The sequence below is a fragment of the Sphaerisporangium sp. NPDC005289 genome (assembly GCF_040607455.1).
Lineage (GTDB): Bacteria > Actinomycetota > Actinomycetes > Streptosporangiales > Streptosporangiaceae > Sphaerisporangium > Sphaerisporangium rhizosphaerae.
In genome coordinates this window covers 57,672-114,622 of sequence record NZ_JBEXGS010000023.1, presented here as the reverse complement: position 1 = coordinate 114,622, position 56,951 = coordinate 57,672, and the positions used below count along the sequence as shown (strand labels likewise).

Sequence of the window (56,951 nt, the reverse complement as noted above, 5' to 3'; positions counted from 1 at the left end):
AACACGATCACCATCCCCAACCCGATCGCCAGCCTGCGCGGCCAGCTCACCCAGCCGGCGAACGCCACGGTGCTGACCTACAGCAACAACGACAACGTCCCGCGCTACCTGCGCATGTACGCCCTGGACACCTTCGACGGCGCGCAGTGGACGATGTCGCAGCCCAAGGGGCGGCCCGAGGACCGCGTCTCGGAGGGGCCGATGCCCCCGCCGCCCGGCCTGTCGACGCTGGTCCCGCTCAAGCCGTTCAGCACCCGGATCACCGTCAGCGACGACGTGGAGGGGCTCAGCTTCCTGCCCCTGCCCTACCCGTCCTCCACGGTGCGGGTCGACGGCGACTGGCGCGCCGACCAGAGCAGCCTGATGGTGTTCTCCACGCGCGACACGGCCGGCGGGCAGACCTACAGCGTCACCGGGCAGGAGCCGCAGCCGCCCGCCGAGGAGCTGCGGGCGATGCTCCCCGCCTCCGATCCCGAGATCCTTACGCGCTACCTCGCCCTCCCCCCGGACCTGCCGCGGCAGATCCGGGCGCTGGCCCACGAGCGGGTCTCCGACACCGACACGCCCTACGAGATGGCGGTCAAGCTGCAGTCGTGGTTCACCGGCGGCGACTTCGTCTACAGCCTGGCCACCCAGGGCAACGGCAACGACGCGCTGGCCGACTTCCTGCGCAACCGCGCCGGCTACTGCGAGCAGTTCGCCGCGGCCATGGCGGTGATGGCCCGCGTCCTGGGCATCCCCGCGCGCGTCGGCATCGGCTACACCGGCGGCAGCTTCATCGGCGGGACCTGGCAGGTGCGCACCCACGACCTGCACGCCTGGCCCGAGCTGTACTTCCAGGGGGCCGGCTGGCTGCGGTTCGAGCCCACCCCCGCCGGTGGCCTCGGACAGGCCACCGCCCGCGTCCCCGACTACAGCCGCCCGCCGGTCGACGCCATCGCCCCCGGAGACGTCCCGAGCGCAGGGCCGAGCGACGGGACCGAGACCAGTGACCCGGCCGGCGCGCTCGGGGCCCGCGGGCGCACCCCCCGCGACCCCGACACCGGCCTGCCGGTGGACCCGGTCGCCGTGGACCCCGGCGTGCCCCTGGCCGGCAAGATCGGCATCGGCGCGGGCATCCTGCTGCTCATCGGGCTCATCCCGGCCGCCGCGCGGACGGTGGTGCGCCGCCGGCGCCGGCGCGCCTGGGCGAGGGCCGGCGTCGGCGGGCTCGCCTTGGACGCCACCTCGCCGGAGGTACCGGCGGGCACCGCCGCACCGCCGGAGAGACGGGCGGACATGGCCGGACCGTCGCAGGTGCGGACGCAGGGGCGGGTCCCGGCGCCGGCGGGCCACCTGGGCGAGGCCGTGCACGGGTCCTGGCAGGAGCTGATCGACACGCTGTACGACCTCGGACTGGGCCACGAGGCGAGCGAGAGCCCGCGCGCTCTGGCGCGCAGGGTCGCCGAGCAGTGCGGGCTGGACCAGGACGCCGCCGCCTCGGTCACGGCCATCGCCGCGGCCGAGGAGCGCATGCGGTACGCGCGGACGCCGGGGCCGGTGCGCCCGCTGGACGGCGATCTGCGGCGCGTGCGGGACGCCCTGCGCGCCGGGGTCACGCGCGGGCGGCGGCTGCGGGCCACGCTGCTGCCGCCCTCCACGCTGCGCCGGCTCAGGCACGCCGGGGAGAAGGTGCTCGACGGGTTCGACCGGCTGGAGACGCTGCGCCTGTGGCCGCGACGCCGCGACGCCGCCGAGCCCACCGGCGCCGACCTCGTGGAGGAGCGGGTGCTGACCGGCTCCCGCCGCTGACCCGCCCCCCGTCACCGAAGGCCCGCAGGCGACCTGCGGGCCTTCACGCCGCACCTTCCACGTAGGGGCCTTCGCGGTCGTGCGCGCGCGGAGGCGAGGATTCTCCGAGCGAAGATCCTCACCGGTGATGACACGCGGGTGCGGAGTCGCGGTGGGTGGAGGGGATGGTCACCGTGCGTGCGGAGATTCGGGCGGGTGAGAAGTCGCCGTCGGGTCGCCGGAGTGGGAGGAGCGTGCAGGGCCGCCGGGGGCGGGCCGACGCCGTGGGATCACGGGGGCCCGCCGCGGCGGATCAGCGTTCTTCGCCCCTGCGGCGCCAGCGCTCTTCCATGCGCTCCATGAAACTCGGCTTCGCGCCCCGCCGGCGGTCCGGCTTTCCGGTGGCGCCCGGCCTCGTCTCACCGCCGAACCCGTTCATGCGTTTCCAGCACGACAGGCCCCACATGCATGCGGCGAGCATGACCACAAAGCCGACGACACTGAGCGGGATCAGGTCGGGTGCCACGACGCCGACCATCAACAGGACGACACCAAGGACGAAGCCGATGGCGGCTTTGACCAGGCGGCGCTTGTAGTGGTTGCGCGGATCACTGATCCGAACGGTATTGGCCCACTTCGGGTCCTCGGCATAAAGGGCCTGCTCGATCTGGTCGAGCAAGCGCTGCTCGTGCTCAGAGAGCGGCACGGCGCCTCCCAAGGACGGCCCCTAGTCGGGGAAGACGGCAACGGGCACCACAGGGTGTCCGGACCTCGCGGTCGGTTATCCCCAGAATACGAGGCTGTAGACGTAGGCGAAAGAAAACGTCCAACGTAGACCAAACCGGAGGTGACGTCATAGATCCATTCCATCGAACCGAGGGCGAACGAGCGAAGCCGGGCGGACCGCCTCGGGGCCGAACCTCCGCGTGGCGCGGTCCATCGCCATTTCGGCCTCCCGCCAGCCCGTTTCCCGTTCTCCGAGACCGAGCTGATGCGTCGCGGTGCCCGCGGGACGGAGGTTCTCGACCCGCACGCCGACCAGACGGAGCCGTACGCGCTCCAGACCGGCGGCCCGGTAGAGCGCACAGGCAGTGGCATATATCTCTTTCGCCACATCGGTCGCCTCACGGAGCGTGCGCGAGCGGGTGATCGTCGTGAAGTCGGAGCGGCGGAGCTTGACGCTCACCGTGCGGCCGACGTGGCCGCCCGCGCGCAGCCGGGCGGCGACCCGCTCGGACAACCGCAGCAGCTCGCGCCGGATGGCCTCGGGGTCGTCCACGTCGTGGGAGAAGGTCTCTTCGGCGCCGATGCTCTTGTCGGGGGCGTGCGGGGTGACCCTGCGCTCGTCGCGCCCCCAGGCGAGGGCCGCCAGATGGGTCCCGACGGCCCCGAACTCGCGCTGGAGGGTCGATGCGGGCACGTGGGCCAGATCGCCCACGGTCTTGATGCCGAGGCGCACCAGGGCCTGCTCGGTGCGCTCGCCGACGCCCCACAGGGCGGCGACCGGCAGCGGGTGGAGGAACTCCACGACCCCGTCGGCGGGGATGACCAGCAGGCCATCGGGCTTGCAGTGCCGGGAGGCGAGCTTGGCGACGAATTTGCTGCTCGCGATGCCGACCGAGCAGGTGATGCCGTGACGCTCGGCGACCTGGGCGCGAATGAGCGCGGCGATCTCGGCGGGCGGCCCGAGCCGGCGCACGGCACCGCGCACGTCGAGGAACGCCTCGTCGGAGGCGATCGGCTCGACCTCGGGGGTGATGGTGTGGAAGATCTCCATCACGCCCTTGGAGACCTCGGAGTACTTGCCGTGGCTGGGCGGGATGATCACGGCCTGCGGGCACAGGCGGCGGGCGCGGGTCATCGGCATCGCCGAGTGCACCCCGAACCGCCGCGCCTCGTAGGTGGCGCTGAGCACGACCCCCCGGGCGCCCGCGGCGCCGATGATCACGGGGGTGCCCTTCAGCTCGGGGCGTTCGAGCAGTTCGACGCTGGCGAAGAAGGCGTCCATGTCGACGTGCAGGATCGGGCAGCCGGTGTCGTCGGCCAGCGGGGCCCGGCCCGGGCCCTGGTGGTGCGGCCCCGGCTCGGACCGCAGAACCTGCTTGCGCGACACGAGGTCATCCTATCCGAACGGGCGTTCCATCCGGCGGGCGCGCCGGCAGGAGAGGCCCCTCATCGGTGCCCGAGGAAGTGGAGCTGGGTGGCGATGTCGCGCAGCACCGGGTGGGCGGCGGCGGCCTGTTCGAGCGCGATCAGCGCCCGCGCGGCCCCCGGCTCGCCGTCCAGCAGCCGGCCCGGCACCAGGTCGGCGAAGACGCGCACGCCCCTGGCCTCACCGGGGGTGAACCCGGCCGCCGTCAGCAGGCCGGCGAGCGCCTCGCCGCTGAAACGCCGTGGCGTCGGGTCGTGCTCGCCCCACCGGCCGGCCGGATCGGCCAGAGCCTGGCGGGCCTCGTCGAAATGGCCCGACAGGGAGCGGTGGATCGCCGTGGCGACCGGGTTGGCCGCAAGGACGCTGACCACCCCGCCGGGCCTGAGCACGGCGGCGACGGCCTCCAGGGCGCTCGCGGGGTCCTCGACGTACTCCAGCACGCTGTGGCACAGCACCAGGTCGGCGCAGCCCGGCTCGAGCAGCTCGCGCAGGTCGGAGGCGTCGCCCTGGATGCCCTTGACGCTCACCCCCGCCTCGGCCGCCCGGCGTTCGAGGGCGGCCAGCGAGTCGGGGCTGGGGTCGACCACCGTGACGGCGTGGCCCCGCACGGCGAGCGGCACGGCGAACCCGCCCGTGCCGCCGCCGGCGTCGACGATGTCGAGCCGCTCGCGCCCGGTGGCGCCGACCCGGCCGGCCAGCGCGGCCAGCAGCGCGTCCCACACCACGGCGGTGCGCACCGCCGGAGAGGTGGCCGCCTGGCGTGCGGCGCCTTCGGTGCGCAACTTCGGCTCGCCTCCTAAAAGCATGTCGGTCGGCCCCAGCCTACGCCGTGCGGGCCACGGCCCGGCCTCAGAGGGCGAGAGACGGCTTGAGCTGCTTGAAACGGGCGAGCAGGCCGTTGACGAACTGCGGCGACTCGTCGGTGGACAGCTCGGAGGCCAGGTGCACCCACTCGCTGATGACCACCGCCTCGGGAACGTCGGTGACCCACAGCAGCTCGTAGGTGCCGGCCCGCAGCAGGTTGCGGTCGACGGCGGGCATGCGGTCGAGGGTCCAGCCCTCGGAGTAGGTCGAGATCAGCTCGTCGATGCGCGAGCGGTGGCGGCTCACGCCTTCGACCAGCGTCGCGGTGTACTCGTTGACGGGCGGCTCGGCGCGCTCCACCCGTTCGGCGAGCACGCCGACCGGCGGCTCGTCGCGCAGTTCCGCCTCGAAGAGGATGTCAAGGGCGCGCCTGCGAGCCTTTCCCCGAGCCGACACCTCAGGCCCGGCCGAGGTACTCGCCGGTGCGAGTGTCGACCTTGACCTTCTCACCCGTCGTGATGAACAGCGGCACCTTGATCTCGGCGCCGGTCTCGAGCGTGGCGGGCTTGGTGCCGCCGGTCGAGCGGTCGCCCTGCAGCCCGGGCTCGGTCTGGGCGATGAGCAGCTCGACGGCCGCCGGGAGCTCGACGTACAGGACGTTGCCCTCGTTGACGGCCACCGTCGCCAGGGTGTTCTCCAGCAGGTAGTTGGCCGCGTCACCGACGGTCGCCCGCGACACGTTCAGCATGTCGTAGGTCTCGGTGTCCATGAAGACGAAGTCGTCGCCGTCGAGGTAGGAGAACTGCATCTCGCGCTTGTCGACGTTGGCCACCTCGACCTTCACGCCGGCGTTGAAGGTCTTGTCGACGACCTTGCCGGAGAGCACGTTCTTGAGCTTGGTGCGGACGAAGGCGCCGCCCTTGCCGGGCTTGACGTGCTGGAAATCCACCACGCTCCAGAGGTCGCCGCCTTCGAGCTTGAGCACCAGGCCGGTCTTGAGGTCGTTGGTCGTCGCCACTCGTTACTCTCCTGCGTCGTCATGGTCACACTGAGCGCCGTTCCGCCTCACAGGACCAGCAGCTCCTTGGTGGTGCGGGTGAGGAGCTCCGGGCCGCCGGCGCGCGTCACGAGGGTGTCCTCGATGCGGACGCCGCCCCTGCCTGGCAGGTAGACGCCGGGCTCGACGGTGATCGGAACCCGATCGTCAAGTCTACCGGCACCGGCGGGACGCAGGAACGGGTCCTCGTGGATCTCCAGGCCCACGCCGTGCCCGAGACCGTGGCCGAAGTGCGCGGCGTGCCCGGCGGCGTCGATCACCTCGCGCGCGGCGGCGTCCACCTCGGCCGCGGCCGCTCCCGGCGCGAGCGCGTGCCGCCCGGCGCGTTGCGCCGCCCTGACCAGGTCGTACAGCTCTCGCTGCCACCCGGCCACCGGGCCGACGGCGACGGTCCTGGTCATGTCGGCGTGGTAGCCGCCGTACAGGGCGCCGAAGTCGATGGTGACCAGGTCGCCGCGCTCGATGGGGCGCTCGCCGGGGCTGTGGTGGGGGACGGCGCCGTTCGGCCCGCTCGCCACGATGGTGTCGAAGGCGGGTTTGTCGGCTCCGAGCTCCATCATGCGGGCTTCCAGGGCGCGGGCGACCTGCCGTTCGGTCATGCCGGGGGCGATCGCGGCGACCACGTCGGCGAAGGCGCGGTCGGTCAGCTCGCACGCGGTGCGCAGCGCCTGGATCTCCGGCTCGTCCTTCACGACGCGCACGGCCTCCACCAGGCCCTCGACCGGCGGCAGGTCGCCGCCGAGCCGCCGGTAGCGGGCCACGGACATGTCGTGGGCCTCGATGGCCGGCCGGTCGGCCATCGAGGCCAGGGCGCCGGCCACGTCGCGCTCCTGGACGACCTCGACGCCGGGGCAGTCGCGGCGGGCGGTCTCGATGTAGCGGGAGTCGGTCGCGAGGACCGCGGAGGCGTCCGCGCGCACGAGCACGGCGGCGTTCGAGCTGACCAGGCCGGTGAGGTAGCGGACGTTGACGCCGCGGGTGACCAGCAGGGCGGTGACCCCGCGCTCGGCCAGCAGGGCCGCGACCCTGGCCCTCCGCGATTCGTACATGATGGTCATGTCCCGAACTGTACGGTCAGCCGGCCTTCGCCGGGGCGTTGCGGGAGGAGCGCAGCGGCAGCTCGCGCAGGTAGATCACCGCGACGAAGCCGATGACGGCCGCCGGGACGCACGCAAGGAACACCGACTGCATGGCGGCGGTGAAGGATTCCACGACGATGTGCTGCAGGGCCGGGGACAGCCGTCTGATGGCGTCGGGGGTGCCGAGACCGAGGTCGGCGCCCGCCGGGACCGGGACGCGGCCGGAGGCCACCATGGCCGTGATCTCGTCCCTGACCCGGGTGGTGAGCAGGGCTCCCAGGGCCGCCACGCCCACCGCTCCGCCGAGGTTACGGAAGAAGGAGACGCCGGAGGTGGCCACGGCCATGTCGCGCGCCTGCGCGGAGTTCTGGGCGGCCAGGACGAGCATCTGCATGCTGAAGCCGAACCCGGTGCCGAGCAGGGCGGTGTCCAGGCCGATGCTCCAGCCGCTGGAGTCGGTGCGCAGCAGCGACAGCAGAGCGCTGCCGGCGCAGATCAGCAGCAGGCCCGCCACCGGGAAGATCTTCCACCGGCCCGTGCGGGTGACCACGCGCCCGGAGGCCACGGCCGACACCAGCAGGCTCAGCACCAGTGGCGTGGTCATGATGCCGGACATGGTGGGGCTCATGCCCTTGACGACCTGGAAGTACTGCGGCAGGTAGGTCATCGAGCCGTACAGGGCGAGGCCGACGAGCAGGGAGGCGCCGCCGGCCAGGACGAAGGTGCGGTCGCGGAACAGGCGCGGCGGCAGGATGGGGTCGGCGGCGCGGCGCTCGGCGAGGACCGACAGGGCGACCAGCACCGCCGCGAGGGCGCCCAGGCCGAAGCTCCAGCCGGAGTTCCACGCGAACTCGTCGCCGCCGAACGACAGCAGCAGCATCAGCGCGCTGGCCCCGCCGGTGATGGCGAAGGCGCCCCACCAGTCGACGCGGGCGTCGCGGGGGTCGCGGTCGTGGCGCAGCACCCGCTGGATGACGGCGAAGGCCACCAGGGCGAAGGGGACGCAGATGTAGAAGCACCAGCGCCAGCCGAGCCACGGGGCGTCCACGATGAACCCGCCGAGCAGCGGGCCGCCGACCGTGGAGACGCCGAAGACCGCGCCGATGTAGCCGGAGTAGCGGCCCCGCTCGCGCGGAAGCACCACGTCGCCGAGGATCACCTGGGTCAGCGCCGACAGGCCGCCGGTGCCGATGCCCTGCAGGGCGCGGGCGCTGACGAGCATGCCGACGCTCTGCGACGCGCCCGCCAGCAGGGAGGCGGCGATGAACACCACCAGGGCGAGCTGGAACATGCGCTTGCGCCCGAACAGGTCTGACAGCCTGCCCCACAGCGGCGTGGAGGCGGTCATCGTCAGCAGCGGCGCGCTCGCGACCCAGGCGAGCTCGTCCTGCGCGCGGAACTCGCCCACGATGGTGGGCAGCGCGTTGCCGACCAAAGACGTCGAGATCATCGAGGTCATCAGGGCGATGAGCAGCCCGGACATGACCTTGAGGATCTCGCGATGAGTGTAGGTCCGGCGGCCCCCCGACTCGCCATGCGCGTCCGCCCGGGTGTCCCCCTGCACCACCACTACAGGCCCCCAGTTTTCAGCTTTTACCAACTATTTGTATTAGAGACCTGTTTACCTGTCAAACAGCTACAGAGCGTTATATGCAGCCGTGCGCATGTTGAGGCCCGGAGCGAAGGGGACGGCCGCGCGGGCGCCTCCGGCCTGGGACTGGGACCGGACGACGCCGCCGCGCGACGCGCCGCGAGACAGGTCAGCCCGCCAGCTCCCTGATCTTCTCGATCAGCGCCAGGCGCTCCTTGTGCGACCCCGCGATCGGGTTGACGTTGATGGTGGTGACCCCCGACTCCCGCAGGGCCGCGACGCGGTCGCGGACGAAGCCCTCGGGGCCGACCAGCGACATCTTCTCCAGCAGTTCCATCGGCACCTGGGCCGCGGCCTCGTCCTTCTTGCCTTCGAGGTAGAGGTCCTGGATGCGCTCGGCCTCCCGCTCGTAGCCGTAGCGCCGCGCCAGGTCGTTGTAGAAGTTCTTGCCCTTGGCGCCCATGCCGCCGATGTAGAGCGCCGCCATCGGCCTGCCGAACTCCAGGTAGCCCGAGACGTCGTCGCCGATCGCCAGGGTGGCCTGGGCGATGACGTCCAGCTCCCCCAGTTCGGGGTCGCGTCTGGCCTTGCCCGCCGCCAGGGACGCGCCCCACACGCCGGCGGCCTTCTCGGGGACGTAGAAGATCGGCTCCCAGCCCTCGGCCAGCTCGGCGGTCAGCTCGACGTTCTTCGGGCCGATGGCCGCCACCACGATCGGGATGCGCGGCCGGACCGGGTGGTTGATCAGCTTGAGCGGTTTGCCCAGGCCGGTGCCCTGCCCGGCGGGGAGCGGCAGGGTGTAGTGGCGGCCCTCGTAGGTCAGCCTCTCGCGCCGCCACACCTTGCGGCAGATCTCGATCACCTCGCGCGTGCGGGCCAGCGGCGCGGTGTAGGGCACGCCGTGGAAGCCCTCGATCACCTGCGGGCCCGAGGCGCCGAGGCCGAGCACGAAACGGCCGTCGGAGACGTAGTCCATGCCGGCCGCCGTCATGGCGAGCAGCGTGGGCGTGCGCGAGTAGATGGGCAGGATGCCGGAGGCGATCTGCAGTCGTTCGGTTCTCGCGGCGATGTAGCCCATCTGGCTCACGGCGTCGAAGCTGTAGGCCTCGGCGACGAAGACGATGTCGAGCCCGGCGCTCTCGTAGTCGGCCAGCTCGGCGACGGTCTCCTTGAACCCCCCGGCGTAGTTCAGTGCCATGCCGATGCGCATCCCGGTCCTCCTACTCGTGGGTAACAGAAGGATGTTCCCCTATTTCGACGGCCAAGGCCAACAGCGGCGTGGCCGGAAGCGGCCACGGCACGCCGAGGACCCCAGGGACGTCAGGGCACACCAGAGCGCGAGGGGATGTGACCAACGGACGCCAGGGGACGCCAGGTTGACGCTAGGGGACGCGGCCGACGCCGCCCAGCACCGGCAGGAACCCCCCGCCCAGCGGCAGGGCGTCCGGGGACGGCCGCCACTCGTTGAGCGGGACGACGCCGGGGTCGATGACCTGCAGCCCGTCGAACAGCCGCAGGATGGACGCGCGCGGCCGGGCCTCCAGGATGGCGTTGGCCGCGCCGTAGACCTTGCGACCCTCGGCCATCTCCGAGGGGAACGCGTCGGAGCCGAGATGCGAGATCACGATGTGGCTGCCGCTCGGCAGCGCCCGGGCGTAGGCGGCGACCAGGCCCCAGGGGTCCTCCTGGTCGGGGACGAAGTGCAGGCACGACACCATGAGCACGCCGACCGGGCGGTCGAGGGCGAAGGTGGCGGGCAGCGCCGAGAAGATCTCGTCGGGGCGACGCAGGTCGGCCTCCAGGAAGGACACCCGCGGGTTGGTGGCGAGCAGCGCCCTGCCGTGGGTGGCCACGACGGGGTCGTTGTCGACGTAGACGACCTGGGCGTCCGGAGCGGCGGCCAGCGCCACCTCGTGCACGTTGTTCTGGGTGGGCAGGCCGGCGCCGAGGTCGAGGAAGCCGCGCACCCCGACCTCGCGGGCCAGGAACCTGACGGCCCTGCCGAGGAAGTCGCGGTTCTCGCGCACCGCCTCCCGCACCTTCCCCTGCGAGATCTCGATCACCTTCTCGGCGGCGGCGCGGTCGGCGGGGAAGTGGTTCTTGCCGCCGAGGTAGTAGTCGTACATCCGGGCGACGTTCGGGCGGCCCACGTCCAGCTCTTTGGAAGGACGCTGCTCGTCCACCATCACCCGTCTCCTCTCCGCCGATGGCATGATCGTACTGCCCGCGCCGGTGGCCGGGAAAGGCGCAGGTCGCGCCGGATCAGCCGTCGCGGGCGCCGAGCGCGTCCAGATCGCCCGGGGTGTCGACGTCCGCGGGGTCGCCGGCGTCGTCGCAGGGCACCGGCATCACCAGCTCAGGATGGGCCCGCAGGAACGGCCGGGCGCCGACGTCGCCCTCGGCGAGCGCCCCGACCTCGGCGAAGTGCTCGCGCGCGATCAGCACCGGGTTGCGCGGCGCGCCGCCGTAGGCGGCCACCGCGACCGTCGCGCCGGCCCGGAAGGCGGCGACCAGGCGGCGCACGGCCTCCGGGCGGATCAGCGGCTGGTCGGCCAGGGCCACCACCACCGCCCCGGCCTCGCCGGGCACCGCCGCCAGCCCGGCGCGCAGGGACGATCCCATGCCGGTGGCCCAGTGCGGGTTGTGCACCTCGACCGCGCCGGGGACCCCTGCGGGCGCCGCGCCCAGCACCACCAGCACCGGGTCGCATCCGCCGTCGCGCAGCAGCCGCACGCCGCGGTCGGCGAGCCGCTCCCCCGCGTACTCCACCAGGGCCTTCGGCGCGCCGAAGCGGCTGCCGCCGCCGGCGGCGAGCAGCAGGCCGGCGACCGGGGTCACGGGCGCTCCTCACGGGGGCCGGTGGCGGTCTCCCCCTGGTCGGCGCCGTGGATGCGGCCGCTGGTCTCGGTCAGCGCCCGCCCCGAGCCGCCCCAGCGGAGCTGGATCAGCTCGGCGGCGATGGACACCGCCGTCTCCTCCGGGGTGCGGGCGCCGAGGTCCAGGCCGATTGGCGAGCGCAGCCGCACCAGGTCGGCCTCGGGCACCCCCGACTCGCGCAGCCGTTCCAGGCGGTCCTCGTGGGTGCGGCGCGAGCCCATGGCGCCGACGTAACCGGCGGGGGTGCGCAGCGCGACCTCCAGCAGCGGCACGTCGAACTTGGGGTCGTGGGTGAGCACGCAGATGACGGTGCGCTCGTCGACCTGCGCGGTGGACAGGTAGTCGTGCGGCCACTTCACCACGACCTCGTCGGCCTCGGGGAAGCGCTTGGCGGTGGCGAACACCGGGCGGGCGTCGCAGACCACGACGTGGTAGCCGAGGAACTTGCCGAGGCGCGCGACGGCGGCGGCGAAGTCGATCGCGCCGAAGACCAGCATGCGCGGCGGAGGGGCGAAAGAGTGGACGAACACCGCCAGGTCGTCCAGCCGCCGCTCGCCCTCGGGGCCGTACCTGCGCACGCCGGTGAGGCCCTGGGCGAGCATGCCGCGCGCGTCGTCGTCCACGGCGGCGTCCAGCCGGGCGGCCCCGAGCGACCCCGACGCCCGGCCGTCCCAGGCGACCCTGCGCGCGCCGACCCGCCCGGGCCCGGACATGACGGTGGCGACCGCGACCGGCTCGTGCCGCCGCACCGACGCGGCGATCTCGCCCAGCTCGGGGAAGGTCCGGCGCGACACCGGCTCGACGAGGATGTCGATGATCCCTCCGCAGGTGAGCCCGACGGAGAAGGCGTCGTCGTCGCTGACCCCGTACCGCTGCAGCACCGGGCGGCCGGTGGCGGTCACCTCCTGAGCCAGCTCGTACACCGCGCCCTCCACGCAGCCGCCGGACACGCTGCCGACGGCCTCCTCGCCGAGGACGGCCATGGAGGCGCCGGGCGGCCTCGGGGCGCTGCGGAAGGTGCCGACCACCGTCGCCAGGCCGAAGGTCTCTCCGGCCTCCCACCACCGCACGATCTGCGACAGCACGTCACGCATGCGACAGCCTTTCCGCCAGTTCCTCGAACGCCGCCAGGCTATGCCCCGCGACGAACGCCCCGACGTGCGGCAACGCCGCGCGCATGCCGCCGGTCAGCGGCAGGTAGCCCTCCCGGCCCTTGTGCGGGTTGACCCACACCACCCGGCGGGCGAGCCGCGACAGCCGCGCCATCTGGGCGCCGAGCAGCGAGGGGTCGCCCCGCTCCCAGCCGTCGGAGGCGATGACCACGACCGCGCCCCGGGCGCAGGACCACCGGTCGAGGAACTCCTTGAGCTCCTCGCCGAGGCGCGTGCCGCCGCTCCAGTCGGGGATCGCCTCGGACACGCGCAGCATCGCGGCGCCGGCGTCGCGCCGGCGCAGTTCGCCGGTGACCCGCGTGAGCCGGGTGCCGACGCTGAAGACCTCGGTGGCGCGCGGCTCGCACCGCACCAGCGCGTGGGCGAAGCGCAGCAGCGTGTCGGCGTAGGGGGCCATCGACCCGCTGACGTCGACCAGCAGGACGACGCGCCGGGGAGTCGCGCGCGGCGCGCGGCGGCGCAGGCGGGCGATCTCCCCGCCTCTGCGCAGGGTCTCGCGCATCGTGCGGCGCGGGTCCAGGATGCCGCGGGCGGCCGGGGTGAACCGCCGGGAGCGGCGCTGCTCGCGGCGGGCGCGCAGCAGGGCGAGCAGGCGGTTGATCTCCTCGCGCTCGGCGGCGGTCAGGCGGGCGACGTCGCGGCGTCTGAGGACCTCGGTGGGGCTGGCCGTCGCCGCGAGGGCCTCCTGGTCGCCGGGCTCGCGCGTCCCGGCGCCGTCCGCGGCGGCGACGTGCCGGACGACGGTGACCGCCGGCGGGGCCGCGCGGCCGGCGCGGGCGCGGTCGCCGCCGAAGTAGGCGGCGAAGCACCGGTCGTAGCGGGGCAGGTCGTCGGGGCCGGCGCACAGGGTCAGGCGGCCGGCCCAGTAGACGCTCCCCGAATCTCCGGCGCCGAGATGGCCCGCGGCGCGCAGGAACGCCTGGGTGCGCTCGTGGTCGGCGGGAACGCCGGCCGCCCGCAGCGTGCGGGCGAACCCCGTCATGGTCGCCGTCATGCTCGCGGTCATGGTCGCGGCGACCCCCTCGCCCGGCCGCGCTCCGGCGGCGGTGCGGCGGGGGCCGCCCTCACGCATGGCGCAGCAGGCCGTTCGCCAGGGCGGCCTGCTGGTCCTCGCGGTACTTCAGCACCGCGCCCAGCGTCGCGGCGGCGAGCCCCGGGTCCAGGTCGCGGGCGCCGAGGGTGAGCAGGGCCTGCGTCCAGTCGAGGGTCTCGGCGACGCCCGGCGGCTTGAGCAGGCCGGCGCCGCGCAGCCGGCCCGCCGCGGCGGCCACCTGGCCGGCGAGGGTCTCGGTGCAGTCGGGCAGCCGCCGGAGCAGGATGGCGACCTCCCGGTCGAAGGACGGGTGCTCCAGCCAGTGGTACAGGCACCGGCGCTTGAGCGCGTCGTGCACGTCGCGGGTGCGGTTGGAGGTGACGACCACGACGGGCGGCGTCTCGGCCCTGACCGTGCCCAGCTCGGGGATGGAGATGGTGAAGTCGGACAGCACCTCCAGCAGGAACGCCTCGAACTCGTCGTCGGCCCGGTCGACCTCGTCGACCAGGAGCACGCTGGGCCGGGTCTCCAGCGCCCGCAGCAGCGGGCGGGCGATCAGGAAGCGCCGGTCGTACAGCTCGCCCTCCAGCCGGGCGGCCTCGCCCGCGCCGGTCGCGCCGGTGGCCTCGGCGGCCTTCAGGTGCAGGAGCTGGCGGGCGAAGTCCCAGTCGTAGAGCGCCTGGGCGGCGTCGAGGCCCTCGTAGCACTGCAGGCGGATCAGCGGCGCGCCGAGCACGGCGGCGAGGGTCTTGGCCAGTTCGGTCTTGCCGACGCCGGCCTCCCCTTCCAGGAACAGGGGGCGGCCCATTCTCAGCGCGAGGAAGCACGCGGTCGCGAGCCCCTCGTCGGCGAGGTACGCCCGCTCGCCGAGCAGGCCGGCCAGCACGGCGGGGCTCTCGATCTCGCGGACTCGCGATGTCTCTTGCCGCACCCCCTCAGATTACGCGCCACCCGGGCCCCTCGCCCCTGCCCGGACAGGCCCGTCCGGCGTATTACCTATTGACTTGGTAGGTTTAGGGGGCAACCATGAGGGGACGCCCCCACGCGACGATCCTGCGAGGTCCTCCCATGTCCTCCCCCGCACTGGACGCCCAGACGGTGCGCGGACCGGCCGCCCCCCTGGTGACCACCCACCGGCCGCCCCGTCCCCGCACCGCTCCCGCCCGGTCCATGGCATGGCAACGCGGACGCCGGCCTCGGCTTCATGATCAACGACGCGCGCGAGTTCCTGCGCCCCGACGTCATCGTCGTCGGCTGGAAGATCGGCGGGGTGTTGCCGACAAGAAGGAGAACTGTCCTTCAAGGACATCACGGTGAGCTACCTGCAGCCCGCCGACGCGCTGGCCGCCTTCACCTCCGGGCGCGTCGACGCCTGGGCCATCTGGGACCCCTATACCTCACAGGCGCGCATCGGCAACGCCGCCAAGGTGCTGGTCGACGGCGAGGGCTACGCCTTCCAGGTCGCCGGACGGGCCGCGCTCGCCGACCAGGCCAAGGCCGGGGCGATCCGCGACTACCTCGCCCGGCTGCAACGCGCCAAGATCTGGGCCAACACCCACCAGGCCGAGTGGGCGAAGGTCTGGGCGAAGGAGACGGGCCTGCCGCTCCCGGTCACCACCGCCGCCGCGGGCAACCGCACGACCACCCCGGTGCCCATCGACGACACCGTCATCGCCTCCGAGCAGGAGATGGCCGACGCCTTCACCGCCGAGGGGCTGATCCCGGGCAAGGTCGCCTTCGCCGACCACACCGACCGCCGCTTCAACGACATCGTCACGAAGGACGCCTGAGCCATGACCCTGAAGTTCCACTGGTTCCTGCCCACCTCCGGCGACAGCAGGGCGATCATCGGCGGGGGCCACGGGCTCTCGCGCGGCCACGGCCGCAGCGCCGCGGCCGCCTACCGGCCCCCGTCGGTCGACTACCTCGGGCAGATCGCCCGCTCGGCCGAGCAGCTCGGGTTCGAGGCGGTGCTCACCCCGACCGGCACCTGGTGCGAGGACGCCTGGCTGGTCACCGCGGCGCTCACCCAGCAGACCACGCGGCTGAAGTTCCTGGTCGCCTTCCGTCCCGGCTTCCTGTCGCCCACCCTGGCGGCGCAGATGGCCGCCACCTACCAGCGCATCTCCGGCGGCCGGCTCCTGCTCAACATCGTGACCGGCGGCGAGGGCGCCGAGCAGCGCCGCTTCGGCGACCACCTGTCCAAGGACGAGCGGTACGCGCGCACCGACGAGTTCCTGTCGGTGGTGCGCGGGGCGTGGAGCGGCGTCCCCTACGACTTCTCCGGCGCCTACTACCAGGTGGAGGGCGCCACGGTCGCCGAGGCGCCCGACCCGGTGCCCGAGCTGTACTTCGGCGGATCCTCCCCGGCGGCGGGCGCGGTCGCCGCCCGGCACGTGCAGACCTACCTCACCTGGGGCGAGCCGCCCGCCCAGGTCGCCGAGAAGCTCGCCTGGGTGCGCGGGCTGGCCGCCGAGCAGGGGCGCACGCTGCGGTTCGGCATCCGGCTGCACGTGATCACCCGGGACACCTCTGAGGAGGCGTGGGCCGAGGCCGGCCGTCTGCTGTCGCGCATCGACCCCGCCGACATCGCGGCCGCGCAGCGCACTCTGGCCCGCAGCGAGTCGGTCGGGCAGAAGCGCATGCTGGCGCTGCACGAGGGCTACCGGCGTGACGGCGGCGATCCGCACGAGCTGGAGGTGTACCCGAACCTGTGGGCGGGGGTCGGCCTGGTGCGCGGCGGCGCGGGCACCGCGCTGGTGGGCAGCCACGCCGAGGTGGCCGGTCTCATCGAGGAGTACGCCGCCCTGGGCATCACCGAGTTCGTCCTGTCGGGCTACCCGCACCTGGAGGAGGCCTACTGGTTCGGCGAAGGCGTCCTGCCCGGACTCCACCGCCGCGGCGCCCTCGACCGCGCCCTCACCCCCGTCACCGTCTGACCCGCCCTCCTTCCCTCCCCTGGGGTATCCGTCCGCTTCAGATCTTCAGCGCGTGGCTCTCGTGAATGTGCCCGGCCTGGGCCGCGGCGCCCGGCGAGGACGACGCGGCCGTTCCGCGACGGTCAGCGGACCTTGGCGAAGAACGCGCGGAGGTCGGCGGCGAGGTGGTCCGGCTGGTCCATGGCGATGAAGTGGTGGCCGCCGGGGTTGTCCTGCGGCCAGTGGACGATGGTGTTGTGGCGTTCGGCGAGCCGGCGGATTCCGGGCGGTCCGCTGTAGACGCCGGTCGGTACGGCCATCTGTCCCTCCGGCCAGCCGAAACCGGTGCTGTCGTAGTACGGCCAGGCCGACGTCCCGAACGTCCCGGTGAACCAGTACAGGCTCACGTTGGTGAGGAACAGGTCGCGGTCGATCACCTGCTCGAGCGGCCTGCCGGAGGCGTTGAACTCATGGAACTTCTGCGTCATCCAGGCCAGTGCCGCGATCGGGGAGTCGTGCCATCCGTGGGCGAAGGTCTGCGGCGCCGCGCGCAACAGCGCATGGTGGTCGACTCCGTTCATCCAGTCCTGTCGCTGAAACCACGCGAAGGCCGCCCGCTCCTCCTCGGTCATGTCCGGAAGGTCCTTCTCGGTGGGAAAGCCGAGGCCGCTGACGACGTAGACGCCGGCCACGTGGTCCGGAGCGGCCTTGGCCACCTCCGGCGCGACGTAGGCGCCGAAATCTCCGCCCTGCGCGCCGTACCGCTCGTAACCGAGACGGCGCATCAGCTCCGTCCAGACGCGCGCCACACGCGCCGCGGTCCATCCTGTCCCGCGCGGCGGTGCGGAGAAGCCGAAGCCCGGCAGGGAGGGCACGACGACATGGAACGCTTCGGCGGGATCACCGCCGTGCGCGCGGGGATCGGTGAGCCGGCCGATGAGATGGGCGAACTCCGCGAAGGAGTTCGGCCAGCCGTGCGTGAGGATGAGCGGGAGAGCGTCGGGCTCGGCTGAGCGCACGTGCAGGAAATGGATCTCCTGACCGTCGATCTCGGTCATGAACTGCGCGAACCCGTTCAGTCGCGCCTCGTGCGTGCGCCAGTCGTACTCCTCGCGCCAGTAGCGGGCCAGTTCCCGGAGGTAGGTGACGGGGACGCCGCGAGTCCATCCGCCGCCGGGCAGTTCGCGAGGCCACCGGGTGCGGTCCAGCCGGTGGTGCAGGTCGTCCAGGTCGGCCTGGGCGATGTCGATCTGGAAGGGACGGATGTGGGTGCTCATGCTTCTCTCCCGATGTGCCGCGATGACGGGATCGACGCTAGAGGCCATATAGGCCGGATCCTGACCTACATGGCCGGGCATGCTGGAGGCCATGGGAGACATGCCCGCACGCCTGCTCGATCTGCTGTCATTGCTGCAGAGTCCGCGCGACTGGCCGGGGAGCGAGTTGGCCGGGCGCCTCGGGGTAAGCCGCCGCACCGTCCGCCGCGACATCGACCGCCTGCGCGAGCTGGGATATCCGGTGCGGGCGGCGATGGGCGCGGTGGGCGGCTATCGGCTCGCCGCGGGCACGGCCATGCCGCCGTTGCTGCTGGACGACGAGGAGGCGGTGGCCATCGCCGTGGGCCTGCGCACCGCGGCCTCGCATCCGGTGGCCGGCATCGAGGAGGCGTCGGTACGTGCTCTGGCCAAGCTGGAGCAGGTCCTGCCGTCCCGGCTGCGGCACCGAGCAGGCGTGCTCGCCGCGGCGACCGTGACGATGCCGCCCGGAGGCGAGGCGCCCGTCGACCCGCGGAATCTGGTGGTGCTCGCCGCGGCCGCCACCAACCGTGAACGCCTGCGCTTCGCCTACCGGTCCGGCGACGGCACCGAGACCAGGCGCCTGACCGAGCCGTACCGCCTGGTGGCGGCGGGGCGCCGCTGGTATCTGCTGGCGTACGACAACGACCGCGACGACTGGCGCTTCTTCCGCGTCGACCGCATCGGCGAGCCGCAGGCGACCGGCGTGCGGGTCCCGGCCCGTGTGCCGCCCGAACAGGACGCGGCCGCGTTCGTCACCGGCAAGATGTACTCGCTCGCGCCCACCTACCAGGTGGTGGCGACCTTGCACCTTCCGGCCGGCCAGGTGAGAAGCCGGCTCGGCCCCGCCGCGGGAGAGGTCGAACCGATCGGCGAGCGTAGCTGCCGCCTGCGGGGACCGGCCGACACCCTGGAGTGGACGGCGGCGCGCCTGCTCATGCTGGGCTGCGAGTTCGAGGTGCACGAGCCGCCCGAGCTGTCGGCGTATCTGCGCGAACTGGGCGCCCGCGCCACCCGCGCCGCCCAGCCTCCCGGCGGAGCCGGCGACGCACCGGGCTCCGGCGGCCCGGACGACACGCGCACCCTGTCACCCGGGTCCGAAACCTGACAGGTCCTGCCTGGACTCCACCGCCGAGGCGCCCCGAACCCGCCCCCCGTCCCGGTCACCGGCCTGCGGCATGTCCCCCCTCTTCTTCAGCCGCGGTCGGGGGCTTCGCCGTAGGTGTGGATGAGGGCGCGGAGTTCGGCCACGGCCTTGCGGGAGCGGGCCTTCTCGGCGCCCTGGATGCCCATGGCGCCGACGCTGGACCCGTCGGCCAGGTCGAGCTTGGGCCACGGCTCGCCCTCGGGCATGGTCACGCCCAGCACCTCGGGCCACTCGTACCGGTGGACGCGCACGGCGTTGACGACGGTGATGCCGCGGTCGTCGGCCTCCACCCGCAGCCGGCCGAGCAGGTGGAGGATGAAGCCGACCAGGCACCCGAAGGCCACCAGGCCGATGCGGTCGGGCAGCTTGAACGGCGCCGGGAGCACCAGGGCCAGTACGAGCGACCCCACGACCATCACCGTGGCGAACCCGTAGGCCAGGATCATGGCCCGGCGCGGACGCCAGGTCATCGGCAGGGGCGGCGTCTGCTCCGTGTCAGGCACGGCGGCCCGTCCGGCGGTGGGGGCAGGTCGGCCGGCGGGCCGGTCGGCTGGTTGAACGGCGCGGCAAATCGCTCATCCCTTCAGGTCACGCAGCACCATCGCTGTCTCGAGAGCCGCGACCGTGGCCTCGTACCCCTTGTCCTCATGGCTGCCGGGGAGGCCCGCGCGGTCGACGGCCTGATCAAGGTTGTCACATGTCAGCACCCCGTTGCCCACCGGAGTCGACTCGTCCAGGGACACCCGGGTCAGTCCGGATGTGACCGAGTCGCAGACGTACTGGAAGTGGGCGGTCTCGCCGCGGACGACCACGCCGAGGGCGACGACCGCGTCGCAGCGCCGCGCCAGAGCCTGGGCGACGACCGGGACCTCCAGGGAGCCCGCGACCCGGACGGTGACCCACTCGGCCCCGCACTCCTTGGCCGCCTGCTCCGCGCGGGCCACCAGCTGGTCGGTGATCTCCTGGTGCCAGCGGGCCGCGACGATGCCGACCCGCAGTCCCTCGGCGACGACGGGGGCGGCCTGGGGCCGTCCGGTACCGCTCACCGGTGCTCCTCTCTCGCCGAGGCCGGCGTGGGCCGGCTCATCGGACGCCTTCGATCTGGTGGCCGAGGCGGTCGCGCTTGGCCGTCAGGTACTTGATGTTGTACTGGTTGGCGGCGGCGGGCATGGCCTCGCGGCCGAGCACCTTGATGCCGTAGCCGTCCAGCCCGCGCAGCTTGGCCGGGTTGTTGGTCAGCACGCGCACCGACTTGACCCCGAGGTCGGCCAGCATCTGGCCGGCGTTGGAGAACTCGCGGGCGTCCACCGGCAGGCCGAGCTCCAGGTTGGCGTCCACGGTGTCGCTGCCGTTGTCCTGCAGGCTGTAGGCCCGCAGCTTGGCCAGCAGGCCGATGCCGCGGCCCTCGTGCCCGCGCAGGTAGACGATCACTCCCCTGCCCTCGGCGGCGACGGCGCGCATGGCGTGGTCGAGCTGCACCCCGCAGTCGCAGCGCAGCGAACCCAGGACGTCCCCGGTCAGGCACTCGCTGTGGGCGCGGACCAGGATGTTCTCCCCGTCGCCGAGGTCGCCGTACACCAGGGCGAGGTGCTCGCCGCCGTCGATGCCGCTGGCGAAGCCGTAGGCCCGCCACACGCCGTAGCGGTTGGGGATCTCGGTGACCGCGACCCGCTGGACCACCCGTTCGGTGCGGCGGCGGTACTCGGCGAGCTGCTCGATGGACACCAGCGCCAGGTCGTGCTCGTCGGCGAACACCCGCAGCTCGGGCAGGCGCGCCATCGTCCCGTCGTCGTTGACGATCTCGGCCAGCACGCCTGCGGGGGTGAGCCCGGCCAGCCGGGCGAGGTCGACGGCGGCCTCGGTGTGGCCGCGCCGGGCGAGCACGCCACCCTCGTGGTAGCGCAGCGGGAAGATGTGGCCCGGCCGCGCCAGCTCGAACGGCTCGGTGGCCGAGTCCGCCAGCGTGCGGATGGTCTTGGCGCGGTCGGCGGCCGAGATGCCGGTGCTCACCCCGTCGCGGGCGTCCACGCTGATGGTGTAGGCGGTGCGCAGCCGCTCGCGGTTCTGGTGGACCATGAGCGGCAGGCCGAGGCGGTCCAGGTCCCGCCCGAGCATGGGGACGCAGATCACGCCGCTGGTGTAGCGGATGGTGAAGGCCAGCAGCTCCGGGGTCGCCTTGGAGGCGGCGAAGATGATGTCGCCCTCGTTCTCGCGGTTCTCGTCGTCGACGACGACCACCGGCCTGCCGCGGCCGATGTCGTCGATCGCCCGCTCGATCGGGTCCAGCGTGATGTCGCTCATGCCGTTGCCACCTCCAGTCCGCGGCTGTACTGCCGCCGCCATTCGCGGATCCCGAGCAGGACCATGACGAAGAAGATTCCGTAGACGACGCCGGAGACGACCAGGCCGGAACCGAACGCCAGGGGCACGCCGACGAGGTCGACGGCGATCCAGATCCACCAGAAGTCGATCAGGGCCCTGCCCTGGGCGTAGGTCGCGATGGCGCTGCCGACGAAGATGTAGGCGTCGGGGAGCGGCGCCCACGACCAGCCGGTGACCGAGAAGAACAGGGCGACCAGCGCGGTCGCGGCCACCATGACCGCGACCAGCGTGAGGCGCTCGCGGGTGCGCCCGGGACGCACGGGCAGCGGCTCGCCGTCCCTGGTGCCGCGCATCCAGCGGAACCAGCCGTAGAGGGCCAGCAGGCCGAACATCGCCTGCTTCAGCGCGTTGCCGGTGATGTGGGCCTGGACGGAGGCGACGAACAGCAGCACCGAGCCGACGAGCTGCACCGGCCAGGTCCAGATGGTGCGCTTCATGGCGAGCACGACGGTGGACAGCGCGCAGATGTTGCCGACCAGGTCGGTCCACAGCACGTGCTGGCCGAGCAGGTCGAAGCCGGCCTCGGTCCAGCTCATGACGCCACGCCCTGTCCCCGGGGGGCGAGGAGCTTCTCGACGTACTTGGCGATGACGTCGACCTCGAGGTTGACCGGGTCGCCGGGCTTCTTGGTTCCGAGGGTGGTGAGCCCGAGGGTGGTGGGGATGAGGCTGACGGCGAACGCGCCGGGCTCCACGGCGGCGACGGTGAGGCTGACGCCGTCGACGGCGATCGAGCCCTTCTCGACCACGTACCGGTCGAGCTCGGCGGGCAGGGACACCCGCACGATCTCCCAGTGCTCGGCGGGCTCGCGCGCGAGCACGACGCCGGTGCCGTCCACGTGGCCCTGGACGATGTGACCGCCGAGCCGCTGGTCGGCGCGCACGGCCCGTTCGAGGTTGACCGGGTCGCCGGGGGTGAGCGCGCCGAGCGAGCTGCGGTCGAGGGTCTCCTTCATCACGTCGGCGGTGAAGGTCTCGCCCTCGACGGTGACGACGGTCAGGCAGACCCCGTTGACCGAGATCGACTCTCCGTGGCGGGCCCCGGGGGCGACGGCCGGGCCGCGGACGGAGAAGCGTGCCGCGTCGGGCAGCGCCTCCACCGCGGCGATCTCGCCGAGCTCCTCGACGATTCCTGTGAACATCAGATCTCCTTGTGCGACGCGACCGGCGGCGGGCCGGAGCGCGAGCCGTTCAGTGGCGTGCGTGAGGGACCAACCCACCGGGGCGTCCGCCTCTTCCGCGCCTCGGGCGCGGCACGGGGGACCCGCGTCGGGGTGTGCACGGCAACGGACGGCGCGGCGCGCTCTGCGGCGCGGCACGCGGGATACGATGATCGGCCCACCCGGCCCCTCCTACTCGCCAGTAGCTTTCTTGCCACGGCGGGCCCCGGGGTGATCGGGTGCGGCACGCACCACGAAGGCGCACGGCGACGGATCGCCGGACGCTCGCGCGCTTCCTCCCATCCGGACTTTCACCGTCGGTCCTGGAATTCCACCAGGTCAACCGGCCGATGGACTCGGCCGGGTCGCGGACTGTCACCGCCGGTTCGGAATTTCACCGACCCCGGAGCACGCTGCTCTGCTCTCAGTGTGCCACGCTCGGCAAAGCGGGCGTAACCCGCGAGAACCCCTATGGTCAACAAGCGCTTGGTAGGTGGGGTACCCCCGGGGTCAGGCCGCCGACATCAGCTTCCGGGCGCGCCGGGCGTCCGGGCTGTAGCGCAGCCCCTCGGGGATCACCCGCGTGCCGTGGTACAGCGCCTTGAGCGCCACGCCCGCCCACACGTCCTCCAGCGGGGTCGCCGGCAGCCGGTACAGCCGCCGGGCCCAGCGCGGCAGCGTGGCGAACGCGAGCAGGGTGATGAGCGGGACGGCCGGCTTGAGCGCGGCGAGGCGCGCGGGCACCGGGGCGTTCAGCGACAGCAGCAGCGGATGGGCCGCCTCGGGCACCAGGTACAGGCCCGGGCGCCGGTCCTCGATGTAGGCGCGCATCTCGGCCACCGAGCCGGGCACGTCGTCCTCGGCCAGCCCGACGAGCGCGGCCGAGCGCCGCTGCTCGGCGACGAACCGGTCGGCATCCTCGGCGCTGAGCCGCACGCCCGCGCGGCGGGCCACCGTCAGGTAGGAGTCGACCTCGCCGACGTGGACCCAGCGCAGCGCGTCGGGGTCGTCGAGCCGGAAGTCCTCGCCGGTGTCGGGGTCGTGCGCGGTCAGCCTGGCGTGGATCTTGCGCACCCGGGCGCCCGCCTTGCCGGCCTCGGCCGTGGTGCCGTAGGTGCGGACCCGGACGAACTCGGTGGTGCGCCAGAAACGCGCCCACGCCTCGTCGGGGTCCAGCAGGGCGGAGTTCTGCACCAGGCCGCGCATCGCCCGCGGGTGCAGGCCCTGCATGAGCAGCGCGCGGAAGCCGCCGACGAACTGGACGGGCTCCCCCATCACCCGCCAGGTCACCGACTGCGGACCGAAGAGCCCGTGGTCCATCGCGCACACCTCCGCAGAACCCGTAAGTGACGCGTTACCCCGGATTCCGCCGTCCACACCGGGAACCGCGCAGGAGGCGGCACTTTTACGAGGGACGCCTGTTATGCGGACGGTCACGTCATGGCCAGGTCATGGCTGTGTCACAAAATCGTGACACAGCGCGCGACAGGGGATCCATAGTGTGTCGTACGCCATCACCGCAGGTCAATGGGGTAGCGGACACAACCTGATTGACATTGCACAACGAACGTTAAAAAGAACCTCCGCGGGCGGCCAGGAGATTGACCAACGGCTAATTAATTGCCAAAGTTCCCTCTAGTCACGATTTACTGCGATCAGATCTCTGGGGTGGCACCCGCACAATGGCTCTCCCCTCTCCGGCAAGGACCGAAGGCTCCGACCCCGTGGACGCCGTCCAGGCCGCGACCGCCGGCACCGGCGCGACCACCCTCGTGGGCCGCTCGCCGGCCCAGCTCATGTGGCGGCGCTTCCGCCGCGACAAGACGGGCGTGGTCTCCGCCGTCATCGTCGTGTTCTTCGTCCTGGTCGCGCTCGGCGCGCCGCTGATCTCGGCGGTGTACGGCAAGGACCCCTACACGACCTACGGGCTGGACAACCCCGGGCTGCTCAACGCCTACGGCTTCCCGATCCTGCCGAACGGCGGCATCAGCTCGCAGTTCTGGTTCGGCATCGAACCCGGGCTCGGCCGCGACGTGTTCACGCAACTCGTCTACGGCATCCGCACCTCACTGCTGATCGCCCTGGCCGCCACGATCATCACGACGGTGCTCGGCATCGTGGTGGGCATCGTCGCCGGGTACGCGGGAGGGCGCACCGACTACCTCATCGGCCGCGCCATCGACGTCCTGCTGTCCTTCCCCTCGACGCTGTTCATCATCGCCTTCATGCCCGTGCTGGAGAACCTCCTGGTCAAGCCGGACGAGGAGACCCCGGTGTGGCTGCGCGCCGCCGCGCTGATCATCTTCTTGACCGTGTTCGGCTGGGCCGGGCTGGCGCGCCTGCTGCGCGGCAACGTGCTGTCGCTGCGCGAGCGGGAGTTCGTGGAGGCCGCCCGGGTCACCGGCGCATCTCCGGCCCGGATCATCTTCAAGGAGCTGCTGCCCAACCTGTGGACGCCGATCCTCATCCAGTCGACGCTGCTGCTGCCGGCGCTGGTCACCTCCGAGGCGGCGCTGTCCTTCCTCGGCGTCGGCATGATCGAGCCGGTCCCCGACTGGGGCCGCATGTTCCTGCGCGGCACCGAGGTCTACCAGTCCGACATCACCTACCTGATGTTCCCCGGCATCGCGCTCCTCATCTTCGTCATCGCCTTCAACCTCCTGGGTGACTCTGTCCGGGACGCCTTCGACCCGAGGATCAGACATTGACCCGGCCACGCACCCTGCACATCTCTAAGACCAGGAGTGAAATGTCAGCACGAACGCGGTCCGCTCTGGCCGTCTTCGCCATCGGATCCCTCGCCCTCACCGCGGCGTGCTCGCAGGGCAACGCCGGCGCACCCCCCGCGAGCTCCGGCGCCTCCGCGTCCGCGTCCCCGACCAGCATGACGGACCTGTTCGCGCCGCCGAAGGTCACGGTGGGCACGGCGGACGACTCCAAGGGCCCGTCCATCCCGCCGGAGGGCGTCGTCAAGGGCGGCACGGTCAACATGATCGACCGTGACGACTACCCGCACTTCGACCCGGCCCGGGTCTACGACAACGTGACGGCCAACTTCCACAAGCTCATCACCCGCCAGCTCACCGGCTACAAGCGCGTGGCCAAGGGCGAGTACAAGGTGGTCGGCGACCTCGCCACCGACGCCGGGCAGGTGTCCGACGGCGGCAAGACCTGGAAGTTCACCCTCAAGGACGGGGTGAAGTGGCAGGACGGCAGCGCCATCACCTCCGCCGACGTCAAGTGGACGATGGAGCGGCTGTTCGCCCCGTTCATCACCGAGGGCCCGCCCTACATCCAGCAGTGGCTGACCGCCGAGGACTACAAGAAGGCCTACGGCGGGCCGTACAGCGGCAAGGAGCTCGACACCATCGAGACCCCCGACGACAAGACGGTGGTCTTCCACTTCACCTCGCCGCACGCGGACGCCAACTACGCCCTGGCCATGACCGGCTACGGCATCGTGCCCAAGGCGAAGGACACCAAGGAGAAGTACGACAAGGAGCCCTTCTCCAGCGGCCCGTACATCATCGCCAAGCACACCGTCGACAAGTCGATGGACCTGGAGCGCAACCCCAACTGGGACGCGGCCACCGACCCGATCCGCGGCGCCTACCCCGACAAGTGGCACCTGGAGTTCGGCTTCCAGGCGCTGCAGGTGACCGACCGGTTCGTCGCCGACACCGGCGACGACAAGAAGACCCTCAGCTTCTACAGCCACGTCGCCGCCGAGCGGACCCAGCAGGTCGTCGAGAACGCCGACCTGCAGTCGCGCCTGCTCAAGCAGCCCTCGCCCTACGGTGACTACTACTACTTCAACCTCGACCGGGTGAAGGACATCAAGCTGCGGCAGGCGATCAACTACGCCTGGCCGACCCAGCAGATCATGCAGATCAGCGGCGGCCCCGCCAGCTCGGTGATCAACACCACGATCCTCAACCCGAGCGTGTCGGGCTGGCAGGACTACGACGCCTTCGGCATGAAGCAGCACCCCAACGGCGACCTGGCCAAGGCCAAGGAGCTGATGGCCCAGGCGAGCGACAAGACGCCGACGCTGGTCTACGGCTACAACGACACCCCCACCGAAGAGCGCATCACGGTCGCCATCAAGAACCAGCTCGCCAAGATCGGCGTCAAGATCGTCGCCAAGCCGATGAACACCAAGACCTGGTACGACTCGACCAGCAAGGTGGACAACGGCCTGGACATGTACTGGGGCGGCTGGGGCGCCGACTGGCCGACCGCGGCCACCGTGTTCCCGGTCATCTTCGGCCCGATCCACGACGGCGGCTACAACCAGTCGCACCTCAACGACCCGGCCGTCACCGCCGAGATCAAGCGCATCGAGGGTCTGGCGGACGCCACCGAGGCCAACAAGGCGTGGGGCGACCTGGACAAGAAGATCATGGAGACCGTCACCCCGCTGGTGCCCGCGCTCAACAACGTGGGTCTCCAGCTGCACGGCTCGCTGGTGGGCGGCGCCGAGATCGACCCGATCCAGTGGGTCGTCTCGCCCGACACCATCTTCGTGAAGTCTTCGTGAAGCACTAGCAGTCCCGGCTCCGGGGCGCCGCGCGGCGCCCCGGAGCACCTCCACTGAGATCGACAGGCCATGCTCAGATTCCTGACCCGCCGGACCCTCGGCGCGGCGGTCATCCTCGTGATCATCGCCGCAGTGACGTTCTTCCTGTTCTTCGCCATCCCCGCCGACCCGGCGCGGCTGGCCTGCGGCAAGGTGTGCCCGCCCGAGACGCTCGCGCAGGCGCGGCACAATCTGGGCTTCGACCAGCCGATCTTCGTCCAGTTCGTCAACTGGCTGGTCGGCGTCTTCGTGGGACGCGACTACGAGGGGCTCGGGCACTGCCCCGCGCCGTGCCTCGGCTACTCCTTCGTCAACCACGCCCCGGTCTTCGACACCATCACCGACCGGATGCCGCTCACGATCTCGCTGACGGTGGGCTCCGCCGTCATCTTCCTGCTGTTCGGCGTGGGCACCGGCATCATCGCCGCGCTCAACCAGGGCCGGCCGCTGGACAAGATCGCCAGTGTCTCGTCGCTGATCGGCGCCTCGGTGCAGATCTACTTCGTCGGCACGCTGGCCATGTACTTCCTGGTCTACCAGTGGCACGTCATCGAGCGCCCGCAGTACGTGCCCTTCACCGACAACCCGCTCCAGTGGGCCTACGGGCTGCTGCTGCCGTGGGTGGTGCTCGCGATCATCTTCACCGCGAACTACACCCGCATGGCCCGCTCCACGATGGTCGAGCAACTGTCGGAGGACTACGTCCGCACGGCGCGGGCCAAGGGCATGTCGGGCCGCACGGTGGTCCTGCGCTTCGCGCTCAGGGGCACCCTCACTCCCATCGCCACGATCTTCGGCATCGACATCGGCACGCTCATCGGCGGCGCGATCATCACCGAGAACACCTTCAGCCTCCAGGGCATCGGCCGGCTGTCCATCCAGGCCGTCCTCAACTCCGACCTGCCGATGCTGATGGCGACGGTCCTGCTCGCCGCCACCGCCATCGTCGTCTTCAACGTCGTCGTGGACGCGATGTACGCGGTCATCGACCCGCGCGTCCGTCTCAGCTAGGTGTCACCCGCTCGACCGCTCAGCTAGGAGCAACCGCTTGACCGCCGTCACACTCTCCGACGCAGGCCCCGGACGCCGGGGCGACTCCTTCCTGTCCGTGCAGGACCTGCGCGTCTCCTTCAGCACCGAGGACGGCGTGGTGCGGGCCGTCAACGGGCTGTCCTTCGAGGTGGAGAAGGGCACGACGCTCGGCATCGTGGGCGAGTCCGGCTCGGGCAAGTCGGTGACCAACCTGGCCATCCTCGGACTGCACGACACCGACCGCACCGAGATGCACGGCGAGATCTGGTTCGAGGACCAGGAGCTGATCGGCGCGAGCCGCGCGACCATGGAGCGCCTGCGCGGCAACCGCATCGCCATGATCTTCCAGGACCCGCTGACCTCCCTGTCGCCCTACCACACCGTGGGCCGCCAGATCAGCGAGGTGTACCGCAAGCACAAGGGCGCGAGCAAGAAGGAGTCCCGCGACCGGGCCGTCGAGATGCTCGAACGGGTCGGAATCCCGCACGCCACGACCCGCGTGGACGACTACCCCCACCACTTCTCCGGCGGCATGCGCCAGCGCGTCATGATCGCCATGGCGCTGGTGTGCGACCCCGACCTGCTGATCGCCGACGAGCCGACCACGGCGCTGGACGTGACCGTCCAGGCGCAGGTGCTGGACCTGCTCAAGGACCTGCAGCAGCAGATGGGCACCTCGATCATCCTGATCACCCACGACCTGGGCGTGATCGCCAGGACGGCGCACCAGGTGCTGGTCATGTACGCGGGCCGGGCCGCCGAGCGGGGAACCGTCCGCGAGGTCCTGACCGAGCCGCGCCACCCCTACACCTGGGGCCTGCTGTCGTCGATCCCGCGGCTCGGCGGGTCGGTGGACGTGCCGCTCACGCCGATCAGGGGCACCCCTCCCAGCATGCTCGCCCCGCCGCCCGGCTGCCCGTTCCACCCGCGCTGCGACTACGTCAAGTACGCGGGTCCGGAGGTGTGCACCGGTGAGCGGCCCGACCTGTCGCCCGCCACCGGGCACGGGGACGCGTGCTACCTGACGCTCGCCCAGAAGCAGGAATTCCTCGGACAGATCAAGGGACGACCGTGACCACGCCGCTGCTGCAACTCGAAGGGCTGACCAAGTACTTCCCCGTCATGGGCGGGTTCGTCCTGAAGCACCAGGTGGGCAAGGTGCACGCCGTGGACGGCGTCGACCTGGCCGTGGACGCCGGCCAGACGCTGGGCCTGGTCGGGGAGTCCGGGTGCGGCAAGTCCACCCTGGGCCGGCTGGTCGCCCGGCTGCACGAGCCGACCGACGGGAAGATCCTCTACCAGGGCGGCGACATCGCGCACAGCTCGCGGCGCGAGCTCAAGCCGATCCGCCGCGACATCCAGATGATCTTCCAGGACCCCTACAGCTCGCTCAACCCGCGCCAGACCGTGGGCGCGATCGTCGGCGGCCCCATGGAGATCAACGACATCCGGCCCGAGGGCGGCGTGCAGAAGCGCGTCCGGGAGCTGCTGGAGACCGTCGGCCTCAACCCCGAGCACTACAACCGCTTCCCGCACGAGTTCTCCGGCGGCCAGCGGCAGCGCATCGGCATCGCCCGCGCGCTCGCCCTGTCCCCCAAGCTGATCGTCGCCGACGAGCCGGTGTCGGCGCTGGACGTCTCCATCCAGGCGCAGGTGGTGAACCTGCTGCAGCAGCTCCAGCGCGACCTCGGCATCGCGTTCCTGTTCATCGCCCACGACCTGGCCGTGGTGCGCCACGTCTCCCAGCGGGTGGCGGTCATGTACCTCGGCAAGATCGTCGAGGTGGGCGACCGGACGTCGATCTACGAGCGGCCGCGCCACCCCTACACCCACGCGCTACTGTCGGCCGTCCCCGAGGTGGAGCTGCCCGAGGAGGGCGCCCCGCCGGCCGAGCGGATCCGGCTGGCGGGCGACGTGCCCTCGCCCATCGACCCGCCGTCCGGCTGCCGGTTCCGCACCCGGTGCTGGAAGGCCAAGGAGAAGTGCGCCGCCGAGGAGCCGCCGCTGCTCCAGATCACCGGCAACCGCGACGGCCACCTCACCGCCTGCCACTTCCCCGAGGAACCCACCACCCACGGCCGCGACGTCGTCCTGGACCCCGCCCTCGCCTGACCGCCCTCCCCTAGTCTGAGAAGATCGAGGGAGGACGGTATGGAGGCATCGCAGACCCGTCGCGCGGTCCAGGCCGCGGGGGCGACCGCTTCCGCGCTGGGCCGGGTACGGGCCGCACTCGATCGCTGCGGACCGGGCTGGGCTTGACCGGTCCGGTGCGTGTTCTCACCCTGGTGCCGGGCCTGCCTCCGAGACCGGCCCCGCCAGGGCGCACCCCAGCGATGAGTGGACTCCGGTGGTGGGCATGATGCTCTGAGGGGAGTCGGCACGAAGGGGGCGGGGCCTCATGGAGCCCACCGGTGCGCCGGCCGTGCGGGTGGTGCCGCCCGGCGGCGGAGAGCCGGTCGCGATCCCGGGGTTCGGCGCGGTCTTCAAGCTCCACGGCCGCGACACCGGCGGGCTGGTGGCCATCGTGGAGCACCCGTTCGCCGTGGGGGCGATCACCGCGCCGCACCGTCACACGCGCGAGGACGAGCACTCCATAGTGGTCGAGGGCCAGATCGGCTTCCGGTCCGACGACGAGGAGGCCGTCCTCGGGCCAGGCGGCTACATCACCAAACCACGCGGGCAGATGCACGCCATGTGGAACGCGGGGACGGTTCCCGGCCGCATCATCGAGGTCATCACCCCGGGCGGCTTCGAGACCTACTTCCGCGAGCTGGGCGATCTGCTCGCCTCCGCCGAGCGCACGCCTGGCGTGAACCTCCACCAGACCCGCGCGTTCACCGACCTGGCCGACAAGTACGGCCTCACCTACGGCGCCCCCACCTGGCTCCCCGACGTGGTCGCCCGCTACAACCTGAGCCCACCGTCCCACTAGAGCGTGTCAGTGCCCGTGCCCTGTTCGGCGGTCTCAGGGGCGTGCTGGGCGCCGAGCATGTCGAGCAGGACCTGCCGCGGCTTTCCTCGTCGGCCAGGTGCTGGAAGTGATCGGCGCCGGGTCGGCGGGTCGTGGTACGGCGATGCCGGCGCCGCTTACGGCGCCCGAGCCGGTCAATGCTCCTGGACAGCGCACTGGTGACCGCGTCTATGTGGGCTGACGGGCGCGGAACTTGGCGACCTTGGCACGGTTGCCGCAGCGGCTCATGTCGCACCAGCGGCGGGTCCCGCGTGCGGAGTTGTCGAGGAACATCCGCGTGCAGGCGGGGCCTTCGCATTCGTGCAGCTGGGCCGCCGACGGACCGGTGACGAGCGCGATCGCCGCGCGGGCGACGAGCGAGAGGGACGCCCGCGCGGATCCCGAGCGGACGAGCGCACCGGTGTCGTCGATGCGCACCAGCGGCGGCGCGACCGCGGCCGCCTGGTTCACGATCGCCCGATCGGCCGGATCGAACAGAGGGGCGCCGGCCGCGACAGCATGATTTGAGGCGGTCGAGCCGGTGTCGCCGGACACGGTGTGACGGCTGGAGTGGGCGGTCATGGCGGCGTACGCGAGGCGGTAGACGGCTTCTCGCAGGATTTTGGCGGTGGCCAAGTCGTCGGCGTCCGTGGCGGCCGAGGGGTCGGCGATGCCGGCGGCCGTGAGCCAGCGGCGCAGGTCATCGGGGGTGTGCAGGAACTCCACGGGGGTGCCGCCGTACCGCCTGCCGAGGGTGCCGGTCAGGTCGAGCGCGAGGTCGCCGCCGAAGAAGTTGAACTCCACGACGTCATGGTAACCACCTTGACCGGTTTCATCGGGCCGTCCATCATGTAACTCCATAGACCGGTTACATAACGGAGGTTGTTCGCCATGACCGTGCGTGTGGGCATCAACGGCTTCGGCCGCATCGGCCGCGCCCTGCTCCGGGCCCAGCTCGGGCGCCGTGAGGACGTCGAGATCGTCGCCGTCAACGACCTCACCGACGCGCGGACGCTCGCGCACCTTCTGAAGTACGACTCGACCGCCGGCACGCTGGCCGGCGTCACGGGCGGTGACGACGCGATCGTCGTGGACGGCACGAAGATCGCCGTTCTGGCCGAGCGCGATCCGGCGCGGCTGCCGTGGAAGGAACTGGAAGTGGACCTCGTCGTGGAGTCGACCGGCCGGTTCACCGACGCCCACCAGGCCCGCGCGCACCTCGACGCCGGAGCCAAGCGGGTGCTGATCTCCGCGCCCGCCAAGAACGAGGACCTGACGCTGGCGATCGGCATCAACGACGACCTGTACGACCCGGAACGCCACACGATCGTCTCGAACGCTTCCTGCACGACGAACTGCCTGGCCCCGATGGCGAAGGTCCTCGACGACACCTTCGGCATCGAGCGTGGCGCGATGACCACGATCCACGCGTACACGCAAGACCAGAACCTGCAGGACGGACCGCACCGCGACCCTCGGCGCGCCCGCGCGGCGGCGCTGAACCTGATCCCGACCACGACGGGCGCGGCCAAGGCCATCGGCCTGGTCCTGCCCCGGCTCAGCGGCAAACTGGACGGCTACTCGATCCGCGTGCCGGTGCCCGTCGGCTCGCTCACCGACCTGACCGCCGAACTCGGCCGCGATACCACCGCTGAGGAGATCAACGCCGCGTTCCGGGCAGCCGCCGAGGGCCCGCTACGGGGCATCCTGGAGTACACCGAGGACCCGATCGTCTCGAGCGACATCGTGGGCAGCCCGGCCTCCTGCATCTTCGACGCCGGCCTCACCAAGGTCGTCGGCGGCACCCAGGCCAAGATCTACGGCTGGTACGACAACGAGACCGGCTTCGCCAACCGCCTCCTCGACACCACCCTCCTCATGTCCGCCTGAGAACCCCGGTGTTGCCGTCGCGCAGATCGAGGCAGCGGCCGGTGTACCGGTTGACGAAGACGTAGCGGACGACCGTGCCGAGCCCGCCGTTGGGGCCGTTGGTCGCGCGGCTCAGCAGCCACGACTGCTGGGGCGAACCGTCGCGGGCCCGCTGCCAGATGCGGTTGCCGTTGGTGAACAGGCTGCCGGTGGACTGGTCGGGGGCGACTTCGACGCACTTCCAGCTTCCGTAGTTCAGCAGGCGGAAGGCGCCCACGGGCAGGGTCACGTCGGCTTGGGCGGGCGGGCCGGCGGCGGCCAGAAGACGGCGGCGAACAGTGTGGTGAGCAGAAGGGTGGCGAATCTGTGCAGCTTGCGCACGGCCGGCTCTCCCGGAGTTCAGGACGCGACGCACGCGCACGACAGGAGGCACTCCCGTCACCCGCATCGCCACGCCGCGTGGAGAAGGTGGTGCAGCCCGTTCCATCCTTCGCGGCCCCGCCGGGCACCCGGTGATGTCCGGCCGCGCGCGGGCCGTCCCCGCGCACTAGGTTCGAGGAGTACCCTCGACCGGCGATCACGGAGGTGGGCACGATGACAGTGCTCTCGGGAAGGAAGGCCGTCGTCACCGGAGGCTCCCGGGGCATCGGCCGCGCGATCGTCGAACGGCTGGCCCGCGACGGCGCGCAGGTCGTCTTCACCTACGCCGAGAACGCCGGCGCCGCGGCCGAGGTCGAGAAGGCCGTCGCCGAGCTGGGCGGCGCCGCCCACGCCGTACGGGCCGACCTCGCCGAGCCGGGGGCCGCCGAGCGGCTGATGCGGGAGGCGGAGGAACGGCTCGGCGCCGTGGACATCCTGGTCAACAACGCGGCGCTGACCTTCGCCCCGGCCGGCCTCGCCGACACCGACGACGAGCTGTACGACCGAGCCATGGCGGTCAACGCCAAGGCGGTCTTCCTCACCATGCGGCACGCCGCCCGGCACATGCCCGACGGCGGCCGCATCGTGAACATCTCCACCCTCAACACCGTGCGGCCCGCGCCGGGCACCACGGCGTACGTGGCGAGCAAGGGGGCCCTCGAGCAGCTCACCGCCGTCGCCGCCCAGGAGCTGGGGCCGCGCGGCATCACCGTCAACACCGTCTCCCCCGGCGCGACCGACACCGACCTGCTGCGCGGTACCAACTCCGAGGAGAACCTCGCGATGGCGGCGGCGCTCACCCCGCTGCGCCGCCTCGGGCAGCCCTCCGACGTGGCCGACGTCGTCGCCTTCCTGGCCGGCCCCGACGCCCGCTGGGTGACCGGTCAGAACATCCTGGTCACCGGCGGCCTCGCCTGACACCGGCCCCACCGAGGACGGCACCCCAAGGATGAGGGGACCGCCGGTGGCGGGCATGATGCGCAGAGGGGAGTCATTCAGCGGAGGTCACTGGTACAGGAAGAAGTGCTGCGCCGGGTTGCCGAGGGTGCAGTGGTAGTTCTGCAGCCACGCCCGGTCCGCCAGCGAGCCGCCCTGGACGTCCAGGCAGTCCGCGCTCCTGGCGTTGACCAGTTGCCGGCTGCTCTGGAAGTCGTCGTACAGCCCCCACAGCATGGTCGTGCTGTTGGCGTTGCACGCCCACTGCTGGATGATCGCCCCGTCGACCGCGTTGCCGTCCTTGAGATCGAGGCAGCGGCCGGTGTACTGATTGACGAACAGGTAGCGGACGACCGTGCCCAGCCCGCCGATCGGGCCGTTGGTGGCGCGGGTCAGCAGCCACGACTGCTGGGGCGAGCCGTCGCAGGCCCGCTGCCAGATGCGGTTGCCGTTGGAGAAGAGGTTCCCCGCCGAATCGGGCGCGACCTCGACGCACTTCCAGCTTCCGTAGTTCAGCAGGCGGAAGGCACCCACCGGCAGGGTGGTGTCGGCCTGGGCGGGCTGTCCGACGGCGGCCACCGAGACGGCGGCCAACAGGGTGGCGAGCAGAAGGGTGACGATTCGGTGCAGCTTGCGCACGGCCGGCTCCCCGGGTTCAGGACGCGATCGACACGCGGGCAGGAGACACTCCCATCGCACGCATCGCCACGCCACATGGAGAAGATGGTGCAGCCTGCTCCGAGGCTGTCGCTTGTTGATCGCCTCGTGACGCGACGCGTTACCGCCCCGCACTCCCCGAACCGCTCAAGCCGTGGCAGCCTGTCAGATCATGACCGGCTCGCTCAGACCGCGGCCGGCTCGCTCAGCCAGGTGAGGGTGAACTCTCCGTCGTGGCGGACGCCGTCGAGGAACACCTGCCACTCGGTGGCCGTGTAGACGACCGGCAGGGCGTATCCCCGACCCTGAACGACCACTCCTCGCCCGTCGCGCAGGACCGTCGCCTCGCCCACCGACCACGCATCCGCGCCCAGCCGGTCCAGCCCTAGCTCACCGGCCCGCACAGCCTCCAGGAACACCGACCACCCCTCGGCCCCGAACCCGACCACCGCCCGCCCCCACGGCGCGTCGTTCGAATTCCGCACCCACACCATCACCCCATCGAACCGCGCCTCCACACAGTTGCTCTGAGCGCCGCTCCGCGAACTCTTCCGCCAAATGCCTTTCAACCGCCGACCTCCCGGCATATCAGGTACCTTCGGCGCGAAGTGTGCCGGTTACAGCGTATCTGCCAATTCCGCTAGATAACGGACCGTCTCCTCGGGCGACCAGGCGATGTCGCACAGCCGGTCATAGGCGCGCAGGTACTGCATGACAGCATGTTCGTCTTCGAGGTAGATATCAGTATTCATTGCCTCGATATGCACCACGTCGAGCTGAGGCAACTTGAGGATCGTGAAAGCCCCTGACATGCCGGGATGAGGCCGATCGGTGAACGGGAGAACCTGGACCGTGACGCCCGGCCGACCCGCGCATTCGCACAGGTACTTGATCTGCTCCCTGAAGATCTCCGTGCCGCCGATGGGATGCCGCAGCGCCGCCTCGCTGATCAGGGCCCGAAGAACGACCGGCCGCCCGCCTGTGAGCACCGCTTTGCGCGTCATGCGCACAGTGACGAACTCCTCCACCTCGGTCTCGCTGCTCAGCCCCCGCATCGCGGCCACGAACACGCGGGCGTACGCCTCGGTCTGCAGCAGCCCCGGTATGAGGAACGTCTCGTAGGTGCGGATCTCGGTGGCCGTGGCCTCGAGCCGGATCAGATCGACGTACGAGGGCGCCAGCGCATCGCTGTGTTCGACCCACCACCCGCGCCGCTCCTGTTGGATCTCCGCCGCGACGACCATCAACTTCTGGCGGACGGCCGGGTCGGTGACCTGGTATGCGTCCAGAATCGGCGGTATATCCCGTGGCGGAATACCTACCAGACCGTTCTCGATGCGGCTCAGGGAACCGGTAGAGCGTCTGCACCTCTCCGCCGCAATGGCGAGGGAAGGGATTCCCGCGTGAAGCCGTAGCTCCGCGAGCTTCGCACCCAACCAACGCTGCCGAAGTGACGGCACATCCATCCTTTAAGTCCCCCTTTACATCATCTCTCCACTTCAGCATCACCCGTGAAGGGTTCTTGAGTGGAAGAATTTCACTGAAGCAGCTTGCGGCGCAGAAATTTCGGACCCACTATAGGGTCGCCAGACGGTCACGGAAAGCGATCGATCGAAAGCATGCCGCAATGCCCTGCGGGAAGACCGTCGAACGGCGGACCGGAGGAACGCTCACCGGTCTCTCGAGGCACAAATGGAGACAGGAGGGATAAAGGTGATCGTGATGCGTTCCCGCGTGATGATCTCGATGGTCGGTCGGCTCACCAGCCGTCTTCGCCAGCGATCAGAGGTGGACCGGCGCCGTGGGGTCTACGCGCCCACGTGGCCGGACTCACCGCTCGACCCCGTCGACTGCCCGACGTTCAGTCAGCCGTTCTCGGCGGTGCCGTCGGAGGTCAGGGCGGCGCGGGCGTTCGTCACCGCGCTGCTCGGGCCCGACCATCCCTGTCACGACGACGCGATCCTGCTCACCAGCGAGCTCGCGGGGAACGTCATCCGGCACGCGGTGCGGGGAGAGTTCGCCGTCTCGGTGGCGCTGATGCCAGGCGGGGTCAAGATCACCGTAGGCGATCGGGGGTCGGCCGCCATTCCCCGGCCGCGAACGGCCGGCGACGACGACCTGTCAGGCAGGGGGCTGGCCATGGTGGACGCGCTGGCCACCCGGTGGGGGTTCCAGCGCACCAGTGGCAACACGAGCGTCTGGTTCCACCTGGCCGAACCCGTAAGAGCCGACGCCTGACCGGCGGGGCGACACCTGGCCGCCGGGCCGATGCCCAACAAAAGCGGAGTCCGCCCCGAAACCGGTCAGGACGCGGCACGTTCGGCCTGGGCTCTGAGGTCGCGGACGGCCTTCGCGGGGTCGTCGGAGCCGTAGACGGCGTTGCCCGCGACGAAGACGTCGGCGCCCGCCTCGGCGCAGCGCTCGATCGTCCTGGACGAGACACCACCGTCGACCTGGAGCCAGATCTCGCCGCCGTGCTTGCGGATCATCTCGCGGGCCTTGCGGACCTTGGGCAGCATGATGTCCAGGAAGGACTGCCCGCCGAAGCCGGGCTCGACGGTCATCACCAGCAGCATGTCGATCTCGCCGAGGATGTCCTCGTAGTCCTGCACGTTGGTGGCCGGGTTGAGCGCGAACCCGGCGCGGGCGCCGGCCTTGCGGATCTCCCGCAGCGTGCGCACGGGGGCCTTGGCGGCCTCGGCGTGGATGGTGACGCTGCCCGCGCCGGCCTCGACGAACGAGAGCGCCCAGCGGTCGGGGTTCTCGATCATCAGGTGGCAGTCGAGCGGCAGCGTGGTCGCCTTGGCCAGCGACTCCACCACCGGCGCCCCGATGGTGAGGTTGGGCACGAAGTGGTTGTCCATGACGTCGACGTGCAGCCAGTCGGCGACGCCCGCCACCTGCCCGGCCACATCCGCCAGTCGGGCGAAGTCAGCGGTCAGAATGCTGGGTGAGATCTGTACGGCCATAATGCCGCAGTCTAGAACCCTCCCGCCCCCGCAACGGCTCCCGAGCACTGAGCCTTGCCGAGTTCAGGAGTCCGAGCGCCTGCCGGAACGTCGATCGGAGGCCTGCCCTCCGGGTCAGATGCGTTCGAGGTCGGTGAAGGAGGTCTCGAGCTTCATGCCTTCGGGCAGTTCGGTGACCAACGTCCCTCTGTGCACGGCGGCCAGTTGGTAGTTGCGCCCGCTCCAGTCAAGGCGGTATTCCTCCACCGAGCCGACCCTGTCGCCGTCCATGACGACGATCAGATAGACCGGTATGCCCTGGGCTGCGTACTCGGCACGTTTGTCGTTGAAGTCGACCTCGTCATCGGAGGAGGTGATCTCGATGGCGACCAGGACGTCACCGGACCATAGGCGCGCACCGGCGTCCAGGCAGTGCAAGACGCTGATGTCCGGTCTCCTGAACGTGAACCGCTTCCCCGCCTGCGTGACATGCGGATTGCGGTGGCGATAGCGCATGTCGGTGTCCTGAAGGACGTCGATGCAGGGATGCGACGGGCGAGCCGCCAAGAGCGCGATAGTTAGATTGCGCGAGACGCGCTGGTGACCCGGCGTCGGCGACTCGCAGAACACGACACGGCCGTCGACGACCTCGATCGTCTTACAGATCTCCTCCGGCAGCGCCTCGTACTCCTCCTCCGTGATGAGCAGGCTGGTCGGGTCTGTGGCCCAGGCTGGGAGAGGCATATGAGACTCCTTCTGAAGGCCGCGCTCCGCCGAGATCGATCCTAGTGTCCCGTCCGACGCCGCCCCGGCCTCAATGAGGCCACGGCCGTCCTCGCACCGCTTCCCGGATGCACCGGTTCGACCTGCCCGTCCGCCATCACGACACCCCTGTTCACAGCCTCCGCGACAGACGTAATGCTCACAGGCCAGCACCTGGCCCGCCCGTTCTACGGCGAAACGATCACGAGCCAGGGATGACGTTCCCGGATGGTCCGCGCTCGGTGTACGTCGCTCGTCGGGTCAGACCTCGGGGGTGCGGGGGCGGAGCCCCTGCTGTGGGGGCGGAGCCCCAAAGCAAGACTGTCCGAGCGGAGCGAGGGCCGTTTCCCGGTGGGTCTTCAGTTGTGGCGGAGGCCTTCTATCCAGCCGGATTCGACGGCTATGCGGACGGCGTCGGTGCGGTTGCGCGCGCCGGTCTTGGTGATGACGCTGGAGATGTAGTTGCGGACGGTCGCGGCCGACAGGTGCAGTTCGGCGGCGATCTCGCCGGTCGTGGCGCCGGAGCCGACCAGGCCGAGCACGGCGGCCTCCCGGTCGGTGAGCGGGGTGACGGTGGCGGACATGGCGGCCAGGGCGAGGGTGGCGTCGATCACCCGCTCGCCCTGGGTGATCCTGCGGATGCTCTCGGCCAGCCGCTCGGTGGGGGCGTCCTTGAGCAGGAAGCCGCTCGCGCCCGCGTCCATCGCCCGTTTGAGCAGCCCGGTGTGGGCGAGGCCGGTGAGGATGAGCACCTGGCAGGACGGCATGGCGCGCTTGAGGCGGCAGGTGGCCTCGATGCCGTCGACTCCCGGCATCTCGATGTCGATGACGGCGACGTCGGGCGCGCAGGCCAGGGCGTGCGGGACGACCTTGTCGCCCCGGTCGATGCCGGCCACCACCTCGATGTCGCCGGTCAGGTTCAGCAGCGCGGTGAGGGCGCCGCGGACGACGCCGTGGTCTTCGGCCAGCAGAACGCGTATCAACGGTGCTCACTTTCCCGATCGTCTACGGCGGGCAGCCACGCCCGCACCTCGAACCCGCCTTCCCCCGTGCCGCCCGCCGATAGGGACCCGCCCATCTTCGCCGCCCTCTGGCGCAGCCCGGCCAGGCCCGAGCCGCCGCGCCGGGCAGCCGTCTCCCGCCGGGCGCCGTCGTTGCGCACCAGCAGGCGGACTCCCCCGTCCACCTCGTCCAGCTCGATCAGGCAGTGCCGGGCGTCGCTGTGCCTGACGATGTTGGTGGCCGCCTCGCGCACGATCCAGCCGAGCGCGTCGCCGGTCTCCTCGTCGATCTTCTCAAGGCCGAGGCGCAGGTCGCAGCGCGCGCCGGTCAGTTCGATGAGCGCGACGGCCGCCGACAGCTCCGCGCCCACGTCCAGGGAGCGCCTGGCCGCCACGACGTCGCGGATCTCCTGGCGCGCCTCGACGGCGATGGCGATGGTGGCCTCCACCTCGGCGGCGGCCCGCTTCCTGTCCGCGCCGGCCAAGGCCAGGGCCAGCTCGGTCTTCAGGGTGATGGACGCGAGCGTCTGGCCGAGCAGGTCGTGCAGCTCCCCCGCCATGCGCAGCCGGTCCTGGTCCACGGCCGTCGTGGCGAGCGCGACCCGCAGTTCGCGAAGTTCGCGCACGAACCTGGCGTAGTGCACGATGCCCGCGGCGACCACCGAGGCGACGAGGACTCCGGCGCTCTTCTGCACGGCGGGCACGGCCACGGGGGACCATTCCACGAGGGTCAGAGGGTACTCGGCGGCGGCGACGGCGAGCAGCACGCCGAGTCCGTACCGGAAGCGGAACAGCAGCAGCCCGGCGGTGGCGACGATGAGCGGGGTGTAGATCCAGACCGATCCGAGGAACGGGACCGCTCCATAGACGACGGCGGCGAACAGCAGGAAGGTCCGCGCCCGGTGCGGCCCTTGGCTCGTTCCCGCGATGTGCCTGGCGACGATGCGCGCGTACACGACGAGCAGCCCGCCGAGCAGCACGACGGCCAGCAGGGCCCGGCCGAGGTCGCCGACGAGCACGAAGGCGAGGGGGGTGAGCCCCCACAGCGCTCCGGTGGCCGCGACGACACCCGTGGTCAGCCATCTGACCTGAGCTTCACTCTCCTGAGCCACGGGTGGTCTCCAACTTGTCCGGATGCATCATGATTTCGTACGCATCGTGACGCCTTCCGGGGTCGGGAATCAACCGTCGGCCGTGACCGTCCTGTCCTCCAGCCACCCATTGGCCCGGGCGATGCGCACGGCCTCCTCGTCGCTGCGGGCGCCGGTCTTCAGGCGGGCCGCCGCGAGGTAGTTGCGGATGGTGTGCACCGACAGCCCGAGGGTGCTGCGCAGATCGCTGCCCCGCCCGCCGGCCGCGACGGCCGAGAGCACGGCGCTCTCGCGCGCGGTGAGCGGGTTGGTGTCGATCTCCTGCTCACCGCCGTCGGCGGCGATGTCCAGGTCGATGTAACGTTCACCCCTGGCCACCACGCGGATGGCGTCGGTGAGACGGTGGGCGGGAGCGTCCTTGACCAGGAAGCCGCGCACGCCGGCGGCCATGGCCCGCTCGAAGTTGCCCGGCGAGCCGACGCTGGTGAGGATCAGCACCGGCGGCGGCTGCTCCAGCTGCTTGATCAGCCCGGCGGCCTCCAGGCCGTCGATGCCCGGGAGCCCGATGTCGAGCAGGGCCACGTCGGGCCTGCTGCCGACCACGGCGGGCACGATCTGGTCGCCCCTGGACACCTCCTCGACCACGCGGATGTCGCGCTCCTCCGAGAGCAGCGCGATCAGCGCTCCTCTGATGAGATCGTGATCCTCCGCGATCAGAACTTTGATCATTTCCGGTCTCCTGTGGCCGAGATCAGTGCGGCCGCCATCGGGCCGCCGGGAACGTCCAGCGACAGCGTGAACCAGCCGTCTTCGATGTGTCGCCCGCTGCTCCCGCCGACCTGCGTGAGCCGCTCGTCGAGACCGGCCAGGCCGCTCCCGCCCACGGTCGCCTCGGCGGCGTCCGCCGCGCCCGCCCCGGAGGCGGACAGGCCGCCGCCCGCGCGCACGCCGTCGTTGGCCACGGTCACGGTGATGCGGTCGCCGCACGGCTCGACGCCGAGCAGGCAGACCGTGGCGTCGCTGTGCCGCAGCAGGTTGGTGGCCGCCTCGCGCACCGCCCAGGCCAGCGCCACGCGGACCTCCGGAGTGAGCGTGGAGGGCAGCTCGGCGAAGTCGCACCTGACGCCCGCGGTCTCCAGCACCCGGCGCACCCCGCTCAGCTCCCTCTCCAGCGACATCTCGCGGTAGCCCTTGACCACCGCGCGCACGTCATGCAGCGAGCGCCGGGCGATGTCGTGGATCTCGGTCAGCTCGCGGCGCAGCCGGGCGATCTCCTCCGGGGGGATCCGGGTGGCCAGCTCGGTCCGCATGGCGACGACCGACAGGTTGTGCCCCAGCACGTCGTGCAGTTCGCGGGCGAACCGCAGGCGCTCCTCGGTGATGGCGAGCTTGGCGGCCTCCTCGCGGGTGCGCTGCAGTTCGCCGAGCAGCGTCGCGAAGATGGCCAGGCCGGCGAGCGCCCCGGCCGTGAGCAGGTTCTGCACCGAGCCGAACAGCACCCAGCTCATCGGCTGCGCGGCCGAGAGCAGGACGCCGGCGGCGATCGAGGCGAAGAACCCGGCCGCCGCGCCCCACCCCCGCAGGGTGACGGCGAAGGCCAGCGGGAGCATGAAGCCCACGCTCAGCCAGGTGGGGCCCGCGACGAACGGGACGGCCGCCGCGAGCGCGGACATCCCGGCGAGCACCGCGAGGTCCCAGCGGGAGCCCCGGTCGAGCACGGCCCGCACCGACAGCCACAGGTAGCAGCCGGTGAGGCCGATGATGAGCAGGACGGCGCCCGCCGCCCGCAGGGCGGGGTAGGCGCCGAGCGCCTCCGCCAGGGGCACGGCGGCGAAGGCCGCCATGCCGACCAGGAACACCCCGGCGGTCACCCGGGCCAGCCGGACCGTCCCCGGCCCGACCCCCCTCAGCCTCTGCGAGGCTCCCACTTGAACCACCTCTTCGCGGCGAGCAGTGACAGGACGAGCCAGGCCGCCATGACCAGCCACCCCGGCCACATCACGGCGAAGCCCTCCAGGACCGAGACCTTGGCGGGCACGCCCGCGCCGGCGTGCCCCACGTAGTCCCGCCCGAGGTAGGCCGTGGTGATCCCCTCGGCGACCCGCCCGAAGGGCAGGAAGGAGGAGACGGTGCGCAGCCAGCCGGGGAAGGCGGAGACCGGATAGGCGAACCCCGACAGGCCGATGGCGAGCAGCAGGAACGGCAGGCTGACCACGACGGTGGAGCCCTGGGCGGGGATCCTGCCGCTGACCGCGACGGCCATCGCGGCGAACACCGCGAGGCCGAGCAGCACCGTGGCCGCCAGCAGGGCAGGGTTGGCCGGCAGCGCGATGCCGTGCACCCCCCTGGCCACGCCGATGATCAGCACGAGCTGGAGCAGGCCGATCGACAGCACGGTGAGGATCTCGCCACCGAACAGGGCCAGGTCGGGCAGCTCGGTGCCGCGCAGCCGCTTGAGGATCAGCAGTTGCCGGCGCATGACGAACGACTCCACCAGCGTCATGAAGCCCAGCGTGGCCATGCCCATGACGATGACCCCGGTCATGACGGCCACCTCGACCGGCGCCCCTCCCCTGGTGCCGCCCGGCAGCAGGGCCGGCATGATCCCGCCGAACACGACGGGGAACAGCAGGGCGACGCCGACCGACACCGGCGTGCGCCAGAACAGCGTCTGGGTGAGCCGGAAGTGCGAGAGCGTGTAGGCGGTCACGTGCCCTCCTCGATGGACCGCGAGTGCGGGAGCGGGCGAGCGGTCACGACGAGCCGCGGGCGCATGCGAGCGGTCAGGACGAACCGCGGATGCGGGAGTGTGCGGGCGGTCATGTGCGGACCTCCTGCCCGCGCCGGTCGGCGATGTCGAGGAAGACCTCTTCGAGCGTGGCCTGGCGGACGTCCAGGCCGCTCAGCCGCAGGCCCCGCACGTGGGCCCAGCCCAGCACCGCGTGCGCGGCCGACTCGGGGTCGGCGGTCACTATGACGCACCGGCGCCCGTCCACGGTGAGCGCGTCGCCGTCGCCCACCGGCAGCCCTTCGGGGGTGGCGCCGTCGGGCAGCTCGAAGGCGACCCGTCCCGAGCCCCGGCCGAGCACCTCGGCCATGGTGCCCTGGGTGACGATCTCGCCCTTGTCCATGATGGCGACCCGGGCGGCCAGCTCCTGGGCCTCCTCCAGGTAGTGCGTGGTGAGCAGCACCGTCATGCCCCGGGCGGCGAGGTCGCGGACCAGGTCGCGCACCTTGCGCCTGGCCTCGGCGTCCAGGCCGGTCGTGGGCTCGTCGAGGAACAGCAGCTCGGGGTCGCCGAGGGTGGCCAGGGCGATGTCGAGCTTGCGGCGCTCGCCGCCGGACATGCGCTTGACCCGCGTCCCCGCCTGGCCGGACAGCCCCACCAGCTCCAGCGCCTCGGCCACCGGGCGGGAGCCGGAGGTGAACCTGCGCCAGGCGGCCACCGTCTCGGCCGCCGTCAGGTCGCCGAACAGGCCGGACTCCTGGAGCACCAGGCCGGTGCGCGAGCGCAGGGCCGCGCGGTCGGCGGGGTCGTGGCCGAAGACCCGCGCCGTGCCCGCGGAGGGGCGCAGGTAGCCTTCGAGGATCTCGATCGTGGTGGTCTTGCCGGCGCCGTTGGTGCCGAGGAGGGCGAACACCTCTCCCTGGCCGACCTCGAAGGAGATGCCGTCGACGGCGGTGAAGGAGCCGTAGCTCTTGCGCAGGCCGCCGACCTCGATGACCGGCCCGTTCACGTGGTCACCCCCGAGTCGCACAGGTAGCCGCAGGGCAGGCAGCCGTTCCAGCTGGAGATGCTGCTGACGGTGCCGATGGAGCTCGCCGCGTCGCCGGCCGCGGTCTCCAGGTCGGTGATGTCGAACTCGCCGTCGGGTTTGGGGGGCAGCGGCGGTGTCCTGACCCCTTCGGGGTAGACGATGCCGTACTGGTGCAGCACGGCCCTGGGCTCGGTCTCGTACCGGTCGCGCAGTTCACCGTCGCCCCACGCCGCCGCGATCAGCCGCGCGAACTTCCTGCGGTCCTGATCTCCGAGGATGTAGATGCTCTCCGCCATCAGGCGTTGTCTCCTCTCCGGCCGACTGGGCCTCCCGCCTGCAACGATGCCGACTCGTGCCGGGCACCGGCAGATGCAGACGACATCTGTCGCCCATGACGGACATCACGAACCGGGCGCGGCGTCTCCCGGGGCTCCGCCGATGAGGAAGTCGCCCACCGACGACTCCCTGGCCCAGTCGAGGCCGAACGTGCGGGCGGCCAGGTCGGCGTCGCCGCTGCCGAGGCCGCAGGGGGCCATTCCCATCGCGGTGGCCACCAGGTACAGGGTCTGGTAGAGCGCGCCGACGTTCTTCAGCGTGGCGGCGTAGGCGAGCCCGGAGTACTTCCACGACATCCGCTGGAAGCGCGAGGTGACGGTGATGAGCACGTCAGGGGTGGCCATGCCGCCGGTCGCCAGGCGGGCCACGCCGAGCATCGCGCGCGCGTCCGCGTCCCTGGCGGGCAGCGCGGCGAGCCGGTGCCCGAGCGGGTCGTAGTGGTAGACACCGGGGTCCAGGCCCTCGCAGCGTGCGACGGTGAGGTACAGCTCCAGTTCGTAGGCGGCGCCGCCGGCCGGGTAGGGCCTGCTGCTGGCCTCGTACGGCATGCCGGGAGCCGGTCCGAAGACGCCCCGCACCCTGGCGGCGCGGTAGAGCAGCTCGCCGAGCTGGCGGACCGTCGGCGGCGCGCCGGCGTACTCGCGCACCGACCGGCGCGACTCCAGCACGGTGGTGAACGGCGGGTCGGCCGCGGCGGCCTCCTCCAGCGAGGGGGTGAACAGCTCCACGGCGGGGCCCGCGGGCGGGCGCTTGACCACCGGCTCGGGCGGCACCTCCCCGACGAAGCGGAAGCTCGCGCCGAACGGCTGGTCGTGCCGCCCCATCCGGCTGCGGGCGTGGAAGAGCAGGTCGTGGAAGTCCCAGGCGCGCAGCGCCGGGTCGCTCTCCTCGGCGTCGCCGGTGACGGCCATGCCGGCGGCGACCAGGTGGCCGATCGCCTCGGGGGCCTGCTTGGCCATGACCGGACGGGCGAGCGCGCCGAGCAGCGGCATGGCCTCCTCGGTGAGCATGACGCGGTGCCGCGACAGCGGGGACTCCAGGACCAGTCCCTCCTCGGTCGCGCGGACCAGCGCGAACCTCGACAGGCGCGCGGTGTCGTCGGGGGCCAGGACCGGCGGCCGGAACTCGGCGTCCCGGGCGACGGGGACGACCCGCAGCAGCGGTTCCACCGCGTGGACCAGGACCGGGCGCAGCCGCGACAGCGTCAGGTAGAGCAGGGCGGCTTCCTGGCTGGTGCCGCCGGCGGCCAGGAGTCGCTCGGCGAGCTCGTCCTCGGCGGCCAGCGTGCCCGGCAGCCCGCGCAGGACCTCCTCGACGGCGGGCGGCAGGCCGCGCAGCTTTGAGGCGCCGAAGGGGTTGGTGATGGTCAGCGTCCCGTCCGCCGAGGTGACCACGGCGTCCTCGCGCAGGCCGACCATGGGGGCCGGTGGGTCCGGCCGCGCCGCAGGAACGGTCACAGGAACATCGTGATGGGGTTCATCTGCTCCTCCGGGGTGGGCTCGGCGAGCCAGCCGAGCTGGACGGGCACGTCGTACAGGCGGCCGGGGGCGAGCCGGCGCCAGAAGTGGCGCAGGCCCGGCACGATGACCTTGACGACCGGCAGGCCGATGTCGGGCCTGGTCTGGTCGAGCACGAGCATCTCCATGCCGCGCTCCTCGACCACGGCGCGGGCAGCGGCGACGTCGTCCAGCAGGTCGGTGGTGGCCGGCCGCGCGTGCGCCGACGCGGGCACGGGCGCGCCGTCGGGCGACAGGTACGGGTGCGCCTCCATGCGGGCGTTCTTCCACCAGTCGAGCTGGTCGCTCGCGTCGAAGCGGTAGCGGGTGGCGCCGTCCGCGCCGACGTCGATGACCGCGGGGATGAACTGGTTCATCTCGGCCAGCGCGCGCTGGACGGCGATGCGCGGGTCGAAGTGGGCGCCGAAGGCCATGAGGATGTCCTCGCTGGGCCCCCCGACACGGCGGCTGATCGCGGCGGCGACCGGGACGCCGAGGTCGGTGGTGAGGTCCAGCACGTGCATCTCGCGGCCGAAACCGGCGTAGACCTCCTGGAACTCCTCCATCCACGGGTCGGCGAAGGTGGCCAGGTCGAAGGCCGGGCGGCGCAGGCGGTTGTACCACCACAGGGCCACCGCGTCCCGTTCGACGAGCTCCATGAAGCCCTGGACGACGGCGTCCTCCCGCGAGGAGCCGGCGGCGTTGCCGTTGGAGTCGGCCCAGGCGTAGATGGGGCCGGTCTGGTGGGAGTCGTTGTAGTAGTAGTACAGGTAGCCGGTGGGCACGTACTTGTGCCGCCGCTCGGTCAGCGACCACACCGGCGTCCACTCGATGGGGGCGTCCTCGTCGAGGGGGTCGCTGACGAAGGAGTAGCTGGAGGTGTGCGCCAGGTCGCGGCGGGTGCGGTACTGCTCCTCGCTGTAGAGCGCGCAGGCGTTGGGGTGCAGGGCGTCGGCGCCCAGCCGCCGGTAGGTCGCCGTGCGCCTGGCCTCGTCGCCCTGGAAGATGCCCGAGTACCGTTCCATCGCCTCGCACATCGCGCTGACCTTGGCCTGCAGGTCGGTCATGCCCTTGCCGGCGCTCTGGCTGCGCAGGCCCTTGCGCAGCGAGCCGAGGTCGCGGATCTGCCGGGCGAAGTTGTGCCCGGCCATGTAGGTCTTGACGAAGGGCGTGCCGGTCTCCACCCGCGCGAGCTCCCTGACGACGCCGGTGACCGGGCTGACCAGGTGGGCGTACCGGTCGGCGGTGTCCTCGGGGTGGCGGGAGCGGTGGCCTCCGTCGGCGGTGAAGGTCTTGGGCCGGGAGCGCAGCTCGACCGGCGACTCGGCCGCGGCGGCCATCATGCCGGCGTCGCCGCACTCGGGGCACTGCGGCCTGCGGCGCAGCTCGTGGCGGGCGGCGCCCAGGTGCATGGTGTCCAGGGTGATCACGTCGCGCTGCTGCGGGCTCCTGGCCCCGGCCAGCCACTTCAGGGCCTCGGCCGCGACCAGCCGCGCACCGGCGCCGCGGGTGAGCGGCAGGTCGGCGGCGGGCAGGGCCAGCGGTTTCTGCCCGCGCAGCCGCTCCTCCAGGTAGGTCAGCGACTGCCGGTGCCCTTCCAGTCGCTGCGTCAGGCACCGCCAGCAGCCGCCTTCCTTGCCCGGCTGGAACACCGGCCCGACCCACAGGACCGGGCCGACGGTGCGGGCCAGCAGCCAGGGACGCCCGTCGGCCAGGTGCCGCCTGTTGATCTCGGCCAGCTCGCCGCGCAGGTAGTCGTCGGTGAGCACGATGGTGAGCGCCGCGTCCGCCGGGCCGGTGACCTGCACGCCCTCGGCGGCCAGCAGCGCCCGCAGCTCCTCGTCGGGGGCGTCCCCGACGGCCAGCACCTCGGCGAGCCCGCCCCGCACCCCGGCGACCGCCTCCTCGGCGGTGCGCCCGGTCATCTCCCAGAAGGCGGCCGTGCCCCGCTCCAGGTCCTCGGTGACGTCGACCAGCAGGTCGCGCGCCCGCAGCGTGTGGAGCACGTAGTAGACGTTCTCCGGCGGGACGTCCGGCTCGACCGCGACGAGGATGTCCTGCACGGTGTGCTTGCCGTCGAGCAGGCCCGCCACCGCCTCGATCGACCGGCCGGTCAGGACGTGCGTGTCGCGCTCCGAGATCAGGAAGACCCCGTCTCCCTCGATGACCTCCACCCGGTACTGGCGGCGAAATGCGGGTCGGGCGTCCATGGCGTTCCTTTCGGATCAGTGCACGAGGCGGAGGGAGGCGACCTGGTCGTCGGCCAGCCGCAGCAGGGTGAGCCCCGCGGCGGCCAGGCCGTTGACGGCCGACAGCGACAGGCGGTCGGCGCGCCGCCGGTCGGCGAACCAGCGGCCCGTGTGGTCGCGGCGGCGCAGCAGCTCGGCGGCCAGGCCCCGCGCGGAACGCTCCAGCGCCTCGTCCCCGGTCAGGCGGGCGGTGTGCAGGGCCACCTCGGCGTCCACCACCAGCCGCGCGCAGGACCGTCCCGGGTCGGGCGCGCAGTACCGGGCCACCCGCTCGCGCAGCTCGGCCGGGACCTCGCCGGTGAGCAGGTGGGCGGTGGCGACGGCGGCGAGCAGTGAGCCGGGGGTGTCCAGGCCGAAGCGGTGCGCGAGCAGCGCCGCGGCGGCCACGTCCTCCCCCGGCGCGTCGCTGGAGGCGGCCAGCGCCCACACCAGCCCGTCGGCGCCGATGGGCAGCCCTTCCAGGGCGAGCACGTCCGGCGGGTAGGGCGGACGGGAGGCGCCGCCGGAGACGAACTCGGCCAGCAGTTCCTCGCGCAGCCGCGCGGCGAGCGCGTCGGCGGCCGGGACCGGGACGGGCGAGGCCTCGCGCAGCTTGCGCAGGGCGAGCAGCAGTCCCGCCCGGCCGAGCACGGGCTCGGCGGAGGTCGGCCGGGTCAGCTCGGCCTCGGCGAGCGGCACCAGCCCGGCGGCCCGCTCGACCAGCCGGGTGTCGGACAGGGTGGCGCCGCAGCGGCTCAGCGCGTAGATGGCCGAGCCGATGCCGACGAAGGCGCCGACGGGCGCCAGGGTGCCCGACATCCTGCGGTAGACGGCCGAGCGGGTGGACAGCGCCGCGAACTCGGCCGAGGCGTCCAGCGCGTCCTGCGCGGCCGTCCAGTGGCCTGGGGCGCCGGTGTTGGCGTACAGCTCGGCCAGGAAGACGGCCAGGCCCGCGGTGCCGGTGAGCAGATCGCCGTGCAGGGGTTCGACCTGGTCCAGCCCGTGCGCCGGGTAGGTCACCACGCCGATCCAGCCCGACCGCTCACCGGCCGGCCCGCCCGGGGTCGGGCCGAGCGGGACGGCGGCGGCGAGCACCTGGTCGGCCAGCTCGCCGGCGCGGGCGAGCAGCACCTCGGCCTGCGGTTCCTCCCGGCGGCCCGACAGGTCGTAGACGTGCAGGCCGATCTCGCGCACCGTGCGAGGACGCGGCCCGGCGCCGGGGAAGGTGGCGGGGAGTTCCCCGGCGCCGGTGAAATCGAGGCAGGTCGCGAGGACGGCGAGATGCTCGTCCAGCGAAAAGCCCGCCAGGTCGGCCACACGGTCCTGGAGCCGCTGCCAGGCCGTGCCCCCGAAGTGCCCGGGGATCTCCACCCCGTCGGGCGTGAACACCGAGTCGGATCCCGGTTTGGAGACGAACAACGGGACGTCCATCCGGCGGAAGGCGTCGATCTCCTGCTCGACGATCTCCAGGATGTCCTCGCGCCCGGGGTCGTGCCGCAGCGTCTCCCTGGCGCTGCGGAACAGGTGGGCCAGGCAGACCTCCCGGGCGACCCCGTCGATCAGCGCGCCGGGGCTCAGGCTGGTGCCGAGCAGTTCGACGCAGTCCCAGGTGCTGCGCCAGATGTAGCGGACCGGCGCCTCGCGCAGCAGCGCCAGCGGGCCGCGCGGGTCGGCCAGCAGGTCCTGGTTGCGGGCCAGGCACTCCTGCATCTGCCGGTAGCCCTCGGCCACCTCGTCGGCGTAGCGGCTCGGCTGGGCCAGCTCGCCGGCGCCCCAGGTGGGCCGGTACGGCGGCGCCTCCCAGCCGAGGGGGTAGGCCTGGGGGTGCCGGGCGATCTGCTCCTGCAGCCCGGCCATGCACCCGATGTCGTGCGCCTGGACGCCGCCGCCCATCACCCGGGGGAAGCTGATGACCGCGGTCCTGGCCACCGTCTCCTCGACCCTGCCCCACAGCGACTGGATGCGGTCGCCGATGACGGAGGGCTTGCTGATGCGGGCCTGCAGGACGTTCTCCAGGTCGATGAAGACCGGCGTGTCCCCCTTGGCGACCAGGTTGTCGGCCCACAGGTCGCGGCACTCCAGGAACTGGGCGAGCCTGGCCAGCATCCCGAGGCGCGTGTAGTAGCGGCGGACGCTGTCCTCGTCGGTCCCCGGCTCGGCGGTGACGTACTCCTCCCAGCCGTAGTCCTCGCGCAGGACGACCTCGCGGGTGTGCAGGGCGAGGGGCAGCCCGTGGTTGTTCAGCAGGGTGCACACGTCCATCAGCCCGACCACCGAGCGCAGGTCCTTGGGCTTGTAGACCACCCGCTCGCCGGAGGCGAAGGTGAGCAGCGTGACGACCCGGCCGTGGTTGTGCGGGTCGCCCGAGTCGCCGGAGTACCCGGTGACCGGGCCGGGGGCGGTCCAGCCCCACAGCGTCCTGCGCAGCTCGGGCAGGTCGGCGCCCAGCCGGTCGAACAGCTCGTGGACCACCCGCCGCCACTGCAGGCAGGTCACGCCCATGACGTAGGCCAGCCCCGGCAGCGTCTCCAGCCGGTCCAGCCAGCCGGCCTGGCTGACGTCCAGGCCGGGGCTCTGCAGCCAGGCGGACACGTCGTTGGCGGTGCCGGCGAGCTGCGCCTCGAAGGCGAACCCGGAGAAGCACACCTGCGTCAGGCGCTCGACGAGCTGCCCGGCGATGTCCTCGCACGCCTCGGGGGTGACGGGCACGCCGCGCACCGTCCCGTCCTCGATGTCGACCAGCCGGTTCACCGCGCGCCTGAAGGACACGAACGGGGAGCCCGGGCGCCCGGTGGCGGGGTCGGCGGCGGCCGTGGGGGGCTGGGCGAGCAGGAAGTCCACCAGGGCGTACCCCCAGTCGGGCAGCCGGCGCGGGTCGGCGAGGCGGACGTCGACGAGTCCGGCGCCGAGGTCGCGGCCCGAGCGCCTGCGGTGGTGCAGCAGCGCCCGCTTGGCGTCGTCGTCGTCGCCCACGGCGGCCTTGAGCCAGCGTTTGGTGCGCTCGGACGCCTGGCGGGGGCCGCGCCCGGCGACCGGGACGAAGAACTCCCCCGACACGCGCTCGGAGAACGGGGCGGCCGCGGCCAGCACGGCGATCAGCCGTTCGTCCCCGCCCGGCACGGCCAGCAGGCCCTCCCCCCGCACGTCGGCATATCCAAGGGCCGTCATCTCAGACCTCCTGTCGGCGGACCATGCGCGCGAAGAGCGGACTTTGGTCCATCAGCTCCTCGAACGGGCCGTCGGCGACGACCCTGCCCTGGTCGAGTACGTAGATCCGATCCGCCGACCTGATGGTGCTCAGCCGGTGCGCGATCACGATGCGGGTGATGTCGAGCTCGGCGATCCTCCGGCTGACCAGCGCCTGGGTGTGGTTGTCCAGCGCGCTGGTCGCCTCGTCGAGGATGAGGATCTTCGGGCGCTTCACCAGCGCCCTGGCGATGAGCAGCCGCTGGAGCTGCCCGCCGGAGAAGGAGGCGTTGTCCTCGCCGACGACGGTGTGCATGCCCATGGGCATGGCGGCGATGTCGCCGTCCAGGTCGGCCAGGCGGGCGGCCCGCCAGGCGTCCTGCTCGGTCGCGCCGGGCACGTCGCCGACGATGTTCTCCATGACCGAGCCCCGCAGCACGCGGGCCTGCTGCATCACCACGCCCACCTGGGAGCGCACCCGGCGCAGGTCCAGGTCGCGCAGGTCGCCGCCGTCGTAGAGGACCTGGCCGGTGCGGGGCGGCTCGAAGCCCAGCAGCAGCCGCACCAGCGTGGACTTGCCGGCGCCGGACGGGCCCGCGACCGCGACGAACTCGCCCGGCCGGAACACCATCGACACCTCGTCCAGGATCCGCATCGCGGTGCCGGGGTAGGCGAAGGAGACTCCGGCGAGCCGCACCAGACCGGTCAGCTCGCCGGGGTCCTTGGCGCCGGGCGGGGTCTCGGCCGGGCGTTCCAGCACCGGGCGCAGCCGCTCGAACCGGGGCAGCAGGGCGAAGGCCGCCTCGACGGCCCGGTTCATCTGGCCGAGGGCGAGCACGAACTGGCCGAGCGCCACGGCGGCGACCACGAAGGACGCGGCGGGCACGCGCAGGGCCAGCCCGGTGACGGCGAGCAGGAGCAGCAGCGCCGGCTGCGCGGAGGCGCCGATGGCCGCAGAGACCGCCCGTTCGCGCTGCGCCGCGGCGGCGGCGCGCTGCTGGGTGGCGAACAGCCGCGACCACAGGCCGAAGACCTGCGCCTCGCGGCCGGCGACGTGGATCTTGTCGATCGCGCCGAGACAGGCGTACAGCAGGGAGTAGACCTTGCCGTACTGCTCGTGCATGACCAGCTCGTGGCGCTGCTGGCGCACGGCGCGGGCGGCCAGCACGCCGAGCAGCACCGCCACCCCGCCGAGCGCGGCCAGGGCCATCCGCCAGTCCACCGCGACCAGCACCAGCAGGCCGAACAGCGAGAACATGCCGCCGAGCAGGGAGTTGACCGCGGCCTCGCCGAGGGACTTTCGCATGTCGGAGACGGCGTTGGCCCGCTGGACCAGCTCGCCGGTGGAGTACTGGTCGAAGAACGGCAGGTCCAGGGAGACCAGGTGGCTCCAGACGGCCGGTTCGAGCCGTTCCTGCAGGCGGCTGTGCACGCGCACGAGCACCGCGTTGCGCACGGCGAGCAGCAGCGCGCCCGCGCAGACCACGCCGACGATCATCACGGCGGTCCAGACCATCGCCGGCCGGTCGGCGGGGTCGGCCGCGGAGTTCAGCAGGGTGAAGGTGAACATGGGGACGCCGAGGGCGAGCAACGCCGCGCCGCCGCCGGTCGCGAGCAGCCAGGCGAGCTCCCTGCCCGCGCCGCGCAGGCCGAACCTGAGCAGGGCCAGGGGCGAGGCGACGCCCTCGCCGAGCGGCGGGTAGATCTGCAGGGCGTCGGGGGCGAGGCCGGCGGCCACGGCCTCGGTGACCCGGCGCCGGCCGGTGGCCGGGTCGGCGGCGCGGTAGCCGCCCCGGTGCGGCAGCAGCGCCACCGGCCGCCCGCCGTCCCGGGTGAAGCCGATCATGGGGACGGTGGCGGTGCGCCACCAGCGCCCGTCCAGGCGCACGCGCCGGTGCCTGACCCTGGCGGCGTCCAGCGCCGCGCCGAGCGGGTCGGCGGAGGGTGAGTCGTCCTCCCGCGCGGCCTCGCCCGCGCGGGAGGAAGCGGAGGGGGCGCCGAGCGCGGGCCCGGCGTCGGGGGCGGCGAACCCGCAGTGGTCGCCGAGCGCCTTGACCACCTTGGCGGCGCGCTCGGCGCCGGTGCGGGGCCGGTCGGGCGAGGGCGGCGCGCCGGCGGCGACGGCGACGTCGGCGAACGAGCGCCGCAGCGTCTCGCCCGTGGCCGCCGCGCGGGCGGCGCGCCAGTTGTCCCGGTCGGCGTCCTCGGCCTCGGCCAGCAGCAGCGTCCGCGCCAGCGTCTCGCGGTGCAGCGCGCGCAGCTCGCGCTCGCCCGGCGGGTCCTGCGTCCCGGCGTCGCGACGGTTTCGGGACGGCGCGCCGTCCGGGCCGGCGGTCGCGCCCGGGTGGCGCAGCCGGCGCGCCCAGGCCGAGAGCGCGCCGGCCTCCCTGCGGACGCGGCGCACCGCGGTGCCCTCGGCCGGGGAGGCCGTGACGGTATAGCCGCCGGGCAGGTCGGTGGCGGCGAACCCGTGCATGAGCTGGCCGGTCTCCACCCGCAGGACGCGGTGGCGGCGCCCCTGGCCGTCCAGGGGGGACAGCAGGACGTCGACCGAGCCGCTCACCACGCGCCAGCAGGCGTAGGGGTCGATCAGCTCGATCTCGCTGACGGGGTAGCCGCCCGGGTCCCCGGCGAAGGGGACGCCGTTGACGCCGTTCGGGCCCACAGGGTGTCGGTTCATGCCGCTTCCTCGACGAGCGTGCGGTAGGTGCCGGGCTGGGCGATGAGCTCGGCGTGCGTGCCGCGCTGGACGACCCTGCCCCGGTCGAGCACGAGGATCAGGTCGCTGTCGCGCACCGTGCTGAGCCGGTGCGCGATCACCACGCAGGTGCAGCCCCTGGCCTTGAGGTTGGCGTCCACCAGTGCCTCGGTCTCGGCGTCCAGGGCGCTGGTCGCCTCGTCGAGCACGAGCACCGAGGGGGACAGTGCGAGCGCGCGGGCGATCTCCATGCGCTGCCGCTCGCCGCCCGACAGGTTGCGCCCGCGTTCCTGGACCCACCCGCCAGAAAGCCCGCCCCTGCGGTGCACCACGTCGGCCAGGCAGGCGTCGGTGACGGCCCTGCGCAGCCGGTACGGCGGGACCGTCGGGTCCCACAGGGTAAGGTTGTCGGCCACGGTGCCCTCGAACACCTGGAGCTGCTGCTCGACGTAGCCGACCGAGGTGGTCAGCGTCTCGCGGGGCGTGTCCTGCCGTGGCACGCCGTCGAACCTGACCTGCCCCGACCACGGCTGCACCGCTCCGGTGAGCAGGCGCGCGACCGTGGACTTGCCGCTGCCCGTGCGGCCGACGATGGCGATGCGCTGGCCCGGTTCGGCGCGCCATGACAGTCCGTCGATGACGGGGCCGTGCTGGCGGTCGTAGCCGAAGGTGACCCCGTCGAACTCCACCGCGCCGCGCAGGCCGCCCGTCCCTTCGGGCGCGCGGGGCGGCTCGGCGTGCCGCGGGTCGGGCTCGGCGCTGAGCGCGTCGTCGAGCATGCTGGTCTGGGCGGCCACGACCTGCGCCTCGGCGCCGATGCCCACCAGCGAGGACACCGGCACCAGGAAGGCGCCGACCAGCAGCTGGGCGGCGATGACGGTCTCCATCGTGACCTCGCCGCGGGCCGTGAGCACCGCGCCGGTGATGACCATGGCGGCGCCGGCGAGCGAGCCGAGCGCGGCGGGCACCACCATCAGCGCCTGCGTGACCCGCATGAGGTCCTGCGTCGCCGCCATGGTGCGCGCCGACAGGCCCGCCCACTTGGCGAAGAACCAGTTCTCCGCCCCGTCGGCCTTCAGCGACTCGGCCATCGAGACGCCGTTGAAGGCCATGCTGTCGCGGCGGTGCTCGTCGAAGATGAGCCGCTGCTGGTGCGGGGCGCTGCGCCGGCTGACCGCGCGCATCGCCGCCAGGTTGACCGCCGCCAGCAGCGCGGCGACCGCGGCGAAGGCCGGGTGGAAGGCGAACAGGATCGAGGAGTGCACCACCATGGTGAGCAGGGCCGCGATGACCGCCGCGACCCGGTCCGACATCAGCAGCGCCAGCCCCGCGCCGAATGACGTGCGGGTCACCAGGCCGCCGGTCCCCCGCCGGTGGAAGTGGTCGCCGGGCAGCCGCAGCAGCCGCCACACGTACCGGCCCGACAGGTCGGCCGCCATCGCCAGTTGCACCGCGCCGAGCAGCCGCTGCTGCGCCCACGTCCCCGCCAGGGTGAAGCCGACGCAGCCGAGCAGCCCGAGCAGCACCGGAGCGCTCCAGGCCGCGTCGCCCGCGACCAGGACCCTGCCCAGCAGCAGCCGGGTGAGCAGGGAGGTGACCGCCGCGGGCAGGGCCAGTGTGAAGGCCATGACGGCGATGGCGAGCAGCGCGGCCAGATAGGGCCGCACCTTCGCCAGCGCCGAGCGGGCCATGGGGAAGCGCGCCCCTCCGGGAGCGAAGCCCTCGCCCGGGCGCGGGACCAGCACGATTCCGCTGAACCTGCGCCGGAACTCTTCCCTGCTCAGCCGGATCCTGCCCACGGCGGGGTCGTTGAGGTAGGCCCACCGCTTGCGCAGGCCCTCCAGCACCACGTAGTGCCGGCGGTCCACGAAGATCATCGAGGGGACGGGGAAGGTCTCCAGCTCGTCGGCCTCCACCCGCCAGCCGGCGACGGTGAAGCCGTACTCCTCGGCCGCCGCCTTGATCCCCGCCCCGGTCAGCCCGTCCCTGCCGACCCCGCACCGCTCCCTGATCTCGTGCAGGGGGACGCGCAGGCCGTGGAAGGCGAAGATCATGCTCAGGCAGGCGGGCCCGCAGTCGGCGTCCTCCATCTGGGGACGGCGCTCGGTGCGCACGGGCCGCGGCCGGGCCGTGCGCTCAGCCACGGCGGCCTCCGCCGAACAGGGCGTCCACGGGCCGGACGACGGCGACGGTGATCTCCCCGGCGACCGGGGTCAGCGTGGCGCCCGGCCAGGCGGGACGGCCGAAGTCGACGGTCACCAGGTAGCGCCCCTCGGCCCGCAGGGAGTCGCCGTAGAGCGGGCGCAGCAGCTCGCCGGAGGCGGGGTAGGGCTCGACGGCGCTCACCCTGCCCTGCCACCCGCCGCCGAAGGCGACGGGCTGGCCGGGGGCGAGCGAGCCGACCCTGTCGCGGCCGACCGTCAGCAGCGCCCGCAGGGGCCCGGCGGCCGGGTCGACCGCCGCGACGGTGCCGCCGGCGGCCAGGGCGGCGCCGGGCACGGCCGTGCGCAGCACCCGGCCGCTCGCCGTGCCCGTCACCACGTGCCTGCGTCCCCGCGCGTCGGCGAT

53 protein-coding genes and 1 riboswitch (2 of these 54 cut by a window edge) are annotated in these 56,951 nt (G+C 72.2%); of the genes, 13 read left to right on the top strand and 40 right to left on the bottom strand.

From position 1 onward, the window contains the following. Positions 1-1,791, top strand: partial view of a DUF3488 and transglutaminase-like domain-containing protein gene (locus ABZT47_RS31645; protein WP_354850263.1) — the 3' portion only. 762 nt of this gene lie to the left of the window's left edge; only the last 1,791 of its 2,553 coding nucleotides appear in the window; the start codon falls outside the window, past its left edge; the stop codon is at positions 1,789-1,791. Positions 1,792-2,083: 292 nt separating this feature from the next. Here the strand turns inward: ABZT47_RS31645 and ABZT47_RS31640 are convergent, their stop codons facing one another. The 13 genes from ABZT47_RS31640 to ABZT47_RS31580 form a co-directional block, all read right to left on the bottom strand. After that, positions 2,084-2,476 carry a DUF3040 domain-containing protein gene (locus ABZT47_RS31640; RefSeq protein WP_354850260.1) on the bottom strand — a complete coding sequence of 131 codons (393 nt, stop codon included), beginning with the start codon at positions 2,474-2,476 and terminating at the stop codon, positions 2,084-2,086. Between the two features lie 147 nt (positions 2,477-2,623). Further along, on the bottom strand, positions 2,624-3,817 hold the full coding sequence (dinB, locus tag ABZT47_RS31635) for a DNA polymerase IV (protein WP_354850382.1): 1,194 nt from the start codon (positions 3,815-3,817) through the stop codon (positions 2,624-2,626). Between the two features lie 125 nt (positions 3,818-3,942). Continuing rightward, positions 3,943-4,704, bottom strand: coding sequence for a methyltransferase domain-containing protein (locus ABZT47_RS31630; protein ID WP_354850258.1), 762 nt, complete (start codon positions 4,702-4,704; stop codon positions 3,943-3,945). 67 nt (positions 4,705-4,771) lie between these two features. Further along, the gene (gene nusB / locus ABZT47_RS31625) at positions 4,772-5,182 is read right to left on the bottom strand and encodes a transcription antitermination factor NusB (RefSeq protein WP_354850255.1); all 411 of its coding nucleotides are present in this window, start codon (positions 5,180-5,182) and stop codon (positions 4,772-4,774) included. 1 nt (position 5,183) lies between these two features. Beyond that, on the bottom strand, positions 5,184-5,744 hold the full coding sequence (efp, locus tag ABZT47_RS31620; RefSeq protein WP_354850252.1) for an elongation factor P: 561 nt from the start codon (positions 5,742-5,744) through the stop codon (positions 5,184-5,186). A gap of 47 nt (positions 5,745-5,791) precedes the next feature. Beyond that, positions 5,792-6,841, bottom strand: coding sequence for a Xaa-Pro peptidase family protein (locus tag ABZT47_RS31615; RefSeq protein WP_354850249.1), 1,050 nt, complete (start codon positions 6,839-6,841; stop codon positions 5,792-5,794). Between the two features lie 16 nt (positions 6,842-6,857). Further along, positions 6,858-8,426 carry an MDR family MFS transporter gene (locus ABZT47_RS31610; RefSeq protein WP_354850379.1) on the bottom strand — a complete coding sequence of 523 codons (1,569 nt, stop codon included), beginning with the start codon at positions 8,424-8,426 and terminating at the stop codon, positions 6,858-6,860. Positions 8,427-8,622: 196 nt separating this feature from the next. After that, complete coding sequence (locus ABZT47_RS31605; protein ID WP_354850247.1) at positions 8,623-9,663, bottom strand: LLM class F420-dependent oxidoreductase; 1,041 nt, start codon at positions 9,661-9,663, stop codon at positions 8,623-8,625. Positions 9,664-9,835: 172 nt separating this feature from the next. After that, a complete protein-coding gene (locus ABZT47_RS31600; RefSeq protein WP_354850244.1) occupies positions 9,836-10,639 on the bottom strand; it encodes an SAM-dependent methyltransferase in 804 nt (267 codons plus the stop codon). Positions 10,640-10,715: 76 nt separating this feature from the next. Next, entirely contained in the window at positions 10,716-11,291 is a 576-nt protein-coding gene (locus ABZT47_RS31595; RefSeq protein ID WP_354850242.1) for a nucleotidyltransferase family protein, read from the bottom strand. Further along, on the bottom strand, positions 11,288-12,424 hold the full coding sequence (locus ABZT47_RS31590; protein ID WP_354850240.1) for an XdhC/CoxI family protein: 1,137 nt from the start codon (positions 12,422-12,424) through the stop codon (positions 11,288-11,290). The genes ABZT47_RS31595 and ABZT47_RS31590 overlap by 4 nt, the downstream gene beginning before the upstream one ends. After that, on the bottom strand, positions 12,417-13,574 hold the full coding sequence (locus ABZT47_RS31585; RefSeq protein WP_354850237.1) for a VWA domain-containing protein: 1,158 nt from the start codon (positions 13,572-13,574) through the stop codon (positions 12,417-12,419). Before ABZT47_RS31585 ends, ABZT47_RS31590 begins: the two co-directional genes overlap by 8 nt. Then, positions 13,567-14,436: a MoxR family ATPase gene (locus ABZT47_RS31580; RefSeq protein WP_354850376.1), complete on the bottom strand. Its 870-nt coding sequence runs from the start codon at positions 14,434-14,436 to the stop codon at positions 13,567-13,569. The genes ABZT47_RS31585 and ABZT47_RS31580 overlap by 8 nt, the downstream gene beginning before the upstream one ends. Positions 14,437-14,848: 412 nt before the next feature. On the opposite strand from ABZT47_RS31580, the gene ABZT47_RS31575 reads away from it, so the two are divergent. Both ABZT47_RS31575 and ABZT47_RS31570 read left to right on the top strand, forming a co-directional pair. Then, complete coding sequence (locus ABZT47_RS31575; protein ID WP_354850234.1) at positions 14,849-15,325, top strand: hypothetical protein; 477 nt, start codon at positions 14,849-14,851, stop codon at positions 15,323-15,325. Between the two features lie 3 nt (positions 15,326-15,328). Continuing rightward, complete coding sequence (locus ABZT47_RS31570) at positions 15,329-16,474, top strand: LLM class flavin-dependent oxidoreductase (protein WP_354850231.1); 1,146 nt, start codon at positions 15,329-15,331, stop codon at positions 16,472-16,474. A 122-nt stretch (positions 16,475-16,596) separates the two neighbouring features. Here the strand turns inward: ABZT47_RS31570 and ABZT47_RS31565 are convergent, their stop codons facing one another. Continuing rightward, complete coding sequence (locus ABZT47_RS31565) at positions 16,597-17,730, bottom strand: epoxide hydrolase (protein WP_354850229.1); 1,134 nt, start codon at positions 17,728-17,730, stop codon at positions 16,597-16,599. A 91-nt stretch (positions 17,731-17,821) separates the two neighbouring features. Between ABZT47_RS31565 and ABZT47_RS31560 the strand changes: the two genes are divergently transcribed. Next, the gene (locus ABZT47_RS31560; protein WP_354850226.1) at positions 17,822-18,856 is read left to right on the top strand and encodes a YafY family protein; all 1,035 of its coding nucleotides are present in this window, start codon (positions 17,822-17,824) and stop codon (positions 18,854-18,856) included. Positions 18,857-18,942: 86 nt separating this feature from the next. Here ABZT47_RS31560 and ABZT47_RS31555 read toward each other — a convergent pair whose 3' ends face one another. The 6 genes from ABZT47_RS31555 to ABZT47_RS31530 all read right to left on the bottom strand — a co-directional run bounded on the left by ABZT47_RS31555 (position 18,943) and on the right by ABZT47_RS31530 (position 23,756). Beyond that, a complete protein-coding gene (locus ABZT47_RS31555) occupies positions 18,943-19,398 on the bottom strand; it encodes a PH domain-containing protein (protein WP_354850224.1) in 456 nt (151 codons plus the stop codon). Positions 19,399-19,470: 72 nt separating this feature from the next. Beyond that, entirely contained in the window at positions 19,471-19,941 is a 471-nt protein-coding gene (ribH, locus tag ABZT47_RS31550; protein ID WP_354850221.1) for a 6,7-dimethyl-8-ribityllumazine synthase, read from the bottom strand. A 37-nt stretch (positions 19,942-19,978) separates the two neighbouring features. Next, positions 19,979-21,196, bottom strand: coding sequence for a bifunctional 3,4-dihydroxy-2-butanone-4-phosphate synthase/GTP cyclohydrolase II (locus ABZT47_RS31545; RefSeq protein WP_354850218.1), 1,218 nt, complete (start codon positions 21,194-21,196; stop codon positions 19,979-19,981). Beyond that, the gene (gene pnuC / locus ABZT47_RS31540) at positions 21,193-21,813 is read right to left on the bottom strand and encodes a nicotinamide riboside transporter PnuC (RefSeq protein WP_354850215.1); all 621 of its coding nucleotides are present in this window, start codon (positions 21,811-21,813) and stop codon (positions 21,193-21,195) included. The genes ABZT47_RS31545 and pnuC overlap by 4 nt, the downstream gene beginning before the upstream one ends. Beyond that, positions 21,810-22,418: a riboflavin synthase gene (locus ABZT47_RS31535; protein WP_354850212.1), complete on the bottom strand. Its 609-nt coding sequence runs from the start codon at positions 22,416-22,418 to the stop codon at positions 21,810-21,812. The genes pnuC and ABZT47_RS31535 overlap by 4 nt, the downstream gene beginning before the upstream one ends. A 303-nt stretch (positions 22,419-22,721) precedes the next feature. Further along, a riboswitch (FMN riboswitch) is annotated at positions 22,722-22,852 on the bottom strand. A 94-nt stretch (positions 22,853-22,946) separates the two neighbouring features. Next, positions 22,947-23,756, bottom strand: a complete 810-nt coding sequence (locus tag ABZT47_RS31530; protein ID WP_354850209.1) for an oxygenase MpaB family protein — start codon at positions 23,754-23,756, stop codon at positions 22,947-22,949. A 404-nt stretch (positions 23,757-24,160) separates the two neighbouring features. On the opposite strand from ABZT47_RS31530, the gene ABZT47_RS31525 reads away from it, so the two are divergent. The 6 genes from ABZT47_RS31525 (at position 24,161) to ABZT47_RS31500 (ending at position 30,979) form a co-directional block, all read left to right on the top strand. After that, positions 24,161-25,144: an ABC transporter permease gene (locus tag ABZT47_RS31525; RefSeq protein ID WP_354850206.1), complete on the top strand. Its 984-nt coding sequence runs from the start codon at positions 24,161-24,163 to the stop codon at positions 25,142-25,144. Between the two features lie 41 nt (positions 25,145-25,185). Further along, the gene (locus ABZT47_RS31520; protein WP_354850203.1) at positions 25,186-26,976 is read left to right on the top strand and encodes an ABC transporter substrate-binding protein; all 1,791 of its coding nucleotides are present in this window, start codon (positions 25,186-25,188) and stop codon (positions 26,974-26,976) included. Between the two features lie 69 nt (positions 26,977-27,045). Continuing rightward, positions 27,046-28,026, top strand: a complete 981-nt coding sequence (locus tag ABZT47_RS31515; RefSeq protein ID WP_354850200.1) for an ABC transporter permease — start codon at positions 27,046-27,048, stop codon at positions 28,024-28,026. Positions 28,027-28,063: 37 nt separating this feature from the next. Beyond that, on the top strand, positions 28,064-29,122 hold the full coding sequence (locus ABZT47_RS31510; protein ID WP_354850197.1) for an ABC transporter ATP-binding protein: 1,059 nt from the start codon (positions 28,064-28,066) through the stop codon (positions 29,120-29,122). Then, positions 29,119-30,159, top strand: coding sequence for a dipeptide ABC transporter ATP-binding protein (locus tag ABZT47_RS31505; protein WP_354850194.1), 1,041 nt, complete (start codon positions 29,119-29,121; stop codon positions 30,157-30,159). Before ABZT47_RS31510 ends, ABZT47_RS31505 begins: the two co-directional genes overlap by 4 nt. A 286-nt stretch (positions 30,160-30,445) precedes the next feature. Beyond that, positions 30,446-30,979: a cupin domain-containing protein gene (locus ABZT47_RS31500; RefSeq protein WP_354850191.1), complete on the top strand. Its 534-nt coding sequence runs from the start codon at positions 30,446-30,448 to the stop codon at positions 30,977-30,979. A gap of 207 nt (positions 30,980-31,186) precedes the next feature. Here ABZT47_RS31500 and ABZT47_RS31495 read toward each other — a convergent pair whose 3' ends face one another. Further along, a complete protein-coding gene (locus tag ABZT47_RS31495) occupies positions 31,187-31,801 on the bottom strand; it encodes an ABATE domain-containing protein (protein ID WP_354850188.1) in 615 nt (204 codons plus the stop codon). A gap of 87 nt (positions 31,802-31,888) precedes the next feature. Between ABZT47_RS31495 and gap the strand changes: the two genes are divergently transcribed. Beyond that, on the top strand, positions 31,889-32,887 hold the full coding sequence (gene gap / locus ABZT47_RS31490) for a type I glyceraldehyde-3-phosphate dehydrogenase (protein WP_354850185.1): 999 nt from the start codon (positions 31,889-31,891) through the stop codon (positions 32,885-32,887). Here gap and ABZT47_RS31485 read toward each other — a convergent pair. Continuing rightward, positions 32,874-33,155 (bottom strand): RICIN domain-containing protein, encoded by a 282-nt coding sequence (locus tag ABZT47_RS31485; protein ID WP_354850183.1) that lies wholly within the window; start codon positions 33,153-33,155, stop codon positions 32,874-32,876. The two genes, gap and ABZT47_RS31485, sit on opposite strands and share 14 nt — an antisense overlap. A 305-nt stretch (positions 33,156-33,460) precedes the next feature. On the opposite strand from ABZT47_RS31485, the gene ABZT47_RS31480 reads away from it, so the two are divergent. After that, entirely contained in the window at positions 33,461-34,204 is a 744-nt protein-coding gene (locus tag ABZT47_RS31480) for a 3-oxoacyl-ACP reductase family protein (RefSeq protein WP_354850180.1), read from the top strand. An 87-nt stretch (positions 34,205-34,291) separates the two neighbouring features. On the opposite strand, the gene ABZT47_RS31475 is transcribed toward ABZT47_RS31480, so the two are convergent. The 3 genes from ABZT47_RS31475 to ABZT47_RS31465 form a co-directional block, all read right to left on the bottom strand. Next, positions 34,292-34,861, bottom strand: coding sequence for an RICIN domain-containing protein (locus ABZT47_RS31475; protein WP_354850177.1), 570 nt, complete (start codon positions 34,859-34,861; stop codon positions 34,292-34,294). 203 nt (positions 34,862-35,064) lie between these two features. After that, positions 35,065-35,466, bottom strand: a complete 402-nt coding sequence (locus ABZT47_RS31470; protein ID WP_354850174.1) for a DUF397 domain-containing protein — start codon at positions 35,464-35,466, stop codon at positions 35,065-35,067. 30 nt (positions 35,467-35,496) lie between these two features. Then, positions 35,497-36,345, bottom strand: coding sequence for a helix-turn-helix transcriptional regulator (locus ABZT47_RS31465; RefSeq protein ID WP_354850171.1), 849 nt, complete (start codon positions 36,343-36,345; stop codon positions 35,497-35,499). A gap of 256 nt (positions 36,346-36,601) precedes the next feature. Here ABZT47_RS31465 and ABZT47_RS31460 point away from each other — a divergent pair, with 256 nt between their 5' ends. Further along, positions 36,602-37,117, top strand: a complete 516-nt coding sequence (locus ABZT47_RS31460; RefSeq protein ID WP_354850168.1) for an ATP-binding protein — start codon at positions 36,602-36,604, stop codon at positions 37,115-37,117. 65 nt (positions 37,118-37,182) lie between these two features. Here ABZT47_RS31460 and rpe read toward each other — a convergent pair whose 3' ends face one another. The 15 genes from rpe to ABZT47_RS31385 form a co-directional block, all read right to left on the bottom strand. Continuing rightward, positions 37,183-37,848 carry a ribulose-phosphate 3-epimerase gene (gene rpe, locus ABZT47_RS31455; RefSeq protein WP_354850165.1) on the bottom strand — a complete coding sequence of 222 codons (666 nt, stop codon included), beginning with the start codon at positions 37,846-37,848 and terminating at the stop codon, positions 37,183-37,185. A gap of 114 nt (positions 37,849-37,962) precedes the next feature. Beyond that, positions 37,963-38,571 carry a Uma2 family endonuclease gene (locus tag ABZT47_RS31450; RefSeq protein ID WP_354850162.1) on the bottom strand — a complete coding sequence of 203 codons (609 nt, stop codon included), beginning with the start codon at positions 38,569-38,571 and terminating at the stop codon, positions 37,963-37,965. Between the two features lie 377 nt (positions 38,572-38,948). Then, positions 38,949-39,572 (bottom strand): response regulator transcription factor, encoded by a 624-nt coding sequence (locus tag ABZT47_RS31445; RefSeq protein WP_354850159.1) that lies wholly within the window; start codon positions 39,570-39,572, stop codon positions 38,949-38,951. After that, positions 39,569-40,702 carry a histidine kinase gene (locus ABZT47_RS31440; RefSeq protein ID WP_354850156.1) on the bottom strand — a complete coding sequence of 378 codons (1,134 nt, stop codon included), beginning with the start codon at positions 40,700-40,702 and terminating at the stop codon, positions 39,569-39,571. The genes ABZT47_RS31445 and ABZT47_RS31440 overlap by 4 nt, the downstream gene beginning before the upstream one ends. Positions 40,703-40,771: 69 nt before the next feature. Continuing rightward, a complete protein-coding gene (locus ABZT47_RS31435; RefSeq protein WP_354850153.1) occupies positions 40,772-41,410 on the bottom strand; it encodes a response regulator transcription factor in 639 nt (212 codons plus the stop codon). Further along, entirely contained in the window at positions 41,407-42,609 is a 1,203-nt protein-coding gene (locus ABZT47_RS31430; RefSeq protein WP_354850150.1) for a histidine kinase, read from the bottom strand. The genes ABZT47_RS31435 and ABZT47_RS31430 overlap by 4 nt, the downstream gene beginning before the upstream one ends. Then, positions 42,588-43,391 carry an ABC transporter permease gene (locus ABZT47_RS31425; RefSeq protein ID WP_354850147.1) on the bottom strand — a complete coding sequence of 268 codons (804 nt, stop codon included), beginning with the start codon at positions 43,389-43,391 and terminating at the stop codon, positions 42,588-42,590. Before ABZT47_RS31425 ends, ABZT47_RS31430 begins: the two co-directional genes overlap by 22 nt. 109 nt (positions 43,392-43,500) lie before the next feature. Beyond that, positions 43,501-44,418, bottom strand: coding sequence for an ABC transporter ATP-binding protein (locus ABZT47_RS31420; protein WP_354850144.1), 918 nt, complete (start codon positions 44,416-44,418; stop codon positions 43,501-43,503). Next, positions 44,415-44,735 carry a TIGR04351 family putative TOMM peptide gene (locus ABZT47_RS31415; RefSeq protein WP_354850141.1) on the bottom strand — a complete coding sequence of 107 codons (321 nt, stop codon included), beginning with the start codon at positions 44,733-44,735 and terminating at the stop codon, positions 44,415-44,417. The genes ABZT47_RS31420 and ABZT47_RS31415 overlap by 4 nt, the downstream gene beginning before the upstream one ends. A gap of 105 nt (positions 44,736-44,840) precedes the next feature. Then, the gene (locus tag ABZT47_RS31410; RefSeq protein ID WP_354850138.1) at positions 44,841-46,232 is read right to left on the bottom strand and encodes a SagB family peptide dehydrogenase; all 1,392 of its coding nucleotides are present in this window, start codon (positions 46,230-46,232) and stop codon (positions 44,841-44,843) included. Beyond that, entirely contained in the window at positions 46,229-48,481 is a 2,253-nt protein-coding gene (locus ABZT47_RS31405) for a TOMM precursor leader peptide-binding protein (RefSeq protein ID WP_354850135.1), read from the bottom strand. The genes ABZT47_RS31410 and ABZT47_RS31405 overlap by 4 nt, the downstream gene beginning before the upstream one ends. 15 nt (positions 48,482-48,496) lie before the next feature. Then, positions 48,497-51,667, bottom strand: coding sequence for a type 2 lanthipeptide synthetase LanM (gene lanM, locus ABZT47_RS31400; protein WP_354850133.1), 3,171 nt, complete (start codon positions 51,665-51,667; stop codon positions 48,497-48,499). Between the two features lies 1 nt (position 51,668). Beyond that, complete coding sequence (locus ABZT47_RS31395; RefSeq protein ID WP_354850130.1) at positions 51,669-54,365, bottom strand: ATP-binding cassette domain-containing protein; 2,697 nt, start codon at positions 54,363-54,365, stop codon at positions 51,669-51,671. After that, on the bottom strand, positions 54,362-56,527 hold the full coding sequence (locus tag ABZT47_RS31390) for a cysteine peptidase family C39 domain-containing protein (protein WP_354850128.1): 2,166 nt from the start codon (positions 56,525-56,527) through the stop codon (positions 54,362-54,364). Before ABZT47_RS31390 ends, ABZT47_RS31395 begins: the two co-directional genes overlap by 4 nt. Continuing rightward, positions 56,520-56,951, bottom strand: partial view of a hypothetical protein gene (locus ABZT47_RS31385; protein ID WP_354850125.1) — the 3' portion only. Its footprint extends 282 nt past the window's final position; the window shows 432 of its 714 coding nt (coding positions 283-714); its start codon lies off the right edge, out of view; the stop codon is at positions 56,520-56,522. The genes ABZT47_RS31390 and ABZT47_RS31385 overlap by 8 nt, the downstream gene beginning before the upstream one ends.

Bases quoted from the DNA above. Each gene is read 5' to 3' on its own strand.
- ABZT47_RS31615 (WP_354850249.1), bottom strand. From the start codon at position 6,841: ATGACCATCATGTACGAATCGCGGAGGGCCAGGGTCGCGGCCCTGCTG.
- ABZT47_RS31605 (WP_354850247.1), bottom strand. From the start codon at position 9,663: ATGCGCATCGGCATGGCACTGAACTACGCCGGGGGGTTCAAGGAGACC.
- ABZT47_RS31600 (WP_354850244.1), bottom strand. From the start codon at position 10,639: ATGGTGGACGAGCAGCGTCCTTCCAAAGAGCTGGACGTGGGCCGCCCG.
- ABZT47_RS31590 (WP_354850240.1), bottom strand. From the start codon at position 12,424: ATGCGTGACGTGCTGTCGCAGATCGTGCGGTGGTGGGAGGCCGGAGAG.
- ABZT47_RS31585 (WP_354850237.1), bottom strand. From the start codon at position 13,574: ATGCGTGAGGGCGGCCCCCGCCGCACCGCCGCCGGAGCGCGGCCGGGC.
- ABZT47_RS31570 (WP_354850231.1), top strand. From the start codon at position 15,329: ATGACCCTGAAGTTCCACTGGTTCCTGCCCACCTCCGGCGACAGCAGG.
- ABZT47_RS31565 (WP_354850229.1), bottom strand. From the start codon at position 17,730: ATGAGCACCCACATCCGTCCCTTCCAGATCGACATCGCCCAGGCCGAC.
- ABZT47_RS31560 (WP_354850226.1), top strand. From the start codon at position 17,822: ATGGGAGACATGCCCGCACGCCTGCTCGATCTGCTGTCATTGCTGCAG.
- ABZT47_RS31545 (WP_354850218.1), bottom strand. From the start codon at position 21,196: ATGAGCGACATCACGCTGGACCCGATCGAGCGGGCGATCGACGACATC.
- pnuC (WP_354850215.1), bottom strand. From the start codon at position 21,813: ATGAGCTGGACCGAGGCCGGCTTCGACCTGCTCGGCCAGCACGTGCTG.
- ABZT47_RS31535 (WP_354850212.1), bottom strand. From the start codon at position 22,418: ATGTTCACAGGAATCGTCGAGGAGCTCGGCGAGATCGCCGCGGTGGAG.
- ABZT47_RS31530 (WP_354850209.1), bottom strand. From the start codon at position 23,756: ATGGACCACGGGCTCTTCGGTCCGCAGTCGGTGACCTGGCGGGTGATG.
- ABZT47_RS31520 (WP_354850203.1), top strand. From the start codon at position 25,186: ATGTCAGCACGAACGCGGTCCGCTCTGGCCGTCTTCGCCATCGGATCC.
- ABZT47_RS31515 (WP_354850200.1), top strand. From the start codon at position 27,046: ATGCTCAGATTCCTGACCCGCCGGACCCTCGGCGCGGCGGTCATCCTC.
- ABZT47_RS31500 (WP_354850191.1), top strand. From the start codon at position 30,446: ATGGAGCCCACCGGTGCGCCGGCCGTGCGGGTGGTGCCGCCCGGCGGC.
- gap (WP_354850185.1), top strand. From the start codon at position 31,889: ATGACCGTGCGTGTGGGCATCAACGGCTTCGGCCGCATCGGCCGCGCC.
- ABZT47_RS31480 (WP_354850180.1), top strand. From the start codon at position 33,461: ATGACAGTGCTCTCGGGAAGGAAGGCCGTCGTCACCGGAGGCTCCCGG.
- ABZT47_RS31470 (WP_354850174.1), bottom strand. From the start codon at position 35,466: ATGCCGGGAGGTCGGCGGTTGAAAGGCATTTGGCGGAAGAGTTCGCGG.
- ABZT47_RS31465 (WP_354850171.1), bottom strand. From the start codon at position 36,345: ATGGATGTGCCGTCACTTCGGCAGCGTTGGTTGGGTGCGAAGCTCGCG.
- ABZT47_RS31460 (WP_354850168.1), top strand. From the start codon at position 36,602: ATGCGTTCCCGCGTGATGATCTCGATGGTCGGTCGGCTCACCAGCCGT.
- rpe (WP_354850165.1), bottom strand. From the start codon at position 37,848: ATGGCCGTACAGATCTCACCCAGCATTCTGACCGCTGACTTCGCCCGA.
- ABZT47_RS31450 (WP_354850162.1), bottom strand. From the start codon at position 38,571: ATGCCTCTCCCAGCCTGGGCCACAGACCCGACCAGCCTGCTCATCACG.
- ABZT47_RS31435 (WP_354850153.1), bottom strand. From the start codon at position 41,410: ATGATCAAAGTTCTGATCGCGGAGGATCACGATCTCATCAGAGGAGCG.
- ABZT47_RS31415 (WP_354850141.1), bottom strand. From the start codon at position 44,735: ATGGCGGAGAGCATCTACATCCTCGGAGATCAGGACCGCAGGAAGTTC.
- ABZT47_RS31405 (WP_354850135.1), bottom strand. From the start codon at position 48,481: ATGGACGCCCGACCCGCATTTCGCCGCCAGTACCGGGTGGAGGTCATC.
- lanM (WP_354850133.1), bottom strand. From the start codon at position 51,667: ATGACGGCCCTTGGATATGCCGACGTGCGGGGGGAGGGCCTGCTGGCC.
- ABZT47_RS31395 (WP_354850130.1), bottom strand. From the start codon at position 54,365: ATGAACCGACACCCTGTGGGCCCGAACGGCGTCAACGGCGTCCCCTTC.